This is a genomic window from Gordonia sp. WA4-43 (assembly GCF_020520305.1).
GTDB lineage: Bacteria > Actinomycetota > Actinomycetes > Mycobacteriales > Mycobacteriaceae > Gordonia > Gordonia hongkongensis.
The window spans coordinates 2,009,101-2,066,771 of the sequence record NZ_CP084736.1 but is presented as its reverse complement, the minus strand read 5'-3'; the positions used below and the strand labels follow the sequence as shown (position 1 = coordinate 2,066,771).

Below are 57,671 nucleotides of genomic sequence, written 5' to 3'. Positions count from 1 at the left end.
CGTGGAGACCGTGACCCGTACCGGGGCACGCGTCGTCGGCCCGGTGCCATTGCCCACCGAGAAGAACGTGTACTGCGTCATCCGTTCGCCGCACAAGTACAAGGACAGCCGCGAACACTTCGAGATGCGTACCCACAAGCGACTCATCGACATCCTCGACCCGACACCGAAGACGGTCGACGCGCTCATGCGCATCGACCTTCCGGCCAGCGTCGACGTCAACATCCAGTAGGACGGGGGCGAGATAACACATGAGCAATCAGAGTTCGACCAAGGGCATCCTGGGCACCAAGCTCGGCATGACCCAGGTCTTCGACGAGAACAACCGCGTCGTCCCGGTGACTGTCATCCAGGCCGGCCCGAACGTGATCACCCAGCTCCGCACCGCGGACCGTGACGGCTACACGGCCGTCCAGCTCGCCTACGGCGCCGTCGATCCCCGCAAGGTGACCAAGCCGGTCGCCGGTCAGTTCGGCAAGGCCGGGGTCACCCCGCGCCGCCACCTGGCCGAGATCCGCGTCAACGACGTCGCCGAGTTCGAGGTCGGTCAGGAACTGACCGCCGAGATCTTCGCCGACGGCGCGCTGGTCGACGTCACCGGCACCTCCAAGGGCAAGGGCTTCGCCGGCGTCATGAAGCGTCACGGCTTCGCCGGTCTGGGCGCCAGCCACGGTGCCCACCGCGTACACCGCGCTCCGGGTTCGATCGGTGGCTGCGCCACGCCGGGTCGCGTGTTCAAGGGCATGCGCATGGCAGGCCGCATGGGTAACGACAAGGTGACCACGCAGAACCTCACCGTCCACAAGGTGGACGCCGAGGCCGGTCTCCTGCTGATCAAGGGAGCGATCCCGGGTCGCAAGGGCGGCATCGTGATGGTTCGCGACGCAGTGAAGGGTGGTGCCAAATGAGCACCGAGACGGCTACCAAGCTGACGCTGGACGTCAAGACCGCCGACGGCAAGACCAACGGAACCGTTGACCTGCCCGCCGCGCTCTTCGACGCCCCGGCCAACATCGCGCTGATGCATCAGGTCGTCGTGGCCCAGCAGGCAGCGGCACGCCAGGGCACGCACTCCACCAAGACCCGCGGCGAGGTCCGCGGCGGTGGCGCCAAGCCGTACCGCCAGAAGGGCACCGGCCGTGCGCGTCAGGGTTCGACCCGCGCCCCGCAGTTCGCCGGCGGTGGCACCGTCCACGGCCCGCAGCCGCGCGACTACAGCCAGCGCACCCCCAAGAAGATGAAGGCGGCCGCACTGCGCGGTGCGCTGAGCGATCGCGCTCGTAACGAGCGCATCCACGTTATCACCGAACTGGTCTCCGGGCAGAAGCCCTCGACCAAGTCGGCGCGTCAGTTCCTGGAGAGCCTCTCCGATCGCCGCAAGTTCCTGGTCGTCCTCGGCCGCGAGGACCTGACGGCGTGGCTGAGTGTCGCGAACCTGCAGAACGTGCTGCCGATCGCGCCGGATCAGCTCAACACCTACGACGTCCTGGATTCGGACGAGGTGGTGTTCAGCGTCGAGACGCTCAATGCCTTCATCGAGCAGAACACGGCGGATGCCAAGGCTGCCGTCGAGAAGACAGCAGAGGAGGCCTGACATGGCGACCGTTGCCGACCCGCGCGACATCATCCTGGCGCCCGTGATCTCGGAGAAGTCCTACGGGCTCATGGAGGACAACGTGTACACCTTCCTGGTGCACCCGGAGTCCAACAAGACCGAGATCAAGATCGCGATCGAGAAGATCTTCGGTGTCAGCGTTGCCAGCGTCAACACCGCGAACCGACAGGGCAAGCGCAAGCGGACCCGCACCGGCTACGGCCAGCGCAAGTCCACCAAGCGCGCCATCGTGTCGCTGACCGCAGACAGCAAGCCCATCGAGATCTTCGGGGGCTCGGTCAGCTGACCGGGGCGCCCAGAGAAGGACTAGAGACTCATGGCTATTCGTAAGTACAAGCCGACGACCCCGGGTCGTCGTGGGGCCAGCGGCTCCGACTTCGCCGAGGTCACCCGTGACCACCCGGAGAAGTCGCTGGTGCGTCCGCTGCACGGGCGTGGTGGCCGAAACGCTCACGGCCGTATCACCACTCGTCACAAGGGTGGCGGCCACAAGCGCGCCTACCGTCTGATCGACTTCCGTCGCAACGACAAGGACGGCATCAACGCCAAGGTCGCTCACATCGAGTACGACCCGAACCGCACCGCGCGGATCGCGTTGCTGCACTACGTCGACGGCGAGAAGCGCTACATCATCGCGCCCAAGGGCCTGAAGCAGGGCGACGTCGTCGAGAGCGGTTCGACCGCCGACATCAAGCCCGGCAACAACCTGCCGCTGCGCAACATCCCGACCGGTACCCAGGTCCACGCCGTGGAGCTGCGTCCGGGTGGCGGCGCGAAGATGGCCCGCAGCGCGGGATCGTCGATCCAGCTGCTGGGCAAGGAAGGCACCTACGCCACCCTGCGTATGCCCTCCGGCGAGATCCGTCGCGTCGACGTGCGCTGCCGCGCCACCGTCGGCGAGGTGGGCAACGCCGAGCAGAGCAACATCAACTGGGGCAAGGCCGGCCGTATGCGCTGGAAGGGCAAGCGCCCGACCGTCCGTGGTGTCGTCATGAACCCGGTCGACCACCCGCACGGTGGTGGTGAGGGCAAGACCTCCGGTGGTCGCCACCCGGTCAGCCCGTGGGGCAAGCCCGAGGGCCGTACCCGCAAGAACAAGGCCAGCGACAAGCTGATCGTCCGCCGCCGTCGTACCGGCAAGAACAAGCGATAACAGGAGGAGGTAAGAGAATGCCACGCAGCCTCAAGAAGGGCCCGTTCGTCGACGACCACCTCCTGAAGAAGGTGGATGTCCAGAACGAGAAGGGCACCAAGCAGGTCATCAAGACCTGGTCCCGTCGTTCGACCATCATTCCCGACTTCATCGGTCACACCTTTGCCGTCCACGACGGCCGCAAGCACGTGCCGGTGTTCATCTCGGATTCGATGGTCGGGCACAAGCTGGGCGAGTTCGCCCCCACCCGTACCTTCAAGGGTCACATCAAGGATGACCGGAAAGCGAAGCGCCGGTAATGACTACGCAGACCGATAATCCGACAGCAAAGGCGACCGCCAAGTTCGTGCGCGTCACGCCGATGAAGGCGCGTCGTGTCCTGGACCTGGTCCGCGGCAAGAACGTGGACGAGGCGCTCGACATCCTGCGGTTCGCACCGCAGTCGGCGTCCGAGCCCGTGTACAAGGTCCTGGCGAGTGCCGTGGCCAACGCGGAGAACAACCTGGATCTGGATCGCCGGACCCTGGTCGTCGCCACCGCGTTCGCCGACGAGGGCCCGACCCTCAAGCGCTTCCAGCCGCGCGCGCAGGGTCGTGCGTTCCGTATCCGCAAGCGCACCAGCCACATCACCGTGGTCGTGGAGAGCCTGCCGGAGAAGGCAGCCGGCGGCCGTGGCCGCTCGCGTCAGCCGAAGAAGAAGGGAGCCTAGTAGTGGGCCAGAAAATCAACCCGCACGGCTTCCGTCTGGGCATCACCACCGACTGGAAGTCGCGGTGGTACGCCGACAAGCAGTACGCGGACTACGTCAAGGAAGATGTCGCGATCCGCAAGCTCCTCTCCACGGGGCTCGAGCGCGCAGGCATCGCGAAGGTGGAGATCGAGCGCACCCGTGACCGGGTTCGCGTCGACATCCACACCGCGCGTCCGGGCATCGTCATCGGTCGCCGTGGCGCCGAGGCCGATCGCATCCGCGGCGACCTGGAGAAGCTGACCGGTAAGCAGGTCCAGCTGAACATCCTCGAGGTCAAGAACGCAGAGTCCGAGGCCCAGCTGGTGGCCCAGGGCGTCGCCGAGCAGCTGAGCAACCGTGTGGCGTTCCGCCGCGCGATGCGCAAGGCGATCCAGTCGGCGATGCGTCAGCCGAACGTGAAGGGCATCCGGGTCCAGTGCTCGGGTCGTCTGGGCGGCGCTGAGATGAGCCGCAGTGAGTTCTACCGCGAGGGTCGCGTGCCGCTGCACACGCTGCGCGCCGACATCGACTACGGACTCTACGAAGCCAAGACCACCTTCGGCCGGATCGGCGTGAAGGTGTGGATCTACAAGGGCGACATCGTCGGTGGACGCCGCGAGCTGGCTGCGGCCGCTCCGGCAGCCGAGGATCGCCGTCCGCGCCGGCCCAGCCGGCCCCGGCGTAGCGGTGCCTCGGGCACCACTGCGACGAGCACCGACGCCGCTCGCGCGGCCGAGGCCGCTCCCGCCGAGGCCACTGCTGGTGCGGCTGAGAAGCAGGAGGGCTAGGCCATGTTGATCCCACGTCGGGTCAAGCACCGCAAGCAGCATCACCCCAGCCTCAAGGGGCAGGCCAAGGGCGGCACCAAGGTGACGTTCGGCGATTACGGCATCCAGGCTCTGGAAGGCGCGTACATCACCAACCGTCAGATCGAGTCCGCTCGTATCGCGATCAACCGGCACATCAAGCGTGGCGGCAAGGTCTGGATCAACATCTTCCCGGACCGCCCGCTCACCAAGAAGCCGGCCGAAACCCGCATGGGTTCGGGTAAGGGTTCGCCCGAGTGGTGGGTCGCCCCGGTCAAGCCGGGTCGCGTGCTGTTCGAGATGACCTACCCGAATGAGGAGATCGCTCGCGAGGCCCTGCGTCGCGCGCAGCACAAGCTCCCCATCAAGACCAGGATCGTGACCAGAGAGGAGCAGTTCTGATGGCACTCGGAGTTGCTGCGAACGAGCTGCGTGAGCTCAACGACGCCGATCTGGTCGATCGCCTGAAAGAGTCGAAGGAAGAACTGTTCAACCTTCGGTTCCAGATGGCCACCGGCCAGCTCGACAACAACCGTCGCCTGCGGACCGTGCGTCGCGAGATCGCACGTATCTACACCGTCATGCGCGAACGTGAGCTGGGCCTGGCGTCCGGACCGGATGGTGATGACGCATGAGTGAGGACCAGAAGGTGACGGAATCGACGCAGGTGCGTAACCGCCGCAAGGAGCGGATCGGCTACGTCGTCAGCGACAAGATGCAGAAGACCATCGTGGTCGAACTGGAAGATCGCAAGAGCCACCCGCTCTACGGCAAGATCATCCGGACCACGAGCAAGGTCAAGGCCCACGACGAGAACGGCGATGCCGGCGTCGGCGACCGCGTGCGGATCATGGAGACCCGCCCGCTGTCGGCGACCAAGCACTGGCGTCTCGTCGAGGTGCTGGAGAAGGCGAAGTAAGGCTTTCTCTCAACGAGATTCGATCGAACGGCCCGTTCGCCCAAAGGGGGAGCGGGCCGTTCGTCGTGTCGTGGCCGGCGTCGCGCTACTCCGCGTCTGAACTGCGGGTTTGGTCTCATCGGAGGATTGACCGCCTCCGCTGTCGATGCGAGGGTTGGCGCAATGACCTCATCCACTGTGTCGTCGGCAGATTCGTCGCCGACAGATCTCATCGTGACCGACGCGCCGGCCCGGCGTTCGGCGGTCCGTCGTCGTGTGTTCGAATCCGATTCGGCCGAACCTGATCTCGACCGTGTCCGACGAATCGGTGCACGATTTCTCGGGCTGGGGTTCATCGGATACCCGGTCGTATCGGTGTCGGCGATCATCTCCTCGGCGTCGTTGACCGCGCCGTGGTGGCCTCCGCTGAGCGTACTGCTGTCGGTCGGGCCCGGAATCCTGTTGGTCGCGGCGAGCTTTCGTCCCGGAACGGGATGGTTGAGTCCCCTCGCGACGGCAACCTCGGCCGGCTATCTTCTCGGGGTCGCGTTGTGGTTTCCGGCCTGGGACGGGACGACGATCTCCACAGCGAACGACTCAGCACAGTGGATGATCGCGTTCTGTGGTATGCCGAGCATGGTCCTGATGCTGGTGCATCCCCTTCTCGGTGTGGCCGCGATGATAGTGGCGGCGACGGCGGCCAACGTCTCACAGCAACTGGGCAGGTTCGGTGAACTGAACAACGATCTGCCGTTCGAGATCCTGTGGACGGTGGCGTTCATCTCGGTGTTCCTGGCCATCGCGCTGGTCGCAACTCGCACCGGACGCATGCTCGACGAAACCCGTGAGGACACCTACCGGAAAGCGGCGGGCGTGGCGGCCGCAGCAGCCCGCCAGATGGAGACAGTGCGATTCGATGCCATCGTCCATGACCGGGTCATCGCGTCGTTGCTCGCGGTGGGCCCCGGACGTCCCGATGCACACCTCGCCGGGCAGGCGGCGTCGGCACTGGAGGAAGTGGCCCGGGTCCCGGACCCCGCGGCCGATCACCTCGACATGTCGCGTGACGAAGTGATCCGGCGTATCCGTTCGGCGGCTGGGGAGATCTCCGAACGGACCGACGTCGAGATCCTCGGTCGTGCCGATCTCGACCCGGATGAGATCGGGACGGGCGGCGCTCCCAGCGTTGGGCCCGAGGCGGGATTCCCGTCGCAGGTCGTCGATGCGGTCGTGGAAGCGATGTCGGAAGCGCTGCGCAACGTGGTCCGCCATGCCGGGGCTGATGCGGAGTCCGCCGTCATCGTCCAGCTCACCGCGAATGCGCTGAGCATGGCGGTCGTCGACGACGGTGCGGGATTCGATCCGGACGCGGTCGCGCCGGGGCGAATCGGGATCGCGGTGAGTATTCGCGAGCGCATGGCGCAACTCCCCGGTGGGAGTGCTCGGATGACGAGCCGGGTCGGACGGGGCACCACCGTCCAGATCGCTTGGAAACGCGCATGAATGATCGCGACCTCGGACGGGGTCCGGTGGTCAGCGCCTTCGGGATAGGCTCGCGTCCGCTGTGGCTGACGATGGGTTTCTTCGCGGTCGCTTACCTCGCGGTCACGGTCCACACCAACGCGGGCCTGGCCGGTCCGCTGGAGTGGGCGGGGCTTCTGAGCGGGTATGCCCTCATCGTCGTGGCCGCCCTGGTGATCCTCACCGCCCCCGGGGACCCGTTTCCGCGGCGCTCGACCGCGGTGGTGGCCGTGCTCGGGGTCGCCGCCCTGGCGGTGACGCTGTTCTCGCTGCCGTCCCCGCCGGAGCTGGCCTTACAGACCGGACCGGTGACGGGGGCGTCTGTGGTCATCCTCGCCCTCCTGGCGGTTCGCGGGCGGCCTCTCGCGGCGTGGGTCGCGAGCGGATGCATCTCGGTGATCGCGGCGGTCTGGGCTCACGTGGCCACACTCGATGCGATGTGGGGTCTGTCGATCACCCTGCCCGGCTACGCGATCATGATCATGGGGTCGCTGTTCTCGGTGATGCTGCGACCGATGGCTCGCAACATCTACGCATTGCGTGAGGCCAACGAGCGACAGGCGGCGCTCGATGCCGCAGCCGCGGCCGCCACGGAGGTCCGCGCCCACCGGCTCGCAGCCCTAGACGAGCGGGCTCGGCCGATCCTCACCCGAATCGCCGAGCGGCACGAATTCAGCGAGGACGAGGTGGCGACAGCGCGACTTCTCGAGGCTCAGTTGCGCGACGGCATCCGGGCCTCGGGACTAGATCTACCCGACGTGCGCGTTGCTGCGTGGCGAGCCCGTCAGCGGGGCGTCGAGGTGGTCCTGCTCGACGACGGTGGACTCACCGAGTTCAACGGCGACGGGTGGGCAGTCCGCGAGCAACTCGTGGCACGCGTGATCCGGACTCTCGACGAGACCGATCACGGACGGGTGACGGTCCGCATCCAGCCTCCGGGACGGCCCACGATCGCTTCCATCAGCGTCGAGACCCCGGATCGGCACGATCGCTACGAGTACGAGCGTTCCGAGTTCGAGGCCGGCGATGTTCTCGCTGCGAGCACGGCGCCGGGGACCGGCTGACGGATGGCGACCCCGACCGACGGGCCGGCAGCAGGACTGGTCGCGACGGGCCGATCGGAGTGTGCGGTCACGGTTGTGTCCCGCGATGGAGCCCGGTGATCACACCGGCGAACGATCGTCAGCCGATCGGTCTCTTGTCAGGTGCCCTGAAACAGATCGCACCGGGCCACCTATAGGCTGAGTGAGGTTACTCGCCCCGGATGAGCTGAGCAGTCGATGACCGGGCGGGCAACACCCGACGCAACCAACGACTAGGACCTCATGGCGGACTCCGATGATCGCTCCTCCTTCGACGGCCTGCAGCCGTCGCCGGGGAGGACGGAGCAGTGGCGCGAATCGCGTCCTTCAGCCGAGCCGGCTCAGGGCGCTATGAGCTGGATTCCCGACGAGGATCCGACACTGCGGCAGCTACGAGCGTGGCGCGCGGAGCTCGATGCCCTCGGTGAGCCCAGCGCGCCCCCAGACCCCGTGGCATCCGCAGACCCTGAAGTATCTGCCGACCCTGAGGCATCCGCAGACCCAGGGGCGCCGGCAGGCCCCGAGGTGTCCGCAGGCAAGGTGAACGGCGTTCCGCTGTCGGGTCGCGATTCACTGACTCCCAGCGACGACCGGCCCATGGGATTCGGCGCCCGCAAGGACATGCCGGCGCGCCCGCAGCCACGGCGCACGCGGCACCGAAAGCCCGACGACGGGCTCGAGCCACACCGACAGCACGACCGCGCGAGCCAGCGGCATCCCAACGCCTGGGTCATTCCAGGCATCGGATGGACGCCGACCGGGGAGTCGACCATCGAAGAACCTCTCGACGATGGCTCGGGGCCGCCGATACCCTACGTTGGGCGTGTCGGTTGGGATGTGACCGGGCTGCATGAACCCCCTGCGAAACGGCCGGAGATGATGGTCGGTATGTCAGCAGAGCCCATGGCGCAGTCGCAGGCCGGTGCCGTATCCTCATCGTCGCTCGAGCCGGTATCGGCGGTCGAGGTCGGCGAGATCACCGAGATCGCCATTGAAGCAGTCGGCCTTCGGAAGAGTTTCAAAGACTTCGTCGCCGTGGATGGAGTGAGCTTTCGGGTCCCCAAGGGCAGCATCGTCGCGCTGCTCGGACCGAACGGAGCAGGCAAGACGACGACGGTCAACATGCTGTGCACGTTGCTGAAGCCGGACGACGGCACCGCCATGGTGGCCGGTCACGACGTGGTGAAGGATGCTGCCGGGGTTCGTCGATCTGTCATGCTGACCGGTCAGTTCGCGGCGCTCGACGAAGGGCTGACCGGACGTGAGAACCTGATCATGTTCGGTCGCCTGCTCGGCTTGCGGAAGAAGGCGGCAAAGACGAGAGCAGATGTGCTGCTCGAGACCTTCGGACTCGAGGAAGCCGCCAACCGCAAGGTGGGCAAGTATTCGGGCGGTATGCGTCGTCGTATAGACGTGGCCTGCGGTCTGGTGACGGAGCCCGAAGTGGTGTTCCTGGACGAACCGACGACGGGCCTGGACCCGCGGAGTCGACAGGACGTGTGGACGCTCGTCGAACGGTTACGTGACTCCGGCACCACGGTGCTGCTCACCACCCAGTACCTGGAAGAGGCGGACAGACTGTCGGACAACGTGGTCGTGATCGACCACGGCCGAGTAATCGCTGAAGGGTCCTCCGACGAGCTCAAGGCGCAGATCGGTAGCGCCTTCTGCGAGATCACACCTGTTCATCCGGCGTCCCTGCCGAGGCTACGCGCCGAGCTCGCCGACGTGGTGGGCCTGCAGGTGACCGAGGTCAACGACCGTATCTCGGTACCCGCGCCGAACGGCGTGGAGACGCTGGCACAGGTCATCGCCGCTTCCAAAGCGGCTGACATCCCACTCGCGGACATCAGCCTGCGCCGTCCATCGCTCGACGAGGTGTTCATGTCGTTGACGGGCGGGAACAGACGATGACGGCGGCGGTGTCGTCAGGAGGCATCGCGTTGCCTCAGGCGATCGTCCGCATCAGCGCCCTGCAACAGTGGTGGGTTCTCACAAACCGCGGACTCACCAAGGTCGTACGCAACGGCGAGGTCCTGTTCGCGCTCGTGTCGCCCTTGATGCTGGCGGCATGCTTTTATCTCCCGCTGCGAAGTTTGGTGGCCGAACTCGGTTACAACTATGCCCAGTTCCTGATGCCGATCATCATGCTGCAATCGATGTCCTTCGTGGCGAGCGCGGCGGCGATGAGGTCTGCGATGGACGGACTGGAGGGGGTACATGCGCGTTTTCGGGTGTTACCCATGGCTGAGCTCGTGCCGGTGCTGGCGCGCACCACGACAAACGTCGCCTTACTCCTGGTAGCCGTGATCTGTGGCCTGTCGGTGTGCTGGATGATCGGCTGGCGGCCGCTGTCCGCAGAGGATGGCGGAACGGGCTGGTCCGGCACCCTCGTAGCGGTCTCGGTGGTGATCGCGTTCGGCCTCCTGCTCGCCCTATGCGCCGACGGAATCGGGCTGGTTGCGAAAACGCCCGAGGCCACCAGCCAACTCATCGCCTTTCCCACACTGATCTTGGGCATGCTCTCGACAGGCTTCATGCCGCTCACTGCGTTCCCGGATTGGATTCAGGGCTTCGTGAAGAACCAACCGATCTCGCAGATCGTCTCGGTGATGAACAGGGCGCAGTCGGGGACGTTGACCTGGCAGACCTTCGCCCCGACGTTGTACTGGTGCCTGGGTTTGCTGGCCGTGGCGGTGTTGTTGTTCGGCATATACCAACGGAGGACTGCTCGATGACCGCGGAGGTGTCCGCCGCCCTGCGCTTTCCCGAGCCGGGTCGGCTTCCCGAAGGCGCTCTGAAGGCGTGGCGAAATCAGACGCTGGTACTCACCGGACGTCAGTTGCTGGTGGCCTCACGCGACGTTCCGACGCTGGTACAGGTTCTCGTGTTCCCCGCGCTCACAATGCTGATGTTCAAGGTGGTGCTCGGGGACATCGTCGGAGGTGCGACCGGACAGGACAGTGCCTTCGGCACAGTCCCGCTGGTCGTCCTGGTCAGCGCGATGTCGGGGTCGGTCGTGGCGGCCACGAGGCTGAACATGGAACGCAGAACCGGACTGTTGAGCAGGCTGTGGGTGCTTCCGGTGAATCGGTCGGCCGATTTCTCCTCGCGGATCTGCGGCGAACTCGCTCGCATCCTGGTCACGACGGTGATGATCCTGGCGGCGGGACACCTCATCGGTTTCCGTTTCACCCAAGGGGTCGGACCGGCCATCGGTCTGGTGGCGGTCGCGCTCGCCTACGGCGCGGCCTTCGCGATGGTGACCCTGGCGTGCGCGGTGAACGCGAGTCCAGGTGCCCCGATAGTCCAGTACCTGGGACTCGGAACGACGTTGATGATGTTCTTCAATTCTGGATTCTCGCCGGTGGAAGCCTATCCGGGCTGGTTGCAGCCCATCGTCGCCAACCAACCGATGACTCCGGCGATCGAGGCAATGCGGGCGCTGGCGGCCGGTGGGCCACTGGCCGGCGATCTCACCAAGGTGCTGATCTGGACCGGTGTGCTCGTGGTGGGCTGCTTTTATCCTGCATTGCACGGCTACCGTAAGGCCGCCGCCGGTCGCTGACGATTGGAGTCGTCCCAGCGGAAGCACAGGTCGGCCTCCTACAAACGAATGAACTCGGGTCGCATCTCCCCAGCGTGCGGTTCGGCCATGGCGAAGGAGAGTTGTAACGAACCCGGGGATCATGGACGATGATTGGTGAGGAGATCGCACGACCCCTTGACGGACAGGAACCCCCATGCTGCGTACCATGATGACCTCGAAGATTCATCGAGCGACTGTTACCCAGGCAGATCTGCATTACGTCGGGTCGGTCACCATTGACGAGGATCTTCTCGACGCCGCGGGAGTACTGGAGGGCGAGCAGGTCACCATTGTCGACATCGACAACGGGGCACGCTTGGTCACCTACGCCATTAAGGGCGCCCGTGGAACCGGGGTGATCGGCATCAACGGTGCGGCGGCACACCTGGTGCACCCGGGTGACCTGGTGATCATCATCGCCTACGGCATGCTGAACGAAGCCGAGATCCGCGAATACTCGCCGAACGTGGTGTTTGTCGATGGGCACAACCGTATCCTGACTGAAGGTCATGATCCCGCCGAGGTTCCTGCCTTCAGCGACCTGAAGGACCCGCGGGTGCCCGAGCTCGTCAATGGCTGACACCCGCAGCGAAGAGCCGGCATGGAAGGGTCGGTGATGTGATGTGCTCGATCGAGATGCCTGCGAGTCCGCTGCCTGCACCCCTCGCAAATCCATGATCGGCGCCGTTGCTTCGGACAGCATCAGCGCACATCTAGCCACAGGGAGTGATCGGGTGCCTCTCGGCCGACCGCAGTGACAAACCGCGAGTCGCTGCCGACGATGGCGCGACTTCGGCGAGCCGAGGAGAGATTGGAAGCAATGGTTGGGGCGGAGCAGCCCGAGGTATCGACGAGTTCGCGCGAGCTACTGCCCTTGACACCCGCCCAACGGGGGATGTGGTTCGCGGAAACACTCTCTCACGACTACTCGGTGAACATCGCCCAGTACGTCGTGATCCGGCACGAGCCCGAAGGGTTCGACATCGACCTCTTCGTGAACTGCTGCGAAGAGGTCGGCAGGAGCGTCGAGTCGCCCTTCGTGCGACTGGTCGAGGTCGATGGCGTGCCGATGCAGTACGTCGACCTCGCGTATGACCAGCACATGGACGTCCTCGACTTCCGCGGAGAGCCGGATCCGGAAGCGGCCGCGATCGCCTGGATGCAGGCGGAGTACCGACGGCCCGTCGACCTCCTCAACGATCAGTTCATCGTCATCTCGCTGTTGCGTGTCGCCGCCGACCGTACGTTCTGGTACAACCGCTGTCACCACATCATCCTCGACGGCTATGCAGCGCTGTCGGTCATGCGTCGCACTGTCGACCGCTACAACGCCCTGCGTCGGGGTGCGGAGCGGGTGGACAAGCCGCCGATGACAATGGCCGAGATCGTCGCGTACGAGGACGCCTACCAGACCAGTACGCGCCGGATGAAGGACCGGGAACACTGGCTGACGCGGGTGCGCGACCTCCCCGAGCGGGTCACGCTCTCGCACAGTTCAGCCAACGCCCCGGTTGTCCTGGACAACATCGTCGTCAGCACTCAGCTCGACCCGGGGCTTCAGCAGCGGCTTGTCGCCACCGCGCGCGACTGCGATTCTTCGATGGCTGTTCTGCTCTCTGCGGCGTTCGGGGCCTTCCTCGCCCGGATGACAGGCGCCGACGACGTCGTGCTGAGTCTTCCGGTCACCGGCCGATCCACCGCGGCCGTCAAACGATCCGGCGGGATGGTCTCGAACATCCTGCCCATCCGGTTGCGTGACGTCTTCGACGTGACGGTGCGGGAGTTGATCGCCGCGACGCAGTTGGAGCTCACCGGCGCACTCCGACATCAGCGCTACCGCTCCGAGGACATCAAGCGGGACGCAGGTCTCGATGGCAGCAGCTACGGGTTCGGACCTCGAATCAACATGGTCTTCTTCGATGAGCCCATCGTCATCGACGGTGCCGACATCGAGTACCGAATTCTGACCTCGGGCATGCTGGAAGACCTGCTGGTCAACCTCTACCAATCGGGTCCCGATGCGCCGTTGATCGTGGACCTTCACGGTAACCCGAACCTGTACACGCAGGCGGAGATCGAGTCGCACCATCGGCGCTTCCTGGATTTTGTCGACGAGTTCATCAGCCGTCTCGACACGGCGGTTCCCGACCTGAATCTGCTGGTGGCCGGAGAAGCCGACCAGTTGGCGGCGTTCGAAGAAGGACCTGTGGTCGCAGGGACGACCGACCCCGGATTGCTGGACGCATACCTCGATCAGGTGGCGGCGCATCCCGACCGGATCGCGGTGGCAGACGACACCAGAGAGTGGAGTTACGGGCAGTTCGACGCCCTGAGACGTTGTGTCGCGCGGGACCTGGCGGCCCGAGGGGTGTCGCCCGACGATCGTGTGGCCGTGCAACTCGACCGGAGCATCGAGCAAGTTGTCGCCATCTACGCGGTCGTGTCGCTCGGGGCTGCCTATGTGCCGCTGGATCCGGGTGCGCCGGCGGTCAGACGCCAGGCGGTCCTGGCGACCGCGCAGCCGCGCCTGGTCATCGACGCCGAGTATCTGGTGTCCATCGGTTTCACCGCGTCGGCGGGTGACCCCGAGACACCCGCGGCACCGCCCATCAGCCGTGGACACAGCGCTTATGTGATCTTTACGTCGGGTTCAACCGGTGTACCCAAGGGCGTCGACGTTCCGGTCTCGGCCGTCGCGAATCGTCTGGCCTGGATGCAGGTCAACTATCCGATCGGCGACGCGGACGCGGTTCTGTACAAGACCCCGTTCACCTTCGACGTCTCGGTCTGGGAGTTGTTCTGGCCGCTCCAGGTCGGCTCGCGCATGGTGATCGCCCAGGCGGATGGCCACCGTGATCCCGACTATCTGCGCAGGCTGATCGCTCACCGCGGCGTGACTACGATGCATTTCGTCCCGTCGATGCTAGAGGTGTACGTAGACGCCACACCGCGGGGAACGCCGCTGCTACCACCAAGCGTGAGACGCGTATTCGCTTCCGGCGAAGGGCTTCCCGCCCGGTTGGCCGAGCGCGTGGTCAGGGCCTCCGATGCCCAGTTGGTCAATCTCTACGGACCGACCGAGGCGGCGGTCGATGTGACCGAGTACTCGGTGCGCGGCGGCGAAACGGTGGTTCCGATCGGTCGGCCGGTGCCGAACACCCAGACGTACATCCTTGACGATCGCCTGCGTCGGGTCCCGATTGGCGTCGCGGGCGAACTCTATCTTGGTGGCGCGCAACTTGCCGACGGGTACGTCGGGCGGGAGGCGTTGACCGCCGAGAGGTTCGTTGCCGACCCGTTCGGAAGCGGCGTTCGGATGTACCGTACCGGGGATCTGGTGCGGTGGAACGCCGACGGCGACATCGAGTACATTGGGCGCACCGACTTCCAGGTCAAGATCCGCGGGCAGCGGGTCGAACTGGGCGAGATCGAATCGGTGCTGTTGTCCGAGGGCAGCGTGGACACCGTCGCGGTACTGGTGCGGAGCGACACCGGCTCTCCCGCGATCGTCGGCTATGTACGGTCCTCCGCCACCGGTGCCGACGCGGCAGAACTCACCGACCGCCTGCTCCATTGGTGCGCGCGGAATCTTCCGCGTTACATGATTCCGGCCGCGCTGGTGGTGCTGGACGTTTTTCCCACCAACTCGTCGGGAAAGCTCGATCGCGCAGCTCTTCCCGCTCCCGAGTACTCCTCGGTCGCGGATGTCGAGTACGTGCCACCGGTAACAGACGCGCAGAAGCAATTGGTGCAGGTGGTCGCCGACCTGCTGGACGACGGCCCTATCGGACTGCGGCACAATATCTTTGCGCTAGGCGCTGACTCGCTGACCGCAGCCCGGCTCGCGTCTCGGCTGCGCAGGGAGAGTGGGCGCGACGTGCAACTCGCGGATGTCTTCGAGAGCGCCGACATCGCGGAACTCGCAGCGCGGGTAGCAAATTCGCCAGCGGCTCACGAACGAATCCCGTTGCGTCCGATGACGCGGCCGTCACCGATGCCGGTCGCCTACGCTCAGACCAGACTGTGGTTCATCAACCGCCTCGATCCTGCCTCGGCCGCGTACAACATGCCCGCCGCCGTGCGACTCGGAGACGACGTCGACCTTCCGGCGTTGCGATCGGCGGTGCTCGATCTTCTCGGCCGGCACGAGGTCCTTCGGACAAGGTTCCCTGCGGTCGAAGGTGAACCGATCCAGGAAGTCTCGGCGCTACCGCAGGTTGCGGACCAGTTCGCGTTGCCGGTGCACGAGGTGGCAGCGGATGAACTCGCGTCAGCGGTCGCCTCCAAGGCGTCAGCCGGGTTCGACCTGATCACGCAGATCCCTTTCCGGGCAACGCTCTTGCGTTCCGTTGGCTCCCACGTGCTCGTGGTGGTCCTGCACCACATCGCAGGCGACGGCGCTTCGCTGCGGCCGCTGGTCACCGACCTCCTGACCGCCTACACCGCGCGACACAACGGGTTCGAACCCGACTGGTCCCCCTTGCCGGTCCAATTCGCCGACTACACGCTGTGGCAGCGAGAGGTTCTCGGTGCAGCCGACGATCCGGAGTCGCAACTGAGCTCCGAACTCGACTACTGGCGTAGGGAATTGTCCGGGCTGGCCGAGACCTTGGAGTTGCCCGCCGATCGGGCGCGGCCCAGGACACCGTCGGGTCGTGGTGCATATGTGGACACCGAGCTGTCGGAGAACCTCGCAGGCGAGATCCACCGTCTGGCGGCCCGGCTGGGGGTCACGCCGTTCACCGTCCTGCACACGGCATTGGCAACGGTGCTCGGGCGCCTGGCCGACGTCGACGATGTCGCCATCGGAACTGCGATCGCCGGTCGGGATGAACCGGCCACCGCCGACATGATCGGCATGTTCGTCAACACCGTGGTCCTACGAACTGCGGTGACGCCGGCGGCGACGGCCATCGACGCGATCATCGCCGCGCACCGGACCCGGACCCGCGCGATGCAACACGCGCATGTGCCGTTCGAGCATGTGGTCGAAGCCGTTGCACCGCAACGTTCCCGTAGCCACAGTCCGCTGTTCCAGGTGAGTTTCACCATGCAGCGGGACACCGCCTCGGCAGCGAGCATCGAGGGGCACGGCGGCGCGTTGCTCGACGCCCGGCCGGGCATCGCAAAGTTTGATCTCGAAGTCGCGGTGACCGATCGGACTCACACCTCCGGCGGTATGACGATCGAACTCTGCTATGCCACTGACCTTTTCGATCCCTCCCGGATCGAGACCCTGAGCGACCAATTGGGCACCGTGCTCGAGGCGCTGGTCTCAAGGCCGGATGCGCCGCTCGGCCGCATCGACCTGCTCGATGAGGCAACCGTCCGGGCACTGTCGGAACCGATCGTCGCGCAGGAGACCCCCGGAACGTTGCGCGCACTGATTGAGACCGGCGCCGCGAAGGCGGCTCCGCTGAGCCCGGCGATCGTCGGGAATGGCACGCTCACATATCGTCTGTTCGCCTCGCGCACCAATCAGCTGGCCCGCGAACTCATCTCACGCGGTATCGGCGCCGGCGACGTCGTCGCAGTGAGTATCCCGCGGTCGCATCAGTCGGTGGTGGCCATGGCGGCGGTGGCCAAGGCCGGAGCCGCGTTCGTGATGGTCGATCCACGACACCCGGCCGACCGCCGAAGCGGGCTGATCACCGACGCGCGTGCGGCGCTGGGGCTCACCTCCACGGAGGTGCCGGATCGGCCGGCCGGGGTGGACTGGATCGTCCTCGACTCCGAGACCGATGAACTGCAGCTGGCCGGGCACAGCGGCCGCACGGTGACCGATGCCGAGTTGGTGCGGCCGGTCCGTCCGGACAACGCCGCCTACATCCTGTTCACGTCCGGCTCGACCGGAAAACCGAAGGGTGCGGTGGTCAGCAATCGGGCCGCCGCCAACCTTGCGGTGAACACGGCACGCAATCTCGAATTGACCGAGACCTCGTGCATGCTGCACGTGGGTGCACCGAGTTTCGATGCGGCGATATGCGAGCTGGTGCCGGCCTGGCTGGCGGGCTCGAAGGTCGCCGTCGCCGACTTCGACACCTTCGCCGGGGCTGCACTGGAAGCCTTTGTCTCCGAACATCAGGTGACTCATGCGGTGCTGACTCCGGCTGCTGCGGCAACGCTGGAACCGGTCAACGTGCCGACCCTGAAATGGTTGCTGTGCGGCGGGGAGCGACTCTCGCCAGAGGTTGTCCACCGGTGGGCCAGGTTGGGTGACCGAAAGATCAACAACGGTTACGGCCCGACGGAGGCCGCGGTCTGGGTCACCTGGGACGGGCCGTTCCGCGTCGGCGACGACGTGACCATCGGCGCCGTCGACAAGGGAATCGGGGTGGTCCTCCTCGACGGTGGGCTGCGGCCGGTCCCGACCGGCGTCACCGGGGAGCTGTATCTGCTCGGTGAGCAGGTGGGCCTGGGCTACCTGGACCGCCCGGACCTGACGGCTGCGAACTTCGTCGCGAGCCCGTTCGCCCCGGGCACCCGGATGTATCGCACCGGCGACCGCGCCACACAGCGACCCGACGGTCGGTTCGACTACCACGGTCGTCAGGACTTCCAGCTCAAGATCCGTGGCCAGCGGATCGAGCCGGGCGAGCTCGAAGCGGCACTGATGGATCACCCTGCGGTCACCCATGCGATCGCCCTGGGCATTCCGGGACCCGCAGGAGACACGGTTCTGGCAGCGTACGTGACGCTCGGCCCGGGTAGTGAGGTGACGGCCGGTGAACTCACCGATTATGTCGGTGACCGGCTGCCGGCCTTCCTGGTTCCGCGCGCCGTACAGATAGTGGAGGATTTCGAGTGGACCCCGATCGGCAAGATCGACCGTAAGAAGCTGCCGCTCATCGACTTTGCCTCGGGTGCTGCCTACGAGGCGCCCCGGACCCAGCTCGAATCGGTGATCGCCGACATCTTCGGTCAGGTGATAGGCCTGGAACGGGTCAGCGTCAACGACGACTTCTTCGCGCTCGGAGGCAACTCCCTCTCCGCGACCAAGGTCGCTTCGCGACTGAGCGTCGCACTCGACGCCGATGTCCCGGTGGCCGCGCTGTTTGACGCCCCGACCGTGGCCGCACTGGCCGAACGCTCGGTCGAACTCATCGGCGGCCGGCCAGCGGTTCCGCTCGGACCACACGTCCGCGCCGAGGCTGTCCCGGTCTCCGGTGTCCAGCGCGGCATGTGGCTGCTCAACCGGGCCGACCCGGACTCTCCGGTCTACAACATCGCGCTGGCGCTGCGCCTGGAAGGCGCCCTCGACGTGTCGGCCCTGCGGGCCTCGGTCGCCGACGTCCTCGCACGCCACGAGTCGTTGCGGACGAGCTATCCGATGATCAACGGTGAGCCAACACAATTCATCGGCACCGTCGACTCGGTCGTCCGGCAGGTCACGCTCGAAGAGGTGACGGTCCACGGCGCGCTGGAACCGGCGATCGCCGCAGTCACCGGTCGCGGCTTCGATGTCACCATCGCCCCGCCGGTCCGGTTGGCCCTGCTGCATGTCGCGGCCGACGAGCACGTCGTCGTGTTGGTCATCCACCACATCAGTGCCGACGGTGTGTCGATGGTGCCGCTGGCGCGTGATCTCATGCTCGCCTATGGTGCACGGACCGCGGGCCACGAGCCGGCCTGGGTGCCACTGCGAGTTCAGTACGCGGACTTCGCACTGTGGCAGGCCGAACGTCTGGCCGCGGCAGACGCCGCCGGCATCACCGAACGGGACAGCCAGCTGGCCTACTGGCGCAGGCGCCTGGCCGGGGCACCGGAGTCGCTGAACCTCCCGACTGACCGCCCACGGCCGCCCACGCCGAGTTTCGACGGTGCCACGGTGCCCTTCGAGATTCCGGCCGAACTGGTCGCGGGTCTGGAGTCGGTTGCCGCTCGGTTCAACGCGACGCTGTTCATGGTGACTCAGGCCGCCTACGCCCTGATGCTGGCCCGGCTGTCCGGGAGTACCGACGTCGTCGTCGGCACACCGTACGTCGGCCGCAGCGATGCCGCTCTCGAGGACGTGATCGGCATGTTCGTCAACACCCTCGCGCTGCGGACCACCGTCGATCCCGGCGAGGAATTCGCGGCTCTGCTGGCCCGGGTGCGGGCCGACGATCTGGCTGATCTGGCCAATACCGACGTCTCCTTCGACGAGGTGACCACCGCGCTGGACATCGCCCGCACGTCGGCGATCAGCCCTGTCTTCCAGGCGATGTTCTGGTTCCAGAACATCGAGTTCCCGTCGGTGTCCCTCGGCGAGCTCACCGTCTCGCCGGTGCACGAGGAGCTGACCGCGGCCAAGGTCGATCTGCAGCTCACGCTGTTCCCCGACGATCCCGCCGATCTCGGTCAGGGCCAGGCGCCCGGACCGATGCGCGGGGAGTTGCTGTACGCCTCGGACCTCTTCGACGAATCCACCGTCGAGAAGTACGCGCAGCGATACCTGCGGATCCTGGAGCAGATCGCAGACGATCCGTCGATCGTGGTCGGCGACATCTCGATCACCACCGGCGACGAGTTGTCGTCCGGTCCGGAAGCCACCGAGGAGCCGGCGGCTCCGCTTCCGGAACTGGTCGCCCAAGCCGCGGTTCGGGCGCCGGAGGCCCCGGCCCTGTCCGGAGTAGGCTCGGAGGTCACCTTCGCCGCGCTGGCCGCGATGACGACGGCGATGGCGGCGGCGCTGCCGGATGCCGACTCGGCGCTGGTCACCGCGCTGATGAGTCTTGTCCCGTCGCTGGCCACCGATGGTCCGGGTGGGCTCGGCGTGGCGCTGGAGACGATCCGGAGCAACGCGACCGAGGCAATTTCCACGTCTACCCACCGCAACATCACCGATTTAACGGAGCAGGATACTGGTGTCTGATCTCACTGTGCTGGCGGCAAGCTTCTCTCGGACGTGGGGGGCGTCACCGGCCACAGCGGATCTGATCGCGTTCGCCGCCGTCGCCGGACCAGACGTCACCGCCTTCGAGGGGGTGGCCGGGCCGGTCACCTTCACCACACTGAATACACAGGTGGCAGCGACCGCAGGTGTCTTCGCCGCGCAGGGCCTCGATCCTGATGTCGCCGTCAGTGCCGCGATCACCCCGGCCGTTGCCGCCGGACGTGCGCCCGAAGAGATCGCCGAGGCCACCAAGGACGCACTGGAACAGGTGCGGAAGGCGGCATTCGCGCTCGTCGGCAGCACCGATCTGGGTTCGCTCCCGGGCATCTTCCGGTCGATCGCATCCCGGTTCGGCGACCGGATCGCGCTGACCGACATGGCCGGAACCCAGCTCACCTACGCCGAACTCGACGCGCGGTCGGATGCTCTGGCTGCGGGCCTGATCGCCGCCGGCGCAGGTCCCGAAGAACTGGTGGGCGTCGCCCTCCCGCGCGACGCGGACCTGATCGTCGCGCTGCTGGGCGTGGTCAAATCCGGCGCCGCCTACCTGCCGCTGGACCAGTCGCATCCGCTCGACCGGCTTGCCGCCATCGTCGACGATGCGCATCCCGTGCTCGCGCTCACCGATTCGCAGACCGTCGCAGCGTGGGCCGATCTGGCCGTCGACCTGACCACCATCGACACGGTGACCGCCCGGGCCACCGCACGAAGTCACGAGGCGATCCCGCAGCGCGTGCACGGCTCGCACCCTGCCTACGTCATGTACACCTCGGGGTCGACCGGAAAGCCCAAGGGCGTGGTGGTGACCCACGACGATGTGGTGACGCTGCTGTCGGCGATGGGCCAGGAGTACGACTACTCGCCCGACGACGTCTGGACGATGTTCCAGTCGTACGCCTTCGACGTTTCGGTCGGCGAGATCTGGGTTGCCTTCGCGTTCGGTGGCCGTCTGGTGGTGCTCGACTACCTCACGACCCGAACTCCCGACCGCTTCGTCGAGGTTCTTGCCGAAGAGTCGGTGACAATCGTGAACCTGACGCCGTCGGCGTTCTACCAGCTAGCCGGGGCAGTTCGCGAGCCGGCACCGGGCACCATGCCGCAGTCGGTCCGCTCGATGATCTTCGTCGGCGAAGCCCTCGACTTCGAACAGGTGCGCCGTTGGTTCGTCGACCGTCGGCGCTACGACGGCAACGACGGTCCGGAACTGAACAACATGTACGGGCCCACCGAGGCGACGGTGTACATGACCCGGCGGGTGCTGACCCCGGACTTCGTCGCGGCGACCTCCGCCAGCGACGTCGGCGCTGCACTTCCCGGTTCGCGGATGTACGTCCTCGACTCTCGGCTCGCCAAGTGCCCGGACGGCGTGCCGGGTGATCTCTATCTGGCCGGCGACCAGCTGGCCCGCGGTTATGCAGGCCGATTCGGCCTCAACGCCACTCGTTTCGTCGCCGATCCGTACGGCGATCCCGGCGAACGGATGTACCAGTCCGGCGACGTCGCGATTTTCCGCAACGGCAGCCTGGAATTTCTCGGCCGCGCCGACGATCAGGTGAAACTGCGCGGTTACCGCATCGAGCTCGGCGAGGTGGAGGCCGGGCTGCTGGCCGCCGACGGGGTGAACGCGGCCGCCGCGGCCATCAAGTCCCGTCCGGGCTTTCCCGACCAGCTGGTGGGGTACGTCGTCGGCGCCAACGCCGACGGCAGTGAACTCGACCCCGCCGAGATCCGGCGAACGGCCGCCACCAAGGTCCCCGACTACATGGTGCCCGACATCATCATGACCCTCGAGCAGTTGCCGCTGAACGTCAACGGCAAGCTCGATCGCAAAGCCCTGCCGCAGCCCGTCATCACCGCCCAGGCCGAGTTCGTCGCACCCGCGACGCCGACCGAAGAGGTCATCGCCCGAGCCTTCGCCGAGGTGCTCGGCCTCGACGAGATCAGCGTGGTCGAGTCGGTGTTCGACGTCGGCGGCAACTCGCTGCTGGCCGCGCGGATCGTCGGGCGGGCCTGCGACGAACTCGGCGTCGAACTCAACCTCCGGGACCTCTTCGAAGCGCCGACGGTCCGTGCCTTCGCCGAGCGAGCCGGCCACGTCGAGGCCGGGCTCCCGCCGATCGTGAAGGTCGATCCCCGGCCGGCGGACGTGCCGCTGTCGTTCGCACAGGCGCGCATGTGGTTCATCAACCAGTTCGATCCGAGCGAGGCAACCTACAACCTCCCGGCGGTACTGCGGCTGACCGGCGACCTGAACGTCGAGGCGCTGCGGGCAGCGGTGGTCGATGCCGTGATCCGTCACGAGGTGCTGCGCACCGTCTTCCCGAGCCGCGATGGCGCACCCGTTCAGCAGGTGTCCCCGGCGGACGAGGTGCGTGAACGACTGGACTGGCAGGTCGTGTCGTCCCGCGAGGACGTGGTGGCAGCCGTCGCCACCGGCTTCGACGTCGCACGGGACTGGCCGGTGCGAGCCCGCCTGCTCACCGAGGACGACGGCTCCGCCGTGTTCGCCTTGGTGGTCCACCACATCGCCGCCGACGGCGAGTCGATGGCACCGCTGGTCGGCGACATCGTGACCGCTTATCAGGCACGCGTCGCCGGCTCGCAGCCCGAATTCGCCCCGCTCGCAGTGCAGTTCGCCGACTACGCACTGTGGCAGCACGAGGTCCTCGGTTCTCCCGACGACTCGAACTCGGTGATCGGCAAGCAGATCGGGTACTGGCGCGAGCAGCTGGCCGGCCTTCCCGACGTTCTGGAGTTGCCGGCGGACCGCCCGCGTCCCAAGGTCGCCTCCCATCAGGGTGCGCAGCTGCCCTTCACCATCCCGGCTGAGATCGGCGAGCGGATCAACGAGCTTTCCCGTGCCAGCGGAACAACGGCTTTCATGGTCGTCCATGCGGCGCTGGCGGTGCTGCTGTCGCGATTGAGCGCAACCGATGACATCGCCGTCGCCACCCCGATTGCCGGACGCGGACAGTCTGCGCTCGACCACTTGGTCGGCATGTTCGTCAATACCCTGGTGCTGCGCACCCGGTTGCAGCCGGGTGTCTCCTTCGCCGACCTGATCGATCAGGTCCGCACCGTGGATCTCGACGCCTTCGCCCACGCCGACGTGCCCTTCGAGTCGGTCGTCGAGGCGCTGGATCCGGTGCGCAGCGAGGCATTTTCGCCGCTGGCCCAGGTGATGTTGTCGTTTGATCCGGCGGGTTCTGCGGAGAACCTCGAGGTCTCGGTGGCCGGTGTCGGCTTCGAGTTGCTCGATCCGCCGGTGGTGCCGGCACAGCTGGATCTGTCGGTGATCATCCGGTCCGGCACCGAGGGTGATTGGGCCGGGACGGCCGTGTTCGCCACGGATCTGTTCGATGCGTCGTCGGTGTCGGTGATGATGGCGCGATTCGTGGGGCTGCTGGAGGACCTGACATCGGTGCCGTCGCGGCCGGTGGCGGATGCGGTGCTGGGCTCTGAGGAGGAGCGACTGACCTTGCTGTCGGCGTCGTCGGGTCCGGTGTACGCGGTGCCTGCGGAGACGATGGCGGATGCGGTTGCGGCGCAGGTGGCAGCTACTCCGGGGGCGGAGGCGTTGTGGTTCGAGGGCCGCAGTGTGTCGTATCGAGAGTTCGGCGCGCGGGTGAATGTGTGTGCGCGGGAGTTGATCGCGGCGGGGGTGGGCCCGGATGTGGCGGTCGGTGTGGCGATCGACCGCAGTGTGGAGATGGTGGTGGCGATCCATGCGGTGGTCGCTGCGGGTGGGCAGTATGTGCCGATTGACACCGAAGCGCCGGCTGATCGTGCCCGGTACATGAGCGAGACCGCGGGCGTGCGTGCGGTTCTCGTGGCGGCCGGGCAGCGTCCGGCGTGGCTTGATGAGCTCGTCGGACGTGCTGGCGCCGTCGTTGTCGTGGAGGTTGATGCGCGGGGCACCGTGGACCTGTCTGCGCCGGCGGTGACCGACGCTGATCGGTTGGCGCCGTTGCGTGCCGATCACGCCCTGTACACCCTGTTCACGTCGGGGTCGACGGGCCGCCCAAAGGGTGTGACGGTGACCCACCGGGCTGTGGTCAACCGGTTGCGGTGGAGTCTGGACGTGTTCGTCTGGACGACAGGTCATCGGGTGACGTTGAAGACGCCCTACACCTTCGATGTGTCGGTGGTGGAGTTGTTCGCGCCGGTGATGGCGGGTGCGTCGATGGTGATCGCGCGGCCGGGTGGGCATACGGATCCTGAGTATTTGGTGGGTTTGTTGGAGGAGTCGGCGGCGACGTCGGTGCATTTCGTGCCGTCGATGTTGTCGGTGTTCCTGGATGTGGTCGATCCGCAGCGGTTGGCGGGTCTGGACAGTCTGACGTGGTTGTTCGCCTCGGGTGAGGCGTTGGCGCCGGCGGTGGTGGCCAAGGCGCGGGCGGTGTTGCCCGAGCGGGTGGGCATTCACAACCTGTTCGGTCCGACCGAGGCCGCGGTGGACGTCTCGTGGGCGGATGTGTCGGATGCGCCGGAGGTGGTGAGCATCGGTGCGCCGGTGTGGAACACCTCGATGCTGGTGTTGGATGCCCGGTTGCGTCCGGTGCCGGTGGGGGTGCCGGGTGAGTTGTATCTGGGTGGGGTGCAGCTGGCGCGCGGTTATGCCGGGCAGCCGGGGCTGACGGCGGAGCGGTTCGTGGCCGATCCGTTCGGTGCGCCGGGGACGCGCCTGTATCGCACGGGTGATCTGGTGCGGTGGAACACCGGAGGTGAGATCGAGTATCTGGGGCGCACGGACTTCCAGGTGAAGTTGCGTGGTCAGCGGATCGAGTTGGGTGAGATCGAGGCGGTGCTGGCGGGTGCGCCGGGTGTGGTCATGGCGGCCACCACGGTCGTGCAGACCCCCGGCGGGGCGGATCATCTGGTCGCGTTCCTCACCCCGGCGTCGGTGGATGTGGCGGCGGTCAAGGCGGTGGCGGAGGAAGCGCTGCCGTCCTACATGGTGCCGTCGCTGTGGATGACAGTCGACGAGCTGGCACTGGGCAGCGCTGGTAAAATCGACCGGCGCGCCCTGCCGACGCCGGACTTCGGAGTCCTCGACACCGAGTACGTTGCTCCGGCGTCGACGCTCGAGCAGCAACTGGCCACCGTGGTCGCAGGTCTGCTCGGCGTCGAGCGGGTCGGCGTCACCGAGTCGTTCTTCGCGCTCGGCGGTGACTCGATCATGTCCATCCAGCTGGCGTCCGCGATGCGCGCGGCCGGTCATCCGTTGACCCCACGACAGATCTTCGAGCACAAGACCGTCCGGGCGATGGCCGCGGCCATGAAGAGCGAGGGGACCGCGCTGCCGGACCTCGCCGAGCTTCCCGGCGGCGGTACGGGAGAAGCGGTGCTGCCACCGGTGATCTCGTGGATGCTCGAGTTCTCGGACTCACCAGCGGATTTCGCCGACTACTCGCAGGTTCTGGTCCTGGCTGCGCCGGCCGACCTGACCCCAGGCGCACTGAGTGAGATTCTCGGTGTCGTCGTCCGGCATCATCCGATGCTCACCGCCGTACTCACCGAGACGCCGAACGGCTGGCAACTGGTCGCCGGCGGCGACTTCGACGAGATCGCCGCGGTCACCGAACTGTCCACGACCGCGACGGTCGGTACAGAGGGCTTCGACGCAGACCTGATTGCCGCCCACGCTCAAGCTGCCGCGCGACTGGACCCGGCGACCGGCCGGCTCGTTCGCGCCGTGTTGGTTCGCGATGCCGCAGGCGCACAGCGCATCCTGATGGTGATCCACCACATCGGTGTCGACGCGGTCTCGTGGCGTGCCATCATCGAGGACCTGGTCACCGCCTGGGCGCAACGAACGGCGGGACAGCCGTATCAGTTGCGCGAGAACAGCACCTCGGCCCGCACCTGGTTCGGCGAACTCGCTGAACGGCTTTCGGTGCGCACCGACGAGATCGGACATTGGCTGCAGCGACTTCCGGTGCAGCCCACAGATTTCGGTACCGCCATCGATCGTGGACGGGACCGGCAGCACACCTCCCAGACCGTCGCGCACCGATTCGCCGCAGATGTGACCGATGCCCTCCTCGCCGCCGTGCCAGAGGTCTTCTCCGGCAACGTCAACGACGCTTTGCTCGCGGCTCTGGCCCGCGCGGTACGCGGTTGGCAGCAGTCGCACGGGATCGCCGACTCGTCGCCGGTCTCGGTGCTCCTGGAAGGCCACGGTCGCTACGAGGACGTGCTCGCCACCGGTGAGTCCGCGGTCCGTGCCGATCTCTCCCGGTCGGTCGGCTGGTTCACGTCCATAGCCCCGATGAGCCTGGATCCGGGTGTGGATGTGGTGCATGCGGTGAAAGCTGCCAAGGAGGAGCGGCTGTCGCAGCCCGACTTCGGACTCGGCTTCGGTTGGCTGCGGTACGCCGCAGACACCGAGTTGGCGCAGCGTCCGCTCCCATCCATCCTCTTCAACTACCTGGGCGCCGCGACTGCGGGCGAGACGAACGCCGAAAGCCCGGCGTTCACCGCGGTCGCCGGACCGGCGTTCGACACTTCGCCTGCAGGTGCCATGGCGGCGCAGGCGGCGCTGACGATCAACATCGGTGTGCAGCAGATCGACGGGCGGCGGCACCTGGTCGCTTCGCTGATCGCCCCGGGGCACGTGTTGTCAGTGCGTGACCTGAGCGACTTGGCGGAGCGCTGGTCGGCGGAACTCGAGGCGATCAGCGCGGTCGTCGAAGCCGGGGAACCGGTCGGTCTGTCGCCGTCGGATGTCCCGGGAACCGTTGTCACACAGGCGGATTTGGACGTGCTGGCGCGCCGTTATCCGGATGCCGACGTCTGGCCGTTGTCGCCATTGCAGGGTGGTCTGTACTTCCAGTCGGAGTTGGCTGCGGAGATCTCTGGTGCGGTGGATGTGTATGTGGCGCAGGCGCGGATCGAGCTCGGCGGCGGAGTCGACGAGGATCGGTTGCGAGCAGCGGCTGAGGCCGTGGTCGCCCATCACGGTGTACTGCGGTCGGGTTTCGTGTCGACCGGCTCGGGTTCGGTGGTCTCGGTGGTTCGAGACGTGGTCGAATTGCCGTGGTCGGTGGTGGACTTGGATGATGCCGACGAATCGGTGGCCGCCGAACGTGTGGAAGAGATCGCCCTGGACCAGCGAATGACACCGTTCGACCTTGCTGCGCCGCCGCTGCTGCGGTTCACCCTGATCCGCCACGGTGGGGCTGCGACGTTGGTCGTGACGAACCATCACATCATCTTGGACGGCTGGTCGGGTCCGTTGGTGTTGGCTGATGTGCTGGCGGTGTACGCGACAGGTGTGCCGTTCACACCGCAGAGCGACTTCGCCTCGTACCTGCGGATGCTTTCGGCCAAGGACCGGGCGGAGGGCTTGGCCGCGTGGGGTGAGGTGCTGGCACCGGTGGAGGGGCCGACGCTTGTCGCATCGAGCCATGGCGGCGCAGTCGAGGTGTTGTCCCGTGATGAGGACGTGCTGCTGGACGCCGAACTGACGGGCGCTTTGCACGAGGTTGCCCGGTCGGCGGGAGTGACCATCGCGACGGTCAGTCAGTTCGCGTGGGCGGTATTGCTGTCGCGTCTGACCGGGAACCGGGTGGTGACTTTCGGGGAGACGGTGTCGGGTCGCCCGGCCGACCTCGAGAATGTCGAGTCGATGGTCGGGTTGTTCATCAACACGTTGCCGGCGGTGGTCGACGTGGACCCTGGGGCGAGCATCGCCGATGTCCTCCGTAGGCTGCAATCGGACAAGGTGAAGGTGCTCGATCACCAGCATTTGACGCTGCCGGAGATCCTCTCGGCCCACGGCCACGGCGAGTTGTTCGACACGCTGGCGGTGCATGAGTCGTATCCGGTGGACACCGAGTCGTTGGAAGACACTGATACGTCGGCAGTCGGTCTCGAGGTTCGTTCGGTCACTGCGAGCGATTTCACGCATTACCCGCTGAATCTCGCAACGACGCCGGCCGGGGACCGTCTGCACGCAAAGATCAAGTATCTGCCCGGAGACTTCACGCAGGCACAGGCCCAGGTGTTCTTGGCAGTGCTGGTGCAGATCCTGCGCCAGATCGCCGATGCGCCCGAGATGCTGATCGACGACCTCGAACTCGCCGACGATGCGGCAGCGACGGCGCTACGTGAGTGGTCGCATACGGCGCCGCCCGGTCTTCCGAGGCCGGGGACAGCCGCCGATCTGCTGTTCGAGGCGAGTCGGAGGTCGCCGGATGCGACGGCATTGATCGCCGGTGATCGCGAGGTGTCGTATCGGGAACTGGCCGCCCGTGTGTCCGTCCTCGCCCGCAAGCTCATCGGGGCGGGGGTGGGTCCGGAGGTGGTGGTCGCGATCTCGGTGCCGCGCTCGGTCGAGATGATGGTCGCAATTCATGCGGTCCTCGCCGCGGGCGGCCAGTTCGTGCCGATCGATGTCGCGGCGCCGGCCGAACGGGCTGAGTACATGCTGTCGATGTCCGGTGCTGCGATGTTGTTGGTTGCTGGGGACTCGTCGGCGAGTGCAGTGGCCGACACCGCGAAGGCGCAGGATGTACCGCTGCTGATGGTCGACGCCACAGACGAGATCGATCCGGCGCGGGTGCCGGTGCTGGATCGGTCCGAGCGCCTTGCTCAGCCGCATCCGGACAATGGTGCGTACACCATTTTCACGTCGGGATCCACGGGACGACCCAAGGGTGTGACGGTGGAGCATCGTGCGTTGATGGCCGAGGCCGTTGCCGACCTCGAGTACCACGGTTTCGACAGCACCGATGTCTTCTTGCAGGTCTCGGAGTACACCTTCGACGCCTGGGTGCTCGAGTTCATGCGTGCGTTGATGAGCGGTGGATCATTGGTACTGCTGGAGCCGGGTACACATCGTGATCCGGCGGTCATCCGTGATGTGGTGTCACGCAACGGCGTCACCTCGGCGTTGTTGGTGCCGTCGATGCTCGCGGTGATGACCGAGGTGCTCGCCGAGGAGGACCCGTCCTGGATCGCCTCGATGCGGCATCTGAACACCGGCGGCGAGGCGCTGCCGCCCGCGGTGGCCGCAGCGGTCACCAGACTGTGGTCCGGCCTTTCTTTCCACAACCTGTACGGCCCCACCGAAATCACGGTCTACGCCACCGTCAAGACCTTCGAGCCGGAGTCCAGAGCGGTGACGATCGGCCGCCCGGTTGCCGGCGCGGAAGGCTATGTGCTGGACAACCGGCTGCGGATGGCGCCGATCGGCATGCCGGGTGAGTTGTACATCGGCGGTCCGCAGGTGGCGCGCGGTTACGCAGGCCAGTCGGGGCTGACCGCCGAGCGGTTCATCGCCGACCCCTACGGCGCTCCGGGTGCACGGCTGTATCGCACCGGCGATTTGGTGCGGTGGAACACCGGGGGCGAGCTCGAATACCTGGGCCGCACGGACTTCCAGGTGAAGTTGCGTGGTCAGCGTCTGGAACTCGGTGAGGTCGAGGCCGTCCTGACCGAGGCCCCCGGTGTGGTGCTGGCGGCTGCGGCCGTCGCTGCGTCGCCGTCAGGTGCCGACCACCTGGTGGCCTACGTGACGCCCTCGTCGATCGATCTCGACTCGGTCACGGCCGTGGTCACGCAGGCGTTGCCGACCTACATGGTGCCCTCGGTGTGGATGGTGCTGGACGATTTGGCGCTCAACAGCGCGGGCAAGATTGATCGTCGTGCTCTTCCGGAACCGGATTTCGGTGGCGTGCAGACGGAGTTCGTGGCGCCGGTGGGTGAGCGTGAGGAGTTGGTGGCGGGGGTGTTCGCCGAGATCCTGGGTGTGGATCGAGTGTCGGTGACGGAGTCGTTTTTTGATGCCGGTGGTAACTCGCTGTCGGCGATGCGGGTGGCCGCGCGGGTGGGTCAGGTGTTGGGTGTGACGATGTCGGTGCGGGATGTGTTCGAGGTGCCGACGGTGCGGGAGTTGGCGGCGGTGGCTGCTACCCATGGTGCGGCGTTGGCGCCGATCACCGCGGTCGATCCGCGGCCGGAACGCATCCCGTTGTCGTTTGCCCAGCAACGCATGTGGTTCATCAACCAGTTCGAACCGGGGGATGCCGCCTACAACATTCCGGCGGTGTTGCGGTTGACCGGGCCGGTGGATGTGGGGGCGTTGCGGGCAGCGGTGGTCGATGTCGCCACGCGGCACGAGGTGCTGCGCACGGTGTTCCCGTCGGTTGACGGCTTACCGTTCCAGCAGGTCTCCACGATCGGTGACGTCGAGGCGAACCTGGATTGGCGCGTTGTCGACTCTCTGGAGGGGATCGAGTCCGCAGTCGGGACGGGCTTCGATGTGAGCACCGAGCTGCCCTTACGGGTGCGGCTGTGGCCGGTCGGCGAGCGCGAGTTCGTGCTGGCTGTGGTGACGCACCACATAGTGTCCGATGGTGAGTCGCTGCTGCCGTTGGTCAAGGACTTGGCGATCGCGTATGCGGCGCGCGCAGCCGGTGAACTCCCGGAGTTTGCTCCGTTGCGGGTGCAGTTCTCGGATTTCGCCATCTGGCAGCATCGGGTGCTCGGGTCGCCGGATGACCCGGAGTCGGTGCTCGGGCGGCAGTTGAGTTTCTGGCGAGACCGGTTGGCCGGCGTGCCGGAGGTGTTGGAGCTACCGGCGGATCGGCCGCGGCCCGCGGTGGCGAGCCATCGTGGCGTGCAGGCCGGATTCACCGTGCCTAGTTCGGTGGCCGAGCGGATCGTCGGGCTTGCCGGTGAACATGGGGCGACGTCGTTCATGGTGTCCCACGCCGCCTTCGCAGTCCTGTTGGCAAGGTTGTCGGGTACCGGTGACATCGTCGTCGGCACCCCGGTGGCCGGACGCGGTCAGGAAGTGCTCGACGACCTGGTCGGCATGTTCGCCAACACTCTGGTGCTGCGGACCGAGGTCGATCCGGCGGAATCGTTCGCAGGATTGCTCGATCGGGTACGTGTGCACGATCTGGAGGCGTTGACGAACGCTGATATTCCGTTCGAGGCACTGGTCGAAGCGGTCGATCCGGTGCGAAGTGAGGCGTTTTCGCCACTGACTCAGGTCATTTTCTCGTTCGACCCGGGTGTGCAGGCGGCGTCTGTGGAACTGGAGGTCGCAGGTCTGCAGGTAGCTCCGGTCGAGGGCATCGAGCGACCGGCTCAGCTCGATTTGGATCTGACTCTTTCGACCAACGGTGTCGACGGCGCTTGGATCGGTGAGGTCACGGGTGCGGCGGACCTGTTCGACCGGGATACATTGCAGCGGTTCGCCGACCGGTATGTGGCGTTGTTGGACGCGCTGACCACTGACCCGGATGCCGCGGTGGGCGACGTTCCATGGATGGGTGGCGGCGAGTCTGCAGAATTGATCACGCTCGGGGCCGGCGCGGGGGTCGATTACGTCGGAGCCTCGCAGACGCTCACCGACCGCTTTGCAGACCAGGTGGCCCTGCGGCCGGAGGCCACGGCGTTGGTATTTGCCGACCGCAGGGTCGGATATGCGGAATTCGGTGCTCGGGTCGCGGTTCTGGCTCGGGAGCTGATCGCTGCCGGTGTCGGGCCCGACGTGCCGGTGGGTTTGTGTCTTGAACGTTCGGTGGAGATGTTGGTGGCGATTCAAGCAGTGCTTGCCGCCGGCGGACAGTACGTCCCGATCGATACCTATACGCCCGCCGAGCGTGCGGAGTATATGGTGCACACCGCAGGGGTTCAGACGGTGCTGATCGGAGTCGGCTCGGTGCCGGAAGCGCTCGGCTCGGTGCGAGATCGGTTGCGGCTCCTGGAAGTTGATTGTTCGGGCGAGGTCGGCCCGGCAGTATCGCCGATCCGGGCATCAGAGCGATCGGCACTGCTACGGCCGGAGAACGCGGCCTACACGTTGTTCACTTCTGGGTCGACCGGCCGGCCGAAGGGTGTGACGGTCTCACACTCGGCCGTGGGCAACTTCCTGGACTGGTTCGACGGTCTCAACCCCGACGATGCAGACGGCCGGATGTTGTTCAAGACCCCCTACACCTTCGACGCTTCGGTGCTGGAGTTGTTCTGGGGTCCGACGACCGGGCGGTGCACGGTGATCGCCGAACCCGAAGGTCATCGTGATCCGTTGTATCTGGCCGAACTGATGGCCACCGAGCGCGTATCGGTGGTGCAGTTCGTGCCCTCGTTGCTGTCGGTATTCCTCGACACGGTGCGGGATGCTGCTGCTTTCGCTGCTGTCGAGCGGGTCTTCTGCGGCGGTGAAGCCCTGCCACCGGCGGTTTACGGCAGGCTCGTCGATCGGGTGCCGGGGATGTCGGTGACCAACCTGTTTGGTCCTACCGAGTGTGCGGTGTACACCGAGTCGGCGGCGCTGGCCGGGCCGCTGGAGACCGTGCCGATCGGTGCGCCGATGCCCAACACCACCGCGGTGGTCCTTGACGCCCGTCTGCACCCGGTTCCGGTCGGGGTGGCCGGCGAGCTCTATCTCGGCGGCGTGCAGTCCGCACGCGGTTACGCGTCGCGGCCAGGACTCACAGCTGAGCGGTTCGTCGCCGATCCGTTCGGTACACCTGGGTCACGGTTGTACCGAACGGGTGATCTGGTGCGGTGGAACTCCGTCGGCCAGCTCGAGTATCTGGGGCGCACTGACTTCCAGGTGAAGCTGCGAGGGCAGCGCATCGAACTCGGCGAGATCGAGTCGGTGATGGCGTCGGTGCCAGGGGTCGTCCATGCGGCGGCGGCGGTGGTTGGCGGTCCCGGGGGCAGTGAGCACCTTGTCGGCTATCTGGCACCGCAGACCGTCGACATCGAGGCGGTCAAGGCTGTAGCGGCGGCGGAGTTGCCGACGTACATGATTCCGGGCGTCTGGATGCCAGTCGCGAAGATCGCTTTGAACAACGCCGGAAAGATCGATCGGAAGGCGTTGCCGCCACCGGAGTTCGGTTCTCTGGAAACGGAGTATGTGGCTCCGGAGGATGCAGCCGAGGAGGCTGTGGCTGCGGTGTTCGCCGAGATCTTGGGTGTGGACCGGGTATCAGTGACTGAGTCGTTCTTCGCCCTCGGCGGTAACTCGCTGTCGGCGATGCGGGTGATCGCTCGGGTCGGGCAGGCCCTGGAAGCCGATATCTCCGTTCGGGACCTGTTCGCTGCCCCGACTGTTCGGCAGCTGGCAGCGCTGACCGAGTCGAGGGGTAAGGCGCTGGACCCGATCGTGGCCGTGGTTCCGCGTCCCGATAGCATTCCGTTGTCGTTTGCGCAGTTACGGATGTGGTTCATCAATCGGCTGGAGCCTGGGTCGCCGGTGTACAACATCCCGGTCGTTCTGCGGGTGCATGGTGCGTTGGATGTGGCGGCGTTCAGGGCGGCGTTGGTTGATGTGGTGGTTCGTCAGGATGTGTTGCGCACTCGTTTTCCGATGGCGAGTGGGACTCCGTTCCAGTTGATCGATCCTGCCGAAGCCGTCGCGGACCGTCTGGACTGGAGAGTGGTCGATTCTCCCGCCGAGATCGAATCGACGGTGTTGGCCGGATTCGATCTGGTCGAGCAGTGGCCGATCCGAGCACGCGTGTATGCGGAATCACCGACCGAACATGTGGTAGCACTGGTCACCCACCACATCGCGACCGACGGCGAATCGCAGCTGCCGCTGCTCTCGGACCTGTTGACCGCCTACGCGGCAAGGGTTTCCGGTGAAGCTCCGGCCTTCGCCGAGTTACAGGTGCAGTTCGCGGACTTCGCGATCTGGCAGCACCAGGTGCTGGGATCACCGAATGACCCTGAGTCCCTGGTGGGCAAGCAGCTCGCGTACTGGCGTGAGCAATTGGCCGGTCTGCCAGATGTGGTGGAGTTGCCGGCAGATCGGCCGCGGCCCGCGGTGGCCAGCCACGATGGGCGTGAAGTCACCTTCGATATCCCGACAGATGTGGCCGAGAGAATCGGCGGTATGGCTGCGGATCTGAATGCGACGCCGTTCATGATCATCCAGGCTGCGCTTGCCACGGTTCTGGCGCAGTTGTCAGCGGTGCCCGACATCGCGATCGCCACGCCGATCGCCGGGCGCGGACAGGAAGTGCTTGAGGGACTCGTCGGCATGTTCGTCAACACGCTGGTCCTGCGGGCAGCTGTCGAACCCCACCTGAGTTTCGCCGAACTCGTCGAGCAGGTGCGGGCTACCGATCTGGAGGCATTCGCGCATTCGGATGCGCCGTTCGAGGCGGTGGTCGATGCGGTCGATCCGGTGCGGTCCGAGGCGTTTGCACCGTTGACCCAGGTACTTCTGTCGCTGAATCCGGGTGCGTCGGCGCGGGGCGTGGATGTCTCGGCTGCCGGCCTGCGCTTCGAGGGCGTCGAATCCGATGTTGTCCCGGCGCAGTTGGATCTCTACATCACGGTGAACTCGAGTGACGGCGGACCGTGGCGCGGGTCGATTGTCTACGCCACCGACCTTTTCGAAGCGGACACGGTTTCGGCGTTCGCCAAACGACTGGTCCGCGTCTTGGATGAGACGACGGCCGATCCGTCGGTCGTTGTGGGTGATGTGTCGGTGTTGTCCGAGGCCGAGGTTGTCGCCGAGGCTGCGCGTGAGTGGGGTGCGGCGCGGAGCTTGCCGGGGTTTGTGTCGGTGGGTGACGTGGTGGCGGCGCAGGTTCAGCGGACGCCGGACGCACCGGCGTTGGTGTGTGGAGATCGGGTGGTGTCCTACGCCGAGTTCGCTGCTCGGGTGGCGGTGCTGGGCCGTGAGTTGATCGACATGGGTGTGGGACCGGATGTGGCTGTGGCGGTATGTGTTCCGCGGTCGGTGGAGATGATGGTCGCCGTGCATGCGGTGGTTGCCGCGGGTGGGCAGTACGTGCCGATCGATACGCAGGCGCCGGCCGATCGTGCGCGGTACATGCTCGAGACCGCCGATGTTCGGGTGCTGGTGGTTTCGACAGGCTCAACCAGCGGGGAGGGCTCAACCAGCGGGGAGGGCTCAACCGGCGGGGTGGGCTCAACCGGCGGGGTGGGCGACGACGTTGCCGGGGTGGTCGAGGCTGCCGGTGCGGTGGGCGTGCCCGTGGTGGGTGTGGATTGCTCGGGTGAGGTGGATGTGGCGACGCCGCCGATTTCGGTGGCTGAGCGTGGCGTGCTGCATGGTGATTCGGCGGTGTACACGTTGTTCACGTCGGGGTCGACGGGTCGGCCGAAGGGTGTGACGTTGCCGCATGAGGCGGTGTTGAACCGGTTGTGGTGGGGTTTGGATGAGTTGCCGATCGATGCTTCGGATGTGGTGGTGCAGAAGACGCCGTACACGTTTGATTGTTCGGTGCCGGAGTTGTTCGCGCCGTTGATGGTGGGTGCGCGGTTGGTGGTGCTCGCTGATCGTGGGCATCTCGATCCGGTGTATGTGGCTGGTGAGATCGCGCGGACGCGGGCGACAATGGTGCATTTCGTGCCGTCGATGTTGTCAGTGTTCCTCGACATTGTTGGCGCGCAGCAGATGGCGGCGCTGGATTCGGTTCGGATTGTGTCGACCACGGGTGAGGCGTTGCCGCCGGCGATCGCGGCGCAGGTGCGCACGATTTGGCCGGAGGCTTTGTTCTACAACTTGTATGGACCGACCGAGGCGGCGGTGGAGATCACGTTCGAGAAAATCGAGCGGGTCTCGTCTGATGACGTGACGGTGCCGATTGGTGTGCCGGTGTGGAATTCGTTGGCGGTGGTGTTGGATTCGCGGTTGCGTCGGGTTCCGGTGGGTGTGCCGGGCGAGTTGTATGTGGGTGGTGTGCAGCTGGCGCGTGGATACGCGGCGCGTGCGGACTTGACGGCGGAGCGGTTCATCGCTGATCCCCACGGCGCTCCGGGTGCGCGTTTGTATCGGACGGGTGATCTGGTGCGGCGGCTTTCTGGTGGCGGGATCGAGTATTTGGGTCGTACCGATTTCCAGGTGAAGTTGCGTGGTCAGCGGATCGAGCTCGGTGAGATCGAGTCGGTGCTCGCGGCTGCGCCGGGGGTGGTGCATGCGGCGGCGACCGTGGTCGCCGGGCCTGGTGGTGGCGAGCACCTGGTTGGCTATGTGTCTGCCGGACCGGGTGAATCGGTTGATGTCGATGTGGTGAAGGCCGCCGCGGGGCAGGCGTTGCCGACCTACATGGTGCCGTCGGTGTGGATGGTGATCGACGAGTTCGTGCTCAATACGGCGGGCAAGATCGATCGGAAGGCGTTGCCGGCACCGGAGTTCGGTTCGCTGGAAGCGGAGTATGTGGCACCGGAGGGTGCAGCCGAGGAGGCTGTGGCTGCGGTGTTTGCCGAGATTCTGGGTGTCGAGCGGGTCGGTGTCACCGAGTCGTTCTTCGATATGGGCGGGAACTCGCTGTCGGCGATGCGGGTGATCGCGCGTGCCGGCGAGGTACTGAACGCGGATTTGTCGGTACGGGATCTGTTCGACGCCCCGAGCGTGCGGGAGTTGGTGGCCACAGCAGACGTTGCCGGGTCGGCCCTGGCGCCGATCACCGCGGTCAGCCCGCGTCCGGAGCGGGTGCCGCTGTCGTTCGCGCAGCAGCGACTGTGGTTCTTGAATCGGTTGGATCCGTCGAATGCGACCTACAACATTCCGATCGTGTTGCGGTTGTCCGGTCGCCTGGATGTAGCAGCGATGCGTGCGGCGATCTTGGATGTCGTCGCACGGCAGGAGATCTTGCGGACAACGTTCCCGGACCTCGACGGCGAGCCGTACCAGCAGGTGCATTCGCTCGAGGAGATTCGTTCGAAATTGCCTTGGACAGTTGTGGCGTCGCAGGATGAGATCCTGGCATCGGTCGGCAGGGGCTTCGATCTGACATCCGAGCTGCCCCTGCGTGTCGTGCTGTGGCCGGTCAGCGAGAACGAACACATGCTTGCCGTGATCAGCCAGCACATCGCGATGGATGGCGGTTCCTTCCGACCGTTGGTCACCGACGTGGTGACAGCGTATGCAGCGCGCGCAGCCGGCAACGATCCCGAGTTTGAACCGCTTGCAGTGCAGTTCGCTGATTTCGCGATCTGGCAGCACGAGGTGTTGGGGTCGCCGGAGGATCCCGACTCGGTGGTGTCGGGTCAGTTGTCGTATTGGACTGAGCGGTTGGCTGGCCTGCCGGGTCTGTTGGAGTTCCCGACGGATCGGCCTCGTCCTCTGGTGGCGTCGAATCGTGGGGCGCGGGTGACGGTGACGTTGCCGGCGCAGACGGGCATGGCGTTGCGGGCTTTGGCGTCTGAGCACCGGGCGACGGCGTTCATGGTGGTTCATGCGGCGTGGGCTGCGGTGATGGGTCGGGTGTCGAATGCGGTGGATGTGGCGATTTCGACGCCGGTGGGTGGTCGTGGGTCTGCGGTGTTGGATCCGTTGGTGGGGATGTTTGTCAACACGTTGGTGTTGCGGGCTTCGGTTGATGGTGGTCAGAGTTTTGCGGAGTTGCTTGATCAGGTGAGTGCCTCGGATGTGGAGGCGTTTGCGCATGGGGATGTGCCGTTTGAGGCGGTGGTGGATGCGGTCAAGCCGGTGCGGAGCGAGGCGTTTGCGCCGTTGGCGCAGGTGGCGTTGAACTTCGATCCGGGTGCCGGTGCTGCTGACGGCGTCGAGGTGGCTGGTGTCGACTTCACCCCGTTTGATCCAGGACTGAGTGCGGCACAACTAGACCTCTATCTGACAGTGAATTCCGGTGATGGCGAACAGGATTGGGTCCTGGACCTGACGTACGCGACGGACATCTTCGACGAGCCGCGAATCCGAGGACTCCTGACAACCCTGACCGGCGTGCTTGATCGTGTTCTGGCTGATCCGTCGACGTTGATTGGTGATTTGCCGATTTTGGATGCGGATGAGCAGAGGGTTCTCGAGGGTTTTGAGCGTGGTCCGGTGGTTGGGGTGGATCAGCGTTTGGTGAGTGAGGTGATTGCTGAGCAGGTTGGGGCCACTCCGGATGCGGTGGCGTTGGTGTTTGGTGAGCGTGAGGTGTCGTATCGGGAGTTCGGTGCGCGGGTGGCGGTGTTGGCGCGGGAGTTGATTTCGGCTGGGGTGGGGCCGGAGGTGACGGTGGCGTTGTGTATGCCGCGGTCGGTGGAGATGGTGGTGGCTGTGCATGCGGTGGTGGCTGCTGGTGGGCAGTTCATGCCGATTGCGGTGGATGCGCCGGATGAGCGGGCCGGTTACATGCTCGAAGTGACCGATTCCCGGTTGTTGTTGGTGTCGGATCGGTCGGTGGGTGCCCATGTGGCGGCGTTGGCGCAGGAGCAGGGTTTGCCGGTGATCGGGGTTGATGCTTGCGGTGAGGTGGATGTGGATACGCCGGCGGTCACTGATGTGGATCGGTTGTCGCCGTTGGGTCTTGATCATCCGATGTACACGTTGTTCACGTCGGGGTCGACGGGTCGGCCGAAGGGTGTGACGACGGCGCATCGGGGTATCAACAACCGCCTGTGGTGGGGTGTGTCGGCGATGCCGATCGATGAGGCCGATCGGGTGGTGCTCAAGAGTCCGTACACCTTTGATGTGGTGTTGGCGGAGTTGTTCGCACCGTTTCTGGTGGGTGCGCGTCTGGTGATTCTGGCGCCGGATGTGCATTTGGCGCCGGTGGCGTTGGCCGATGAGTTTGAGCGGGCCGGGGTGACGACGGCGCATTTCGTGCCGTCGATGCTGTCGGTGTTCTTGGATGTGTGTGGTCGGGAACGGGTGTCGTCGTTGAGTTCGTTGCGGATCATTTCGACCACGGGTGAGGCGTTGGCGCCGTCGATGGCGGCGACGGTGCGTGAGTGGTTGCCGCAGACGCGTTTGGTGAATCTGTATGGGCCGACGGAGGCGTCGGTGGAGATTTCCGGGCAGCAGGTTGTCGAGGTGTCGGCGGCGGATGCGACTGTGCCGATCGGTTCGGTGGTGTGGAACGGGCAGGTCGCGGTGTTGGATCGGCGGTTGAAGCGGGTGCCGGTGGGTACTGCTGGTGAGTTGTATATCGGTGGGGTGCAGGTGGGTCGCGGTTATGCCGGTCGCCCGGATCTGACGGCGGATCGTTATGTGGCTGATCCGTTCGGTGAGCCGGGGGCCCGGATGTATCGCACGGGTGATCTGGTGCGGTGGAATGCCCGCGGGGAGCTGGAGTATTTGGGTCGTACCGATTTCCAGGTGAAGTTGCGGGGTCAGCGGGTTGAGTTGGGTGAGATCGAGACGGTGATCGCGTCGGTGCCGGGGGTGCGGCATGTGGCGGCGACGGTGTTGCCGAGTGCGACTGGTGATCAGTTGGTGGCGTGGGTTGCTCCGGCGGCGTCGATCGATATGGAGGCGATCGAGGCGGCGTTGGTGCATGCGGTGCCGGTGTATATGCGGCCGACGGCGTGGGTGGTGTTGGATGAGATGCCGCTCAATCCGTCGGGGAAGGTCAACCGGGGGGTGTTGCCGGCTCCGGAATTCACCGAAGCCGAATACATTGCGCCGGAGGGTAATCGAGAAGAGCTGATCGCCGGGGTCTTTGCCGACGTACTCGGCGTGGAGCAGGTCAGTGTGGTCGCTTCGTTCTTTGATGCCGGTGGTAACTCACTTTCGGCCACGCGGGTGGCTGCCCGGGTGGGCCAGGTGCTGAATGTGGATGTCTCGGTCAGGGATGTGTTTGATGCGCCGAGTGTGCGTGAACTCGCCGCAGCGACCATGGACCGGGGTTCCGCGTTGGCCCCGATCGTGGCGGTATCGCCCAGGCCGGAACGGATTCCGCTGTCGTTTGCTCAGCAACGCATGTGGTTCATCAACCAGTTCGAACCTGACCAGCCGACCTACAACCTGCCCATTGGAGTCAAGCTGGCCGGAAACCTCGACGTGGATGCATTGCGCGCCGGGGTCGTAGACGTGATCGTCAGACATGAAGTGCTTCGCACCACCTTCCCGTCGATCGACGGAGACCCCGTTCAGCTGATCCATGACGAGGCCTGGGCGTCGGACAACCTGGACTGGAGCGTCGTCGCCTCCGAGGCGGAGGTCATCGCCGCCGCGATGCGCGGTTTCGACGTCACACGCGAGTCTCCGCTTCGAATTGTGTTGTGGAAACGTGAACGGTCCGAATGGGCACTACTTGCCGTCCTTCATCACATCGCCGGTGACGGCGAGTCGATGCGCCCGCTGATCGGTGATGTGATGACCGCTTATCAAGCGCGTGTCACCGGGACGGCACCCGACTTCGCACCACTGGAGGTCCAGTTCGCCGACTATGCGATTTGGCAGCACACAATGCTGGGCGCCCCTGGCGACCCGTCGTCGGTCTCCGGCAAACAACTGGCCTACTGGACCCGACAGCTGGCGGGTGTACCGGACGTCCTGAACCTGCCGACCGATCGGCCCCGACCGCGGGTCGCATCGTCGAGCGGCGCGGTGTTGTCCGACGAAGTGCCCACGGACCTGGCCCGACGCATCAACGAGCTTGCCTCGGCGCACGGGGTGACCTCGTTCATGGTCCTGCATGCCGCACTCGCAGTACTGCTCGCGCGCCTGAGCGCAACCGACGACATCGCGATCGCGACACCGATCGCCGGTCGAGGCGACCGCGTTCTCGATCCGCTTGTCGGAATGTTCGTCAACACGCTTGCGCTACGAACCCAGATAGAACCGGGTATGAGTTTCGCCGAGTTGCTCGACCACGTTCGGCATGTCGACCTCGACGCCTTTGCGGCAGCGGATGTGCCATTCGAATCCGTGGTTGAGGCCGTCAACCCCGTGCGGTCGGAGGCCTTCGCGCCGCTTGCACAGGTGATGCTGGCCGTCGATCATCGGCCTGAGGGTGATGGCGACGGCGGGATCGAGTTCGACGGGTTGTACGTCACCCCGATGCGAGCGCCCGCGGCTTTCGCCCAGGTGGACCTCCTCCTCCGGCTCGCTGTGTTCGGAGACAGACCATGGGGCCTGGAGATCACCTACGCAACGGACCTCTTTGATGAGGCATCCGTGGGGGCGATCGCCCGCCGCTACATCGCGCTCCTGGATGCGCTGACCACGGATCCAGGAGCGGCGGTCGGCGATGCCCCTATCATGGACGAGATCGAGGAGAAGCGATTGATCGGCTGGTCCAGTGGGCCCGAGGCCCTACCGGGCGAGCAGACCGTCACCTGGATGCTCACCCGACCGCCCTCGACGTGAAACGACATAACCGATGAAAGCATTGATGGTGACATGGGCCATCAGCCAAATCTTCGACAAAGGACTGTAGAACTGTGGCAGATTTCATCCGGGTTCCCGCCGACCCGAGTCAGACTGCGCTGACGTTCGGTACCCGGAACGTCTCGTACGAAGAACTCTCGGCGCGAGTGGCAACTCTGGGACGCGAATTGATTTCGCATGGGGTCGCGCCTGATGTCGCAGTGGCGGTGTGCATCGAACGCTCGGTGGAGATGTTGGTTGCGATCCACGCAGTCGTGGCCGCGGGCGGACAGTATGTGCCGATCGACACGGCTGCACCGGCCGAACGCGTGCGGTACATGTTGCAGACCGCCGACGTGACCCTGGTCGTGGTGGCCGCCGGACAGCGTCCGGATTGGGCTGAGGAATCGGCCGGCCTCCGCCTCGTCGAGGTTGATTGCACGGGGACTGTCGATCCGGCGGCTGCCGATGCCGCCCCGATCACCGATCGTGACCGGCTGTCGCCTCTGCGTCCAGACCATGCTGTCTACACGCTGTTCACCTCGGGCTCGACGGGACGACCGAAGGGCGTGACGGTGTCACATCGGTCCGTCATGAACATGCTCACGTGGTTCGACGAGCTCATAGGTGACACGGGCGATGCGACGATCGTCATCAAGACGCCGTACACGTTCGATGTGTCGGTGCCAGAGATTTTTTGGCCGATGGTGCGCGGTACCCGGGCGGTGATCGCTGACCCGGACGCGCACCGTGATTCGGTCTACTTGCGGCGGTTGTTCGAAGACACACGGCCGTCTGTGGTGCAGTTCGTACCATCGATGCTGGCGGCCTTCCTCGACGACCTCGATGGTGAAGCGGCAGACCTGTCTTCAGTGACACGGCTGGTGGCCTGCGGAGAGGCGCTGAGTCCGGCGACCATGGACAAGGCGTTCACGGCGATGCCCGACGCGAAAATTGTCAATCTGTACGGTCCGACCGAGGACGCGGTGTTCGCGACGATCGCCGTCCTACGCCCGGGATCGAGTGTTGTGCCGATCGGTGTTCCGGCACTGAACATTACCGCATATGTCCTGGATCGCCGCCTTCGGATCGTGCCGGCCGGCGTTCCGGGCGAACTGTATCTAGGTGGGGTGCAGTTGGCACGAGGGTATGCGGCGAGAGGCGATCTCACCGCTGACCGATTTGTTGCCGATCCGTTCGGTGGGCCGGGGTCACGGATCTACCGGACCGGTGATCTGGTGCGGTGGAGCGGCGCGGGCGAACTGGAATACCTGGGACGCACGGACTTCCAGGTGAAGTTGCGGGGTCAGCGAATCGAGCTGGGAGAAATCGAATCGGTGATCGCGGCCGCTCCCGGAGTCGTGCACACCGCCGCGACAGTCGTCGAAGGCCCAGGCGGATCGCAGCATTTGGTGGCGTATGTGTCCGGTAGGTCGACAGATGAGCTGGACCTCGACGATGTCAAGCAGTCCGTCGCCGCGGCGCTGCCGTCCTACATGGTGCCGTCGGTGTGGGTGAATCTCGACGAGGTGGTGCTCAACACGGCGGGGAAGCTGGATCGAAAGGCGTTGCCGGCGCCGGACTTCAGCGGGGCAATGGCAGAGTACGTGGCACCGGGGACCCCGACCGAGGAACTTCTCGCCCAGGTCTTTGGTGATGTGCTCGGCGTCGAGCGCGTCTCGGTGGCGGAGTCGTTCTTCGATGTGGGTGGTAACTCGTTGTCGGCGATGCGGTTGGCAGCGAGGGTGTCTGAGGCTCTCGGTGTCGAGGTGTCGGTGCGGGATGTGTTCGACGCTCCTTCAGTGCGTGAGCTCATCACGGCGACTGCCGACCGAGGTGCGGGTCTGCCGCCGATCACCGCCGTCGAACCCCGTCCCGACAGCATCCCACTTTCCTTTGCGCAGCAACGGATGTGGTTCATCAACCAGTTCTCCGAGAAGACGTTCGCCGGATACAACCTGCCGTTCGTTGCTCGTCTGGTGTCGTCGGAGGGCGCCGTACGTGTCGACCCGGCTGTGGTGCATTCCGCGTTGATCGACGTGCTCGCTCGGCACGAGACCTTGCGTACCCGGTTCGTCCAGAATTCCGATGCCGACGAGGCGCAGGCACTGGTGTTGCCGGTGAGCCAGGCAGAAGAGGAACTGCGCTGGGAGAGTGTGCGCGTTGCCGACCGTGAGACTGCCCTCGGGCTGGTCGCCGATTCGGTCTCGCGTCCGTTCGACGTGTCTCGTGAACTACCCATTCGTGCCTCACTCATCGACGTGAACTCCGATGAACAGATATTGGTGGTGGTGCTGCACCACATCGCCGCCGACGGTGAGTCCCTGGCGCCGCTGTTGGCTGATGTGCTGAGTGCCTACTCGTCACGAGTGGCAGGGCGGGCTCCGGCATGGAATCCGCTGGCGGTGCAGTACTCGGACTTCGCGCTGTGGCAACGGGCCGTACTCGGCGACGCGACCGATGGTTCGACAGTCGCCGGTCGACAGTTGGCTTACTGGCGCGAGAGGTTGGCGGGCCTCCCGGATGTCCTCGAGCTGCCGACCGACTTCGCACGTCCGGCGGTGGCATCGATGGCCGGTGACGCGGTGTCGTTCAGTATGTCGCCCGCGATTCGTTCGGGCGTGGCAGCGCTGGCCCGTCAGCATGGCACCACCGAGTTCGTCGTTGTGCACGCGGCGATCGCGGCGTTGCTGGCTCGCCTGTCGTCGACCTCGGATATTGCGGTGGCAACGCCGATTGCAGGCCGCGGTCAACGCGTGCTGGATCCGATCGTGGGTATGTTCGTCAACAATCTCGTGCTGCGGACCGAGGTCTCTTCGTCGATCACGTTCGCCGAGCTTCTTGACCACGTGCGCAGGGTGGACCTCGACGCGCTGGGTCACGCCGACGTGCCATTCGAGCAAGTGGTGGACGAGGTGAATCCGGTTCGCTCGGAGGCGTTTGCCCCGCTCGCGCAGACGCTGTTCACCTTCGACCAGTTCGATCCGCAGCCGGTCGAGGTCGAGGGGTTGTCGGTGGAGCCGCTGAGTCCCGGAGTAGAGGCGGCCAAATCAGACCTGAACTTCGTGGTGGGTCGGGCAGAGGACGGCGGATACACCGGGAAGTTGATCTACGCGACTGACCTGTTCACGGCGGGCACCGCGCAGTCGATCGTCGAGCGGTTTGCGGTATTGCTCGAGACGTTCATCGAGTCGCCTTCAGCCGTGGTAGGCGATGTGGACCTGCTGAGTGCACAAGAACGCGAGAGCCTGGAGGGGCTGCCGTCACCGGTGCCCTCGACGGTGAACGCGAGTCGCTCTCTGGTCGAGGTTTTCGCTGATTCCGCTGGTGTGCAAGGGGAATCGGTGGCGGTGACGGCCTTGGGGCGGTCAGCGTCGTATGCGGAGCTGGCCAGCCGGTCGGATGCGGTGGCCGCACGTTTGGTTGCCCGGGGTGTGCGGCCAGGTGACCTCGTGGGTGTGGCGACGGCGCGGTCGGTGGACCTGGTGTCGTCTATTCTGGGGGTGTTGAAGGCCGGCGCGGCGTATGTGCCGTTGGACACCGGTAATCCCGTGGCGCGGTTGGCCTACATCGTTGCCGACTCGGGTGTGCGTGTGGTGGTCACCGACGAGTCGGTGGCCGGGCATGAGTTGTGGTCTGCGATCGATGGTGAGGTCGACGTCGTCGATGTGGCCGAACTGATCTCGGAGCCGGTGCCTGAACCTGTGCTGCCTGCGATTCCGGCAGACGCACGTGCGTATGTGATCTACACGTCCGGTTCGACAGGTCTGCCCAAGGGTGTCGAGGTCACCCATCGGAATGTGCTGATGCTGATGGACACCGCGGCAGCCGAGTTCGATTTCGGTGCCGACGATGTGTGGACGATGTTCCATTCCTATGCATTCGACTTCACGGTGTGGGAACTGTGGGGACCGTTGCTCTCGGGTGGCCGATTGCTGATCGTCGATCGCGACGTTGCCCGTGATACCGAACTGTTCATGCAGCTGTTGACCGACGAGGGCGTGACCGTGCTGTCACAAACCCCATCGGCGTTCTACCAGCTTATCGATGCGCGGCGCCGTCACGATACGCAGTTGGCCCTGCGGTACATCGTGTTCGGTGGCGAGGCACTGAGCTTTGAGCAGGTGCGGCGCTGGTACGACAGCTTCCCGGCCGATACCGCCGAGCTGGTGAACATGTATGGCATCACCGAGACGACGGTGCACGTGTCGTTCCGTGGGCTGGATCGGGAACTGGTGTCGGCGGGCGACGGGTCTTTCATCGGTCGTCCGTTGGCGTCGCTGGCGATTCATGTCCTCGACGACCGGCTGCGGCCGGTTCCCGAAGGGGTACCTGGTGAGATGTACGTCGCCGGTGGACAATTGGCGCAAGGTTATCTCGATCGCGCGGGGTTGACCTCGACGCGCTTCGTGGCCGATCCGTTCGGCGGGTGCGGTGGTCGGTTGTATCGCACCGGGGACCGGGCTCGTCGCGTCGGCGGCGATATCGAGTACTTGGGCCGGGGGGACGCGCAGGTACAGCTGCGTGGTTTCCGCATTGAATACGGCGAGGTCGAGTCCGCGTTGCTGACCGCGGACGGGGTTGCGGGTGCGGCTGCCCGAGTGGTCGAGATCGCCGGTCGCGGAGAACAACTCGTCGGCTACGTGGTGGCCGACGCGGACGCAGAGATCGACGGGCAGCGGGTCCGCGCTGCTGCCGCACTGGCAGTCCCGGGCTACATGGTTCCCGATCAGGTGGTGGTCGTGGAGTCGTTGCCGTTGACCGGCAACGGCAAACTCGACCGAGACGCGCTGCCGGTACCGGGTGCGATCACCGGAGCCGCCGAGTTCGTTGCCCCGTCGGATGAGCGCGAAGTACTGGTGGCGCAGAAGTTCGCCGATGTGCTCGGAGTGCCACAGATCTCGGTGGTCGAGTCGTTCTTCGACCTGGGTGGCAACTCGTTGTCGGCGATGCGGTTGGCGGCGCGTCTGGGGGAGTCGCTTGGTGTCGAGGTCTCCGTGCGAGATGTGTTCGATGCGTCGTCGGTGCGGGAGCTCATTGCGTTGACGGCAGACCGTGGCGCTCCCCGGACAGCATTGACTCCGCAGCATCGACCGGAAGAGCTGCCGTTGTCAGCGATGCAGCGCCGGATGTGGTTCATCAACCAGTTCGATACGGACTCGGCCGCGTACAACATTCCGTTGCCGTTCCGGTTCCGAGGCGGCATCGACCTGGCCGCGTTGCGGCAGGCCGTTGTCGATGTTCTCGATCGGCACGAGGTCCTCCGTACCTATTACCCCGGTGGAGTGGGTGGTCCGCGTCAAGAGATCGTGGATGGCGCTGATCTCGCCAGACGGCTTGATCTGAGCGTCGTCTCGGAGCAGGCGGATCTGATCGCCGATGCTCAACGGGGCTTCAACGTCGCTGTCGAGCTCCCGATGCGCGTACGCGTCTGGCAATCTCCTGATGGAGCGATCACCGAGGTTCTTGTCGTGGTGCATCACATCGCGTTCGACGGTGAGTCGGTACCGGTGCTCTTGCGGGATCTTCTGTCCGCCTACGCAAGCCGGGTCTCCGGCGAAGCTCCGGGATGGGCACCCCTCCCGGTGCAGTACGCCGATTACACGTTGTGGCAGCAGCGGGTGCTGGGCGATGTCAGTGATCCCGATAGCGCGTTGGGGCGTCAGCTCGCTCACTGGAATGAGCGGCTGAGGGGCGTGCCGGCGGTCACTGATCTGCCGATGGATCGACCGCGTCCGGCTGTTGCCGACCTGACTCCGGGCATTGTGCGCGTGGACATGCCGGCGGAATTGAGCGCTGGTGTTGCGGGGCTGGCGGCTGATCAACAGGTCACCCCTTTCATGATTTTCCATGCGGTGTCGGCGATCACGGTGGCGCGACTGGCGGCCACCACCGATGTGGTGATCGGTGCGCCGATTGCCGGGCGGACGGATCCAGCGCTGGAAGATTTGGTCGGGATGTTCGTCAACACGCTCGTGTTGCGGACCGAGGTTGATCCGGGCACCACGGTGGCCGATCTGCTGACTCATGTGCGGGTCAGGGATCTGGAAGCGTTCGCGAATGCCGACGTTCATTTCGAGCAACTGGTGGAGAAGCTTGCGCCGGAGCGATCGACGGCGCACGCACCACTGGTGCAGATTGCGTTGACGCACACCGCCGGTGATCTCGACATCGGGCCGGTCTCGCTGGGCTCGGCTGTGACGGCCGAGCCGATCGAGGTGGATGTTACTGAGGTCAAGGGTGATCTGACCATCAGTGTGCATGAGGGCGAGACGATCTCGCTCCAGTTGCACTATGCCGCAGCCTTGTTCGATGAGTCGACAATGCGCCGATTTGCGGCGGTGTGGCAGCGGGTGCTGGCAGCAGTGATCACCGACAGCACCGTGGCGGTTGGCGACATCGACATCGTCGCGACCGGCGAGGCGACAGCAGGGGCTCCGCGTCTGGCGGCGGCCCAACCGCAGAGCGACGTGGCGCGAGCCTTCGGGGGAACCGTGGAGCCAGGTACTCTGATCGACCTGCTCGATCGGCGGGACGTCGATCCGACCCATCCGGCGGTGATCTGCGGGGACGTCGAGCTCGACTATGCCGAGTTCGAGGCTCGGACGAATCGTGTTGCACGGGCGTTGATCGCTCGTGGTGTCGGTCCGGAGTCGGTGGTGGCTGTTGCTCTGGAACGGTCGATCGAGTCGGTGATCGCGGTATGGGGCATCGTCAAGTCGGGTGCGGCATACGTGCCCATCGACCCGAGCTTCCCGGCTGACCGAATAGCGTACATGCTGGCGGACTCCGGTGCCCGCTCTGGGGTTACCGCGCCGGCTTCGGCCGCTGTGATCGAATCGGCTGAGGCCGCGTGCCACTGGTACACCATCGACGAGCTAGACGATCCGGCGACCGGCAGTGAACCCATCGCAGCTGATGAGCGGCGTGGTTCGGTCCGACTGGACAACCTGGTGTACCTGGTCTACACCTCCGGCACCACCGGGCGTCCCAAGGGAGTGGGTGTCAGCAATGCCGGGATGGCTGTGCTCGCGGCTGCATCGTTGACGATGACGGGCACCCGCGACGACGACCCGGATACCCGAGTACTTCATGTGGCTTCGATGAGCTTCGATGCGGCCTTCTCGGAGATGGTCGCCGCGATCGTTGCTGGGCACACACTGGTCGTCGCACCGCAGACCGCCTATGCCGGTGACGCGCTGGGGCAGGTGCTCGACGGTGGCGAGGTCACCTACATGCTGATCACGCCGACTGTGCTGGCCACGCTGGACACCCGGTACGGGGAGACGATCCGGAACGTGAAAGTGGTGGGTGAGGCGTGCCCGCCGGAGCTGATCGAGCGCTGGTCGGCGCGTGGACGTCGAATCTTCAACGGATACGGCCCCGCTGAGACCACCGTATGGGCCACCAAGGGAAGGCTCCTGCCCAACAAGCCGATCACCATCGGACGCGCCCATCCAGGCTTCACCGCGCATGTCCTCGATGCTCGCTTGCATCCGGTACCGCAGGGTGTGGTCGGTGAGCTCTACCTGTCGACTGCGGGTGTGGCTCGCGGCTACGTGCACCGTCCGGGGCAGACTGCGACGAGTTTTGTTGCCGATCCGTTCAGCGGCAACGGCGCGCGAATGTATGCCACCGGAGACCTGGCCAGGGTCACCGCGTCCGGCGACCTGGAGTTCGTCGGACGTGTCGACCACCAGGTGAAGATCAACGGGCAGCGCGTCGAGCTCGGTGAGATCGAATCGGTTCTCGCCGAAACACCCGGCGTGACCCAGGCTGTGGTCCTCGGTGTCACCTCCGACGCCGACAACGGCGGACGCACCAGGCTCATCGGCTATGTTGTTGCGCCACAGGGTGTCGATGTCACCGAAGTGCTCGCTGCGGCCGCAACCCGACTGCCCTCGCACATGGTGCCTGCACAGGTCATCGCCCTCGAGACCCTCCCGCTGACTCCAGGTGGCAAACTCGATCGGAACGCGCTGCCCGCGCCCGAGCGACCGGCGGAAACCGAGATCGTGCCACCGGCAACCGACGACGAACGCAGACTCGTGGAGATCATCGGGGCGCTGCTGGGACTCGATCAGATCGGTGTCACCGATTCGTTCTTCGCCCTCGGCGGCGATTCCATCATGTCGATCCAGCTCGCGTCTGCGGCCAACGCAGCGGGGCTTCCGCTCACCCCGCGCGAGATCTTCGAACAGAAGACGGTGCGCGGCATGGCGGCGGTTGCCGCCCAGGCCCACACAGTGCCCACGCTGGCCGAACCCGAAGGTGCGGGCGCCGGGACGCTGCCGATCCCGCCGATGGTGTCGTGGTTGATCGAGCACGCCGGTGTTCCTGCCGATTTCGCAGATTTCTCGCAGTCGGCTGTGGTGCGGGTTCCCTCGGATGCCGCGCTGGACGACATTCGCGCGATCCTCACGGCTGTGGTGTCGGCGCACCCGATGCTCACTGCCCGCCTGCTCGTAGCCGACGGCGCTGAGGATGCATCATTCGTCGCGGGTGGGGAATTCGATGCAGCGTCGGCCGTGGTCGAGATCCGAACCGAGGACGACCTGAAATCCGCAATCGTAGAGGCCCATGCCGGCGCACTCGAACGACTCGATCCTGCCACGGGCAATCTGGTCCAGGCGGTCCTGGTGACCTCGACGCTGGGTGAGAGCCGAGTCGTCCTGGCGATCCACCACCTCGCGGTGGACATCGTTTCCTGGCCGATCCTCATCGAGGATCTGGCAACCGCGTGGGCGCAACTGCGCAGCGGCGGGGCGATCACGCTCCGTGAAGAGAAGAACTCGTTGCGCGCCTGGATGATCGAGTTGGCCGGTCAGTCCCAGCGTCGCATGGCCGAACTCGATTACTGGCTGCGCCGATCACCGGCCGTGCCGACGCTGTTGCGCGCAGAGCTCGACCCGGCGCGGGACAGTATCGCAACCTCCTTCACCGTCACCGCAAGGGTGCAGCCGCAGATCACCGAAGCCGTTCTGGTTCGTATGCCCACACTGTTCGGAGGGAACGTCAACGACGTCCTGCTGGGTGCCCTGGCGCGGGCGATTCGTGGGTGGCAGCACGCCAATTCGATCGTCGACTCCGCACCGGTCGGTATCCAGTTGGAAGGGCACGGTCGTGACGAATCAATCGTGTCGTCGAGCGAGCGTCCGCTGCGTACTGATCTGTCGCGCACCGTTGGATGGTTCACCACCATCGCTCCGGTGACGATCGACCCAGGCGCCGACATCATCCATGCGGTGAAGGCGGCCAAGGAGGAGCGGCTGGGTCAACCAGACGCGGGGGCCGGGTTCGGCGTGCTGCGCTACATGGCCGACACCGAACTCGCCGAACGGCCGTTGCCGAGCATCGGATTCAACTTTGCCGGTGCGGGATCGGTCGGAACGTCGGGCGAGGCGGTCGGGACGAATGAGGGTCGAGAATCGATCCTGGCGGATTCGCTGCTACCGGCGCAGGACGCGCCGGTACTTCCCGGCACGATCAGCGGAGCAATGGTCGCGCCCTCGGGCCTGAGCGTCAACGTCTCCACGGCGACGTCGCCGGCCGGACGAGAACTGCTGGCGGACTTCGCAGCACCTCGCGCTGTCTTGTCCGAGACAGATGTTGCCGACATCAGTGCGCGCTGGGCCGGTGGGCTCGCCGAGTTGGTGGCCGCTGTCGGCGATCGCGATCGGGTGGGATTGTCGCCGTCGGACGTGCCCGGGGCGCAGCTCACTCAATCCGATCTCGACAACCTCTTCTCCGATTACCCCGATGCCCAGATCTGGCCGCTGGCTCCTTTGCAGAAAGGCTTGTACTTCCAGTCCGAACTGGTCGCGGGCCTGCCGGCAGGCGATGCAGTCGACGTGTATGTGACGCAAGCCGTGGTGAACATCGGGGGAGATCTCGATGCCGCGCGGCTGCGCGGTGCAGCACAGGCGCTCCTCGCCGAGCACGCGGTACTGAGGTCGGGATATGTTCGCACCTCCAGTGGAGCGGTGGCGGCCGTGGTTCCGCCCGCCGTCGAATTGCCCTGGCAGGAAATCGACCTCCGTGACCTTCCTGTGCAGGAGGTGGCCGAACGAGTGTCGGCCATCGCCAAGGCGCAGAACGTCGAACCCTTCGATTTGACCGCTCCGCCGCTGATTCGTTTTGTGCTCGTACGCCACTCGTCGGGCGCCGCACTCATCGTGACCAACCACCACATCCTGTTCGATGGCTGGTCGGGTCCGCTGGTGCTGGCGGACATGATCGCGCTGTATGCGACGGGTCAGACCTATACCTCACAGGTGTCGGGTGAGGTGGCGACCGATTTCGGTGAACACCTCCGGTTGATCGGACGGCAAGACAAGGCTGCGGGCCTGGCGGCGTGGTCTCGGGTGCTGGCACCGGTGGAGGGTCCCACGGTGGTGGCGCCGGCGGTGGCGGCCACCGACGAGTTAATGCCCCAGGACTTGGATTTCGCGGTCAGTCCGCAGTTGCGTGAGGCGTTGGAAGCGGTGGGTCGCACGCACGGTGCGACCCTGGCCACGGTCCTGCAGCTGGCGTGGGCGGTGCTCCTGTCGCGCTTGAGCGGCAACCGGGTGGTGACCTTCGGCGAGACGGTGTCGGGCCGACCCGCAGATCTTGCCGGTGCCGAGGCGATGGTGGGGCTGTTCATCAACACCCTGCCCGCCGTGGTGGACCTCGATCCGCAGGCGCGCATCGGTGAGGTGCTGGGCAAGCTGCAGGCCGACAAGGTCTCGGTGCTTGATCATCAATACCTGACCCTGCCGGAGATCGCTTCGGCAGCTGGTGTTGCGCTCGGCTTCGACACGTTGACCATTCATGAGTCGTATCCGGTGGATGCCGATTCGCTGGCGAGCGGTGGAGCGCAGGTCGAGGGGGGTCTGCAGATCGTCGACGTCCAGGCACACGACGCCACGCACTATCCGTTGAACATGGTCACGATGCCCGCCGGTGATGGGCTGACCGTGCGCTTGAAGTATCTGCCCGCGGCGTTTGACGCACAGCAGGTGGCGGTCTTCGGCGAATGCGTGATGCAGATCTTGGCCTCGATTGCCGAAGCGTCGGAGACGCCCGTGGGCGAGATCGCCCTGGCCTCCGCAGATACGGTCCGGTCGCTGATCCGAAGCAGTATCGGTGAGGAAGTGGCCATCGCCGAGGGCGCCGTGTCCGACGTGGTTGCAGCCCAGGTGGCGCGGTCACCGGAGGCGACTGCGCTCTGGTACGAGGGCCGGACGGTGTCCTATGCCGAGTTCGGTGCGCGGGTGAATGCGTTTGCGCGGGAACTGATGTCCTTCGGTGTGGGACCGGATGTCGCGGTGGCGGTGTGTGTTCCGCGGTCGCTGGAGATGATGGTCGCCATTCACGCGGTGGTTGCCGCGGGCGGGCAGTATGTGCCGATCGACACGCAGGCGCCGGCCGATCGTGCGCGGTACATGCTGGAGACCGCCGATGTTCGGGTGCTGGTGGTTTCGACAGGCTCAACCAGCGGGGTGGGCTCAACCAGCGGGGTGGGCTCAACCAGCGGGGTGGGCGACGACGTTGCCGGGGTGGTCGAGGCTGCGCAGTCGGTGGCCGTACCAGTGCTGGGTGTGGATTGCTCCGGTGAAGTGGACGTGAGAACGCCACCTGTCTCGGTTGCCGAGCGCGGCGTGCTGCACCCTGATTCGGCTGTGTACACCTTGTTCACCTCGGGGTCGACGGGTCGGCCGAAGGGCGTGACGTTGTCGCACGAGGCGCTGGTCAACCGGCTGTGGTGGGGCTTGGACGAACTGCCGATCGACGCCTCGGATGTGGTCGTGCAGAAGACGCCGTACACCTTCGACTGCTCGGTGCCGGAATTGTTTGCGCCACTGATGGTGGGTGCGACACTGGTCGTGCTGCGTGACGGCGGACATGTCGACCCGCTCTACGTTGCTCAAACCGTCGAGGAATCGCGGGCGACGATGGTCCATTTCGTCCCATCGATGCTGTCGGTGTTCATCGAACTGGTCGGCCTCGAGCGCATCGCGGCGATGGACCACGTGCGGATCGTCTCGACGACCGGTGAGGCCTTGCCCCCGGCGGTCGCGGCCGACCTGCGCCAGGCGCTTCCGGAGATCCTGTTCTACAACCTGTACGGTCCGACCGAGGCTGCCGTCGAGATCACCTATCAGCGCATCGATGAGGTCGCAGCCACCGATGTCACTGTGCCCATCGGCGTTCCGGTGTGGAATTCATCTGCGCTGGTGCTTGATTCACGACTGCGGCCGGTTCCCGCGGGTGTCCCGGGTGAGTTGTACCTCGGTGGTGTCCAGCTGGCACGCGGGTACGCCGCACGCGGTGACCTCACGGCCGACCGTTTTGTTGCTGACCCGTACGGGCCGGCCGGATCCCGGTTGTACCGCACCGGAGATCTCGTGCGCCGTAATACCGCCGGTGACCTGGAGTACCTGGGCCGTACCGACTTCCAGGTGAAGCTGCGAGGACAGCGAATCGAGTTGGGCGAGATCGAGTCGGTGATCGCCTCGGCGCCGGGTGTGGTGCACGCGGCGGCAACCGTCGTCGAGGGTCCGGCCGGTTCACAGCATCTGGTGGGATACCTGGCGCCGGCGTCGGTCGATGTCGACCTGGTGAAAGCATCTGTGGCCCAAGCGTTGCCGGGGTACATGGTGCCATCGGTGTGGATGGTGATCGACGAGTTCGTGCTCAATACTGCGGGCAAAATCGACCGGAAGGCGTTGCCGGCACCGGAGTTCGGTTCTCTGGAAGCCGAGTATGTGGCTCCGGTGGGTGCAGCCGAGGAGGCTGTGGCGGCGGTGTTTGCCGAGATCCTGGGTGTGGAGCGGGTGTCGGTGACCGAGTCGTTCTTTGATGCGGGTGGTAACTCGTTGTCGGCGATGCGGGTGATCGCGCGTGCGGGTGAGGTACTCGACGCCGATCTGAGCGTGCGGGATCTGTTCGATGCTCCGAGTGTCCGGGAGTTGGTGGCTGCGGCCGCTGGTACCGCTGGTTCGGCGTTGGCGCCGATCGTGGCGGTGGTTCCGCGTCCGGAGCGGGTGCCGTTGTCGTTCGCTCAGCAGCGGATGTGGTTCATCAACCAGTTGGATCCGTTGGCGGCAACCTACAACATTCCTGCGGTGCTGCGCTTGTCCGGCGACCTGGATTCAGACGCCTTGCGGGCCGCGGTGGGTGACGTCGTCGGCCGGCATGAGGTGTTGCGGACAACGTTCCCTGCAATCGCGGGCGAGCCGTATCAGTTGGTCGGTGATATCGCCGAGCTCGAAGGCCGAGGGGTGTGGCAGATCGTCGCCTCGGCGGAGCAGCTGAGCGCGTCGGCGATGGCCGGCTTCGACGTGACCGTTGATTGGCCGTTGCGGGTGCGGTTGTTCAGTGAGAACGAGCGTGAGCATGTGTTGGCTGTGGTGGTGCATCATATTGCGGCTGATGGTGAGTCGATGGGGCCGTTGGTTTCTGATGTGGTGACGGCGTATGCGGCGCGGGTTGCTGGTCGGGTGCCGGTGTTTGTGCCGCTTGAGGTGCAGTTTGCTGATTTCGCGTTGTGGCAGCATGCGGTGCTTGGTTCTCCGCGGGATGCGGAGTCGGTGGTTGGTCGTCAGTTGGGTTATTGGGTTGAGCAGTTGGCGGGTGCTCCGGATGTGTTGGAGTTGCCGGCTGATCGGCCGCGGCCTGCGGTGGCCAGCCATCGTGGTCGTAGTTTTGGGTTTGAGGTTCCGGCGCAGCTTGGTGAGCGGGTTGATCGGGTGGCGCAGGCTGCTGGGGTGACGCCGTTCATGGTGGTTCATGCGGCGTTGGCGGTGTTGCTGGGTCGGTTGGGTGCTACTGGGGATGTGTCGGTGGCCACGCCTATTGCTGGTCGTGGTCAGCGGGTGCTGGATCCGTTGGTCGGCATGTTTGTCAACACGTTGGTGTTGCGTACGCGGTTTTCGTCGGCGGAGTCGTTTGCGGAACTACTTGACCAGGTTCGCCGGGTTGATCTGGATGCGTTTGCGCATGCGGATGCGCCGTTCGAGACGGTGGTCGAGGCGGTTGATCCGGTTCGTAGTGAGTCGTTTGGTCCGTTGGCGCAGGTGGTGTTGGCGGTGACGCAGGGTGCGGTGGCGGTGCCGTCGGTGCAGGTGGGTGATCTGCAGTTGGAGCCTGTTGTCTCTCAGGAGGTTCCGGCGCAGTACGACCTGCATGTGAATGTGGCGATGGCGTCGGGTTCGGTGTGGCAGTCCTCGATTGTGTATGCGACGGATTTGTTTGATGAGTCCTCGATTGCGGTGTTGGTACAGCGGTTGTTGGCGGTGTTGGATGCGGTGACTGCTGATCCGGGTGTGGCGGTCGGTGATGTGGCGTTGTTGACCGGGGCTGAGCGGGAGCGGTTGGCTGGTTTGCCGGTTCCGGTGGCTGTTGGTGGTCGGTCTTTGGTTGATCTGTTTGCTGGTTCGGTTGCTGTTCATGGTGGTTCGGTGGCGGTGTCGGCGTTGGGTCGGTCGTTGTCGTATGCCGAGTTGGATGTGCGGTCTTCGGCGGTGGCTGCTGGTTTGGTGGCTGTGGGTGTGCGGCCGGGTGATTTGGTGGGGTTGGCCACGGCGCGGTCGGTGGATGTGGTGTGCGCGATTGTGGGTGTGCTCAAGGCTGGTGCGGGGTATTTGCCGTTGGATGTGACCAATCCGGTGGACCGGCTTGAGTACATCGTTGGTGATGCGGGTGTGTCGGTGGTGGTGACTGATTCGTCGACGGCTGGTCATGGTTTGTGGTCGGTGGTCGGCGGCGGTGTGCGGGTTCTTGATGTTGATGAACTTGTCGCCGGGAATGCTGATGTGGCAGCCGATTTCGTGCCTGTTGTGGTGTCGTCTTCGGCGCGGGCGTATGTGATTTATACGTCGGGGTCGACGGGTCTGCCCAAGGGTGTGGAAGTCACTCATGGTGATGTGTCGGAGTTGATGGCGGCGTGTGCGCAGGATTTCGAGTTCCGCGGCGATGATGTGTGGACGTTGTTCCATTCGTATGCGTTCGACTTCTCGGTGTGGGAGTTGTGGGGGCCGTTGCTTTCTGGTGCGCGGGTGGTGATCGTTGATCGGGACCTGGCGCGCGATATTGATGGTTTTGTCGATGTGCTTGCTGCCGAGCGGGTGTCGGTGTTGAGTCTGACGCCGTCGGCGTTCTACCAGTTGATCGATGCTCGGCGTCGTCGTGCGCCGGAGTTGGCGTTGCGGTATGTGGTGTTCGGTGGTGAGGAGCTCTCGTTCGAGCAGGTTGCGCGTTGGTTCGAGTTCTTCCCGGCCGATGCTGCGCAGTTGGTGAACATGTATGGCATCACCGAGACGACGGTGCATGTGTCGTTTAGGCCGATTGATCGGTCGGTGGTGTCGGCGGCTGATCCTTCGTTTATCGGTCGGGCGTTGTCGTCGTTGGCGATTCACATTTTGGATGACCGGTTGCGGCCGGTGCCGGCGGGTGTGGTCGGTGAGATGTATGTGGCCGGTCACCAGTTGGCGCAGAGCTATTTGGGTCGTGCTGGGTTGTCGGCGACTCGGTTTGTGGCCAACCCGTTCGCGGGTGTTGGTGGCGGTTCGCGGTTGTATCGCACCGGTGATCTGGCGCGGTGGGTTGGCGCTGATATCGAGTATTTGGGTCGTGCTGATGGTCAGGTGCAGTTGCGTGGTTTCCGTGTCGAGTACGGGGAGGTCGAGGCGGCACTGTTGACGGTGGCCGGGGTGGCTGGTGCTGCGGCGCGGATTGTTGCTGATGCCCATCGTGGTGATGTGTTGGTCGGCTATGTGGTGGCCGATGCCGATGTGGTGCTCGATGTGCAGGTGGTGCGTGAGGCCGCGGGTGCGAAGGTGCCGCGTTATATGGTGCCCGATCTGGTGACGGTGGTGGATCGGTTGCCGTTGACGGCGAATGGCAAGCTTGATCGGAAGGCGTTGCCGGAGCCTGATTTTGAGGGCAGTGGCGGTGAGTTGGTGGCTCCGGTGGGTGCAGCCGAGGAGGCTGTGGCGGCGGTGTTTGCCGAGATCCTGGGTGTGGAGCGGGTGTCGGTGACCGAGTCGTTCTTTGATGCGGGTGGTAACTCGTTGTCGGCGATGCGGGTGATCGCGCGTGCGGGTGAGGTACTCGACGCCGATCTGAGCGTGCGGGATCTGTTCGATGCTCCGAGTGTCCGGGAGTTGGTGGCTGCGGCCGCTGGTACCGCTGGTTCGGCGTTGGCGCCGATCGTGGCGGTGGTTCCGCGTCCGGAGCGGGTGCCGTTGTCGTTCGCTCAGCAGCGGATGTGGTTCATCAACCAGTTGGATCCGTTGGCGGCAACCTACAACATTCCTGCGGTGCTGCGCTTGTCCGGCGACCTGGATTCAGACGCCTTGCGGGCCGCGGTGG

21 protein-coding genes (2 of these 21 only partly in view) are annotated in these 57,671 nt (G+C 65.5%); 20 read left to right on the top strand and 1 reads right to left on the bottom strand.

The window, feature by feature from the left end:
- The 13 genes from rpsJ to LEL84_RS09110 form a co-directional block, all read left to right on the top strand.
- Window positions 1-232, top strand: the 3' portion of a protein-coding gene (gene rpsJ, locus LEL84_RS09170) for a 30S ribosomal protein S10 (RefSeq protein ID WP_003938093.1). The gene continues 74 nt to the left of window position 1, outside the view; 232 of the gene's 306 nt are visible here — the last part of the coding sequence; the start codon falls outside the window, past its left edge; the stop codon is at window positions 230-232.
- Window positions 233-251: 19 nt separating this feature from the next.
- Entirely contained in the window at window positions 252-908 is a 657-nt protein-coding gene (gene rplC / locus LEL84_RS09165; protein WP_058252343.1) for a 50S ribosomal protein L3, read from the top strand.
- A complete protein-coding gene (gene rplD, locus LEL84_RS09160) occupies window positions 905-1,594 on the top strand; it encodes a 50S ribosomal protein L4 (RefSeq protein ID WP_058252342.1) in 690 nt (229 codons plus the stop codon). Before rplC ends, rplD begins: the two co-directional genes overlap by 4 nt.
- A 1-nt stretch (window position 1,595) precedes the next feature.
- The gene (gene rplW, locus LEL84_RS09155) at window positions 1,596-1,901 is read left to right on the top strand and encodes a 50S ribosomal protein L23 (RefSeq protein WP_058252341.1); all 306 of its coding nucleotides are present in this window, start codon (window positions 1,596-1,598) and stop codon (window positions 1,899-1,901) included.
- Between the two features lie 30 nt (window positions 1,902-1,931).
- Window positions 1,932-2,768: a 50S ribosomal protein L2 gene (rplB, locus tag LEL84_RS09150; RefSeq protein WP_004020552.1), complete on the top strand. Its 837-nt coding sequence runs from the start codon at window positions 1,932-1,934 to the stop codon at window positions 2,766-2,768.
- Between the two features lie 17 nt (window positions 2,769-2,785).
- A complete protein-coding gene (gene rpsS / locus LEL84_RS09145; RefSeq protein ID WP_004020551.1) occupies window positions 2,786-3,067 on the top strand; it encodes a 30S ribosomal protein S19 in 282 nt (93 codons plus the stop codon).
- Window positions 3,067-3,477, top strand: coding sequence for a 50S ribosomal protein L22 (rplV, locus tag LEL84_RS09140; protein WP_004020550.1), 411 nt, complete (start codon window positions 3,067-3,069; stop codon window positions 3,475-3,477). The genes rpsS and rplV overlap by 1 nt, the downstream gene beginning before the upstream one ends.
- Before the next feature lie 2 nt (window positions 3,478-3,479).
- Window positions 3,480-4,286 carry a 30S ribosomal protein S3 gene (gene rpsC / locus LEL84_RS09135; RefSeq protein ID WP_004020549.1) on the top strand — a complete coding sequence of 269 codons (807 nt, stop codon included), beginning with the start codon at window positions 3,480-3,482 and terminating at the stop codon, window positions 4,284-4,286.
- Between the two features lie 3 nt (window positions 4,287-4,289).
- The gene (gene rplP, locus LEL84_RS09130) at window positions 4,290-4,706 is read left to right on the top strand and encodes a 50S ribosomal protein L16 (protein WP_004020548.1); all 417 of its coding nucleotides are present in this window, start codon (window positions 4,290-4,292) and stop codon (window positions 4,704-4,706) included.
- A complete protein-coding gene (rpmC, locus tag LEL84_RS09125; protein WP_004020547.1) occupies window positions 4,706-4,939 on the top strand; it encodes a 50S ribosomal protein L29 in 234 nt (77 codons plus the stop codon). Before rplP ends, rpmC begins: the two co-directional genes overlap by 1 nt.
- The gene (gene rpsQ / locus LEL84_RS09120) at window positions 4,936-5,223 is read left to right on the top strand and encodes a 30S ribosomal protein S17 (RefSeq protein ID WP_226513859.1); all 288 of its coding nucleotides are present in this window, start codon (window positions 4,936-4,938) and stop codon (window positions 5,221-5,223) included. The genes rpmC and rpsQ overlap by 4 nt, the downstream gene beginning before the upstream one ends.
- A 162-nt stretch (window positions 5,224-5,385) precedes the next feature.
- Window positions 5,386-6,705, top strand: a complete 1,320-nt coding sequence (locus LEL84_RS09115) for a sensor histidine kinase (RefSeq protein WP_226513858.1) — start codon at window positions 5,386-5,388, stop codon at window positions 6,703-6,705.
- Complete coding sequence (locus tag LEL84_RS09110) at window positions 6,702-7,787, top strand: hypothetical protein (RefSeq protein WP_226513857.1); 1,086 nt, start codon at window positions 6,702-6,704, stop codon at window positions 7,785-7,787. The genes LEL84_RS09115 and LEL84_RS09110 overlap by 4 nt, the downstream gene beginning before the upstream one ends.
- Before the next feature lie 588 nt (window positions 7,788-8,375).
- Here LEL84_RS09110 and LEL84_RS24830 read toward each other — a convergent pair.
- Window positions 8,376-8,522: a hypothetical protein gene (locus LEL84_RS24830; protein WP_319005265.1), complete on the bottom strand. Its 147-nt coding sequence runs from the start codon at window positions 8,520-8,522 to the stop codon at window positions 8,376-8,378.
- A gap of 171 nt (window positions 8,523-8,693) precedes the next feature.
- Here LEL84_RS24830 and LEL84_RS09105 point away from each other — a divergent pair, with 171 nt between their 5' ends.
- The 7 genes from LEL84_RS09105 to LEL84_RS09075 all read left to right on the top strand — a co-directional run.
- Window positions 8,694-9,719 carry an ATP-binding cassette domain-containing protein gene (locus LEL84_RS09105; RefSeq protein WP_319005264.1) on the top strand — a complete coding sequence of 342 codons (1,026 nt, stop codon included), beginning with the start codon at window positions 8,694-8,696 and terminating at the stop codon, window positions 9,717-9,719.
- Window positions 9,716-10,543, top strand: a complete 828-nt coding sequence (locus LEL84_RS09100; RefSeq protein ID WP_226513855.1) for an ABC transporter permease — start codon at window positions 9,716-9,718, stop codon at window positions 10,541-10,543. Before LEL84_RS09105 ends, LEL84_RS09100 begins: the two co-directional genes overlap by 4 nt.
- Window positions 10,540-11,373, top strand: coding sequence for an ABC transporter permease (locus tag LEL84_RS09095; RefSeq protein WP_226513854.1), 834 nt, complete (start codon window positions 10,540-10,542; stop codon window positions 11,371-11,373). The genes LEL84_RS09100 and LEL84_RS09095 overlap by 4 nt, the downstream gene beginning before the upstream one ends.
- A gap of 175 nt (window positions 11,374-11,548) precedes the next feature.
- Window positions 11,549-11,974 carry an aspartate 1-decarboxylase gene (panD, locus tag LEL84_RS09090; RefSeq protein ID WP_226513853.1) on the top strand — a complete coding sequence of 142 codons (426 nt, stop codon included), beginning with the start codon at window positions 11,549-11,551 and terminating at the stop codon, window positions 11,972-11,974.
- Window positions 11,975-12,175: 201 nt separating this feature from the next.
- The gene (locus tag LEL84_RS09085; RefSeq protein WP_413466976.1) at window positions 12,176-20,248 is read left to right on the top strand and encodes an amino acid adenylation domain-containing protein; all 8,073 of its coding nucleotides are present in this window, start codon (window positions 12,176-12,178) and stop codon (window positions 20,246-20,248) included.
- A complete protein-coding gene (locus LEL84_RS09080; protein ID WP_226513851.1) occupies window positions 20,241-41,315 on the top strand; it encodes a non-ribosomal peptide synthase/polyketide synthase in 21,075 nt (7,024 codons plus the stop codon). Before LEL84_RS09085 ends, LEL84_RS09080 begins: the two co-directional genes overlap by 8 nt.
- A gap of 74 nt (window positions 41,316-41,389) precedes the next feature.
- Window positions 41,390-57,671, top strand: the beginning of a protein-coding gene (locus LEL84_RS09075) for a non-ribosomal peptide synthase/polyketide synthase (RefSeq protein WP_226513850.1). It continues 24,494 nt past the right edge of the window; the window shows 16,282 of its 40,776 coding nt (coding positions 1-16,282); it begins with the start codon at window positions 41,390-41,392; its stop codon lies beyond the right edge, outside the window.

Coding starts and splice junctions, on each gene's coding strand:
- rpsS (WP_004020551.1), top strand. CDS start 2,786: ATGCCACGCAGCCTCAAGAAGGGCCCGTTCGTCGACGACCACCTCCTG.
- rplV (WP_004020550.1), top strand. CDS start 3,067: ATGACTACGCAGACCGATAATCCGACAGCAAAGGCGACCGCCAAGTTC.
- LEL84_RS09110 (WP_226513857.1), top strand. CDS start 6,702: ATGAATGATCGCGACCTCGGACGGGGTCCGGTGGTCAGCGCCTTCGGG.
- LEL84_RS09095 (WP_226513854.1), top strand. CDS start 10,540: ATGACCGCGGAGGTGTCCGCCGCCCTGCGCTTTCCCGAGCCGGGTCGG.
- rplW (WP_058252341.1), top strand. CDS start 1,596: ATGGCGACCGTTGCCGACCCGCGCGACATCATCCTGGCGCCCGTGATC.
- rplD (WP_058252342.1), top strand. CDS start 905: ATGAGCACCGAGACGGCTACCAAGCTGACGCTGGACGTCAAGACCGCC.
- LEL84_RS09115 (WP_226513858.1), top strand. CDS start 5,386: ATGACCTCATCCACTGTGTCGTCGGCAGATTCGTCGCCGACAGATCTC.
- LEL84_RS24830 (WP_319005265.1), bottom strand. CDS start 8,522: ATGCCGCTGGCTCGCGCGGTCGTGCTGTCGGTGTGGCTCGAGCCCGTC.
- rplC (WP_058252343.1), top strand. CDS start 252: ATGAGCAATCAGAGTTCGACCAAGGGCATCCTGGGCACCAAGCTCGGC.
- rplP (WP_004020548.1), top strand. CDS start 4,290: ATGTTGATCCCACGTCGGGTCAAGCACCGCAAGCAGCATCACCCCAGC.
- LEL84_RS09105 (WP_319005264.1), top strand. CDS start 8,694: ATGTCAGCAGAGCCCATGGCGCAGTCGCAGGCCGGTGCCGTATCCTCA.
- LEL84_RS09085 (WP_413466976.1), top strand. CDS start 12,176: ATGGCGCGACTTCGGCGAGCCGAGGAGAGATTGGAAGCAATGGTTGGG.
- rplB (WP_004020552.1), top strand. CDS start 1,932: ATGGCTATTCGTAAGTACAAGCCGACGACCCCGGGTCGTCGTGGGGCC.
- rpsQ (WP_226513859.1), top strand. CDS start 4,936: ATGAGTGAGGACCAGAAGGTGACGGAATCGACGCAGGTGCGTAACCGC.
- rpmC (WP_004020547.1), top strand. CDS start 4,706: ATGGCACTCGGAGTTGCTGCGAACGAGCTGCGTGAGCTCAACGACGCC.
- panD (WP_226513853.1), top strand. CDS start 11,549: ATGCTGCGTACCATGATGACCTCGAAGATTCATCGAGCGACTGTTACC.
- LEL84_RS09100 (WP_226513855.1), top strand. CDS start 9,716: ATGACGGCGGCGGTGTCGTCAGGAGGCATCGCGTTGCCTCAGGCGATC.